This window comes from Lysinibacillus odysseyi 34hs-1 = NBRC 100172, assembly GCF_001591965.1.
Classification (GTDB): domain Bacteria; phylum Bacillota; class Bacilli; order Bacillales_A; family Planococcaceae; genus Lysinibacillus_B; species Lysinibacillus_B odysseyi.
In genome coordinates this window covers 115344-173014 of the sequence record NZ_BCVX01000003.1, presented here as the reverse complement: position 1 = coordinate 173014, position 57671 = coordinate 115344, and the positions used below count along the sequence as shown (strand labels likewise).

Genomic DNA, 57671 nt, shown 5'->3' with positions numbered 1-57671 from the left:
AAAGGGTTTCTGTTTATTTGGCTTATTATATCCGTCTAGCTTGCGCTGTCGTTCTTCCTCCAAAGCTTTTTGCTGCTCTTCTAACACAAGCTCCAGAAATTCCTCTTCTGTCAGCTCCCCTTGGTGATCTATATTGGTTTGTGTCATCTTCATTCCCCCTATCCCCATTTAAGTGTAATAAAAGAAATGAATCACATCAATGGATAAGCAAGGAATAGTAAATTAAAACAACTCCACAACCAATTGAATGATTAGAACAACGGTAATAACACGCAATAAATACTTGGCAAGCAAAGCGCTTACTTTTCTAGCTAACGCTATTCCTATCTGCGAACCGATAATCGAACCAATCATCAAGGAAAACGTTTCCGCCCATAAAATTTGCCCATTCAGTACATACATAATTGCTGCACCGAAACATGTAGCGAAAATACCGACACGGCCTAATACGACTGCTTTCATATAGGCCAGCTTTTCATGTGCATAAATATAAAGAAGCAATGTTCCGCTGCCCGGTCCGAAAAGACCATCGTATATGCCGACCCCGACTAACAGACCCGCCGTACGCTTCTTTAAACGAAGCTCTAATTCCTGGCCAAAATCTGTCTTTCCTAGAAAGGAAAGACAGAGCGCAAACAAAAGCAGACAAATAGCTATAACTGTCAGTGTCTGTTCCGTAAAGAGAGAGGCAATACCCCCGCCGAGAAGCCCGCCTATAAAGCAAAGTGCCAGGATAGGGACGACTTCATTCCAGCTTGCTTCCTTTCGTTTAAATACACTGAAGAAATTGGAAAGAGTAGAAACGGTATTAGCCACTTTGTTTGCCCCAATGGCGGAATGTACCGGCATACCAAGTAATAGCATAGTAGGCAGCGTAATAAGCCCGCCTCCGCCTGCAAGAGTACCAATTAAATTCCCGACAAATCCGATTACAAATAATATACCTAACATGCCAAAGCCTTCTTTCAATTATTATTGACGTTCTCACTTTACAGGAAGAGAAATAGAAAAGAAAGATAGAAAGGAAAACTTAAACAGAGTAGGAAATATCCCAGCTGAATTGTGTATAAAATGTGTCTTTGTGTAAGCTTTCACAAGTAGGGGAGAGATAAAGTTTGTGAAATTGTTCATATATTGCATGAAAAAGTGAAACGTGTAAAACTTCACAATAAAAACTGGGGCACAGTAATGTTTAAAAATGAATGTGAAAAATATTTATTATATAGAAATAATTAATATACCCTATTCTACCTTATGAAAAGTATGTGAAAAAATGAACAAACAAGTAGTAAATTGATTTATATCATGCTTTAACGAACTTTTTTCTAAAAATACTAATATTTCAGTTGACTCTATCTCGTTAAAGCAATATGATACTGAAATATAAAGAAAATTCCGACATTTCGAAAGGGTGGATGAAAATGGATTTAATGAAAAAGTCGTTGGAAATGCATGAACATTTCGGTGGGAAGATGGAAATTCGGGCAAAGGTGCCTGTACAAGATACGTATGATCTTAGTTTAGCGTACTCTCCGGGAGTGGCTGCGCCATGTATAGAAATTGAAAAAAACCGCTCTCTCGTATATGACTATACGATGAAAGGGAATTTAGTGGCAGTTGTAACGGACGGTACAGCTGTACTCGGATTAGGAGATATCGGACCGGAAGCGGCGCTTCCTGTAATGGAAGGAAAGGCACTGCTATTAAAAAGGTTTGCCAATGTAGATGCTGTGCCGGTTTGTCTGGATACAAAAAACGTAGATGAAATTGTTCAGATTGTTAAGGCAATTTCGCCAACATATGGCGGCATCAATTTAGAAGATATTTCAGCACCGCGCTGTTTTGAGATTGAAGACCGTCTACGTGCAGAGTGTAATATTCCTGTCTTCCATGATGATCAGCACGGGACAGCCATCGTAGTAGGTGCAGGACTAATCAATGCAAATAAAATCATCGGCAAAGAAACTGAAAAGATGAAGATTGTCATCAATGGTGCTGGTGCTGCGGGGATTGCGATTTTACGTATTCTTCTTCAAATGGGATATAAAAATGTCGTTATGTGTGATACAAAGGGAATTATTTATGAAGGACGAAAAGAGGGGATGAACCCGATAAAGGAGGGAATTGCCCATTTAACAAATCCCGAAGGCTTGCGTGGCTCGATGGATGATGCACTTGTTGGTGCTGATGTATTCATCGGTGTCTCTGTAGCGAATTTACTGACAGAAGCCCATATTAAATCAATGGCTAAAGATCCTATCGTCTTTGCTCTCGCAAATCCAAATCCAGAAATTACCCCTGAGAATGCAAAGGCGTGGGGGGTCCGCATTATCGGAACAGGCAGATCTGACCATGCAAACCAGATCAATAATATGCTGGCTTTTCCTGGAATTTTTAGAGGAGCTCTGGATGTAAGGGCAACAGATATTAATGAGGCAATGAAATTAGCTGCTATCGAAGCAATCGCATCTTTAGTGACAGATCAGGACCTGAATGAAGACTTTATCGTCCCAAGCTCTATGGATGAACGGGTAGCAGGTGTCGTAGCAAAAGCGGTTGGTTCAGCTGCTATTGATTCAGGTGTGTCGGAGCTATTCAATCAACCGATTAATAATTCAGTTGCAATTTAACTTCTTTCATTCAGTCAACACTTTCATTTTCTAATTTACTATATAGTGTTATACCGTTAGATGAAAACTATAAATAAAAAGGGTGTTCGAATTATGCGAACACCCATTCTTCTTATTGTTGTAATTGAGCTGTCAATTGTTCTAGTTGATCAATTAAGCTGCCAATATAAGCGATTGTATCACGTAACGGCTGCTCGGTTGTAATATCAACACCTGCGTGTTTCGCAAGTTCTACAGGTGTTTTTGTTCCACCCATTTTTAGCACGTCAATCCAATCAGCTACAGCAGTTTCTCCTTCGTTTAGGATACGGTTAGCTACTTGTGTCGAAATAGTTAAGCCGGCTGAATATGTGTACGGATATAGACCCATATAATAGTGAGGTTGGCGCATCCATGTCAGCTCTGCACCTTCATTAAGGATAACTGTATCACCCCAGAATTCTTCCAGTACACCGCGTTTTAATTCATTCAGTCGTTGTGCGTTGACAGAATCGCCTGCATCAATAATTTCATATACTTTTCTCTGGTACGCTGCTTCAAGTAAATGCGTGACAAAATTATGGTAATACGTACGGGAAATGATTGTAGAGATTACCCAGCGCTTAAAACGTGCATCCTCTGAATTTTTTAGTAAATGATTTGCCATCAGCATTTCATTCATTGTAGAAGGTGCCTCGATAAAATATAAAGAAGGACGTGCGTTATATACATTTTGTTCGGCATTGGCCAGATAGAAATGGCCAGCGTGTCCTAGCTCATGGGCAAGTACAAACACTTCGTTCATTCGGCTAGTCCAGGAGATCAATACATATGGATGATAGCCGTATGGGCTGGAGCAGAAAGCACCTGTCGATTTACCCTCGTTTTGGGCAAAATCAATCCAGCGTTCATCGAATGAACGATCCAGCATTTTGCTATAGTCTTCTCCCATCACAGCAAGCCCATCTTTCATATATTTACGAGATTCTTCTATTGTAATAGTAGGCTCAAAGTCTGGATCCAGGGAGATTTTCAAGTCTGCAAATGTCATTTCCTCCAGGCCATGTACTTTTTGCAAAAGTTTCGCATAACGGCGCATATGTGGCGCAAGCTCTGACATAATTAAATCAATTTGCCGATTGTAAAGCGATCGGTCTACTTCCTGAGGTTCCAGTAAAAAGTCGAAAATGGAAGAGTAGCCTCGTAAATCGCTTTCCGTTTTTTCAATTTTTAAATGTGTATCATATGTTTTAGCGGTTGTATGCTGGTATTCACGTAATTTAGAAGAGAAGGCATCAAAGGCAGTCCGGCGAATGTCGCGGTCATTTTCAAGTTCCCAATCACCCTCAAACAGGTTATAGCTCAATGGGTAGTTCCGCCCGTTTACTTCAAAATCCGGAAACTTCATATCTACTAATTTAGTTGTATTATAAAGCCCGTACGGAGCATTGAAAGTTGTGCTGAATGCGGCAAGTGCTTTTTCAGCCTCAGGGTGAAGCTGATGGGCTTTTTGCTTCAATAAGTTTTTAATATAACGCTGATAGCCTGGTTGTGCTGAGCTTATTTGCAGCAGAACTGACTCATCCAACATTAATAATTCGCTTTGAATAAAGGAAAGCTTAGCTCCGATAGCACCATAAACCTGCCCGACTTTTGCCGAGCGCATTTGGGCATCGCTGTTTGTCTGATCGACGTTGAGAGCCAGGTTAGCGTATGTACTGATAGGAATAAGTTTTTCGTATAGCTTTTCATAGGCTGCAATCACACCAGCAGCGGATTCGCTAGTTTGAATTTTTCCTTTGAATTCTGCTTCGATGGAGTCAGCGTCTTTTTTTGCTTCTTCTATCGCGTTTTCAAACTCATCTTCTGTTTTAAATAAATCTTCTAAATTCCACGTTTCTTCTAATTTCACTTCGTCGCGCTTTACTATCGACATATAAATCCCCCTTAAATATAACGGTTTACGAAATAAATTGTACCATATGTTTGATTTTTTAGAAAGTTCATAGAAAAACAAAAATTTTCCTCTTTCAGTATTTAAACCAACTGTTCATCTATTTTCCCGCTGCAAAAATAAAAGCCCAGCAGTAAGCTGGGCAATGAAGATCATTATGAAAACATACTAAAGAAAGCAATACCGATGATCGCTATAATCACAAAAATGAAAATCATCACAATTATAAATGGTATGAGAAGGGTAAAGAATGCCCGCCAATTTGAAAAGCGGTGCGCCTCTGCAAGTGCTGCAATATTGATTACAATACTCCACACTCCAAACACAAAGCTGAGAAGGGGCACAATGATGGAAAAAGCACTTGTTTCATACATACTAAAATAGCTGGCTGGAGAGAAGACCATCCATATATAATAGAAAAAACCTGTCACCATTGATGGAATATATGTTAAAGCACCTGCCTTGAATATATCCCAAAACGAGCCTGTGCCACGAAGCAGTTTTCCAACAAGGAATAATATCCCGCTATAAATGAACATTATTATAATTCCTACAAGTGGCCCTAAGAACAGGGATAGAATGACTAGGATAGGTACGGATAGTGTGTCGTCAAGCTCGCTGTTTACATAGCCGCTGCCAAAAGCTGCAAATGAACCGATTGCGATTAATAGAAAGATAAATCCTAACGGCTTGTTATCAATCATGTCACGTGCAGTTTGCTTTGGATGCATCCAAACGGTTAAAAACGGATTCAAAATTATCACCTCTAAATAGATTTCTTTAAGTGAAACATTTTTTTCTCATCCTGTAAACGATGCTAAAATCCTAGGATTATTGAACTAACAATCCACCTATTGAACTCAGCGTTAACCAGTAAAAGAAAGTCTTTCCTTTAAAATACTGCCGCTTGCATGAATGCTTATACACTTAACGTTTTAGCAGCATATAATAATAGAATACAAGGCGGGCTGTCATGAAAGAAAAGGTCAGAAAAAAAGGTGTTCAATCAAATATATGCAGCTTTAGTGAAATCAACACTAAAAGAAAAGCTAGGGGGAAGAGGAAAGGATAAAAAAGCCCCCTATTCGAAGTAAAGGGGGCTTATACGGATTAATCGGCAAGTATGATTTTCTCGAGTTCAAGCGGCTCGATATAAGTATTACCTTTATATGCGCGCATATTTCCGCCTGAAATTTCATCGATTAAAAGGATTTCATTTGTTTTTGCGTCGCGGCCAAATTCCAATTTAATATCGTAAAGAGTTAGTCCCTTTTTCTCCAGCTCACCAGCAACGAACTTGGAAATTTCAATTGTGCGTTCCTTTAAGATCGCGTATTCCTCCAAAGATAAAATACTGAGCATATGCAGGGCATCAGCCGAAATAGGAGGGTCAAGTCGTTCATCATCCTTGATAGTAACTTCAACAAATGAATCCAGTTCCTGACCTTCCTGCACGTATGCCCCGTAGCGGCGTAGAAATGAGCCGACAGCCTTGAACCGGCAAATTACTTCTAAGCCTTTTCCGAACACTGTAGCAGGTTTAACAGTCATAGTTGCATCGCTAAAATTTGCATCTACGTAGTGAGTAGGGATGCCTTGCTCATTTAGCTTGGAATAAAAGAAAGAAGTCAGTTTAAGACCAGCTAAACCAGCGCCATCGATTGTAAGCCCGACAGAGTTTGCACCTGGGTCAAAAACACCGTTTTCTCCAGTCACATCATCTTTGAATTGTAATAAATAATGACCGTCTTCAAGTTTGAAAACATTTTTTGTTTTGCCTTTATAAATTAATTCCACAAGAAAACCTCCGTTATGTAAGATCTAGTTTATTATAACACGAATATTTTAAGTGTTTATATAATAAAATGTTCGTTTTTAAAAGAAGGACGTCTGACGAAACAGTAAGAAAAAAAGAGCTATCCAGAAAGCAGGTACTTTCCAGTCAGCTCTTCATGTTAAAGTTAATAAGTAGAACAGGGCTTTATAAAAAATTTGATGGAGATACTTCCTTTTTTAATATAGGAGGATCTGAGGTAAACTTTATAGCTTTGGATTAATAGACGCCTTCAGCAACCATGCCATCTGCTACTTTTCTAAAGCCGGCAATATTTGATCCTACAACAAGATTTCCAGCAAAGCCATATGTTTCGGCAGCTTCTTTTGATTCTGCATAAATGGCCTTCATAATCTCCTGTAATTTTTCGTCTACTTTTTGGAATGACCAAGCAGTTCGACCGGAGTTTTGTGCCATTTCCAGCGCAGAGACAGCCACACCTCCAGCATTCGCTGCTTTTCCGGGACCAAAGTAAATATCGTTTTCAAGGTAAATATTGATTGCTTCTAAATCAGAAGGCATATTGGCCCCTTCTGCAACAAACTTTGTACCGTTTGCCAGCAATAGACGGGCTGAGTCTCCGTTAATTTCGTTTTGCGTGGCGCAAGGAAGTGCTATATCACAAGGTACAGACCAAATATTTGTACAGCCTTCGTGGTATTCCGCATTTGGTCGGTACTGTAAATAGGATTGTATACGATCGCCTTTAATTTCTTTGATTTCCTTGATAGCAGCTAAGTCAATCCCGTCTGCATCATAAATATAGCCTGATGAATCGGAGCAAGCCACAACTTTAGCGCCGTAGTGCTGAGCTTTTTCGATCGCATAAATGGCAACATTGCCTGAACCAGATACAACGACTGTCTTATCAACGAATGATTCGCCTTTTTCGTGCAGCATTTCTGCCACGAAGTATACTAATCCATAACCTGTTGCTTCTTTTCGAGCCAATGATCCGCCGTAGCCTGGTTTCTTCCCAGTCAATACGCCAGCTTCATATGCACCGCGTAAACGCTTGTATTGACCCCACATATAACCTATTTCCCGGGCACCTACTCCAATATCGCCGGCAGGAACATCGACATCCGGACCGATATGACGGTATAATTCAGACATGAACGATTGGCAGAAGCGCATAATTTCTGCGTCTGACTTTCCTTTCGGATTGAAATCGGAACCACCTTTGCCGCCGCCGATTGTCTGGCCAGTAAGAGCATTTTTAAAAATCTGTTCAAAAGCTAAAAACTTCATAATTGATTCATTTACAGTAGGGTGGAAACGAAGACCACCCTTATATGGTCCAATTACATTATTGAATTGTACACGGTAGCCGCGGTTTACTTGTACGTGATTGTTATCATCCTGCCAGGCTACACGAAACGATATAATTCTGTCCGGCTCTACAATTCGCTCTAAAATGTTATGCTCAATATATTCCGGATGCTGTGCAAGAACAGGAGCGAGAGAAAACAAAATTTCTTCTGCTGCTTGAAGAAATTCCGGCTGGTGAGAATTTTTTTCTTTTAAACGTGTAAACACATTATCGATATATTCTTTGGTACGTGTATCGTTTGTCGTAGTAATGGTCGTCATTATGTTACCCCCCAAAAAATTTGTTAGCAGTATCGTATTATGATTTTTCAAACAATTCAATATAATTTTCGGTTTCTAACCCGTTTTGAGGTTCAAGGAAACGAAAAGAAAAAGGGAAAAATAATATATTAAAATAATATAATTTCGGCATTATTGAATGGAGTGTATTTTGGTGATTCAATTATTAATTGATGCAGATGCCTGCCCTGTTATTGATTTGGCGCTGTTTGTATCATCTCGATATGAGATAAAACCTATCTTGTTTTGCGATACTTCTCATCGTATTGAGCGTGAAAATGCAATAACAATTATTGTACCGAAAGGACCAGATTCAGTTGATTTTAAGCTTGTGAATACGCTTTCAAGAGGAGATATTGTCATTACGGGCGATTATGGCCTTGCAGCTATGTGTATTGCCAAAGGGGCTTATGTGATTGATGCAAACGGAAGAGAATTGACTTCAGACAATATTGATCAATTACTCACCTTCCGATATGAAAGTGCGAAAATCAGACGTGCTGGCGGCAGGTTGAAGGGACCGAAAAAGCGTACGGAAGAAAATAATATTTCGTTTGAAAAGAAATTTCGACAACTTTGTGAACGAGTCATTCCAACAGAAAAAGAGGGGTAGAAAACATGAACCATTTAATTAATCTAACTCAATTAAGTTCGGATTTTCCATTGATCCAACCGTTGCAAAGAGGAGAAACGGTGTTGTGGTTAAATGAAAAGCGAGACCCTTCATATGTCAGAACGGAAATTATGATGAAGGATGTATTGGAAGCTGAAGCAAGACTGCGCCGATTTTCCTCCTATTTCATAGTTGCGTTTCCGGAGACGACTGTACTAAATGGCTTGATTGAATCGGATATTCGAGAGATTGCTGAAATGAAGGCATTGATTGAAGGAAGACGTGCCATTGAAATTCCGGGCAGGCTGCTGTTGAAATGTGACCACGCATTACCGGTAGCGGGGTCTATAAAGGCACGCGGCGGTATTTATGAGGTATTAAAACATGCAGAATCTTTAGCAATGGAGCACGGCTATTTAACGGAAAAGGATGATTATGCTCTGTTATTCTCAGATAAAATGCGAGAATTCTTCTCTCATTACAAAGTGGCGGTAGGTTCTACGGGAAATCTCGGCTTAAGTATAGGAATTATAAGTGCAAAGCTTGGCTTCGAAGTAACTGTGCATATGTCTGCTGATGCAAAAGAGTGGAAAAAGGAGCATCTTCGTTCTCTTGGCGTTGAAGTAAAGGAATATAAGGCTGACTACAGTATGGCGGTGGAACAGGGGAGAAAAGAAGCGGAAGCTGACCCGATGTGCCATTTTGTAGATGATGAAAACTCAAAAGACCTATTTCTCGGCTATGCTGTAGCTGCTCTGCGTGTAAAGGAACAGCTGATAGCATTGAATGTGAAAGTTGACGGAGACCATCCGTTATTCGTTTATATTCCTTGTGGAGTAGGTGGAGCTCCCGGCGGGGTGGCCTATGGTCTGCAGCAAGTATTTGGGGAGCATGTGCATATCTTTTTCGGTGAACCTGTCCAGTCACCTTGTATGATGCTCGGTATGATGACAGGGCTTCATGATAAAATTTCGGTAACGGACATTGGGCTGACAAATGAAACAGAGGCTGACGGTCTGGCGGTAGCAAGACCATCAAAATTTGTCGGTTCCATCATGGAAACAATCGTTAGCGGCTGCTACACTGTTGATGATAGCTTTTTGTGCAGAAGCCTGAAGGCGATGTTTGAGCTGGAAAATATTTTTATGGAACCATCTGCACATGCAGGTGTATTCGGCCCTATTCAACTTGTATCAGAAGGAGCTGAATATGTGAAGAAGCACCAGTTGACAGAGAAAATGGATAATGCCGCACATCTTGTATGGTCTACCGGAGGAAACATGGTTCCTGAAGCGGTTCGCCAGGCATATTTACAAACAGAGAAATAGGAGAAGCATCATGTTCATAACTATTTTAATAGGGGCCGTTATTGCGGCAGGTATTTTTGATTTGTATTTACGTAAAAAGTATAAAATCGAGAAAAACGAAAAATTTACTGACCAATTCGTTAATAAAAAACATATGATTTTTGAAATCATTGCATGTGTCTTCTTCCTTGCCTTTCTTTCAGCAAGCGGAGCGACTGGTAAACAGCTATATTTTTTAGTATTTTTATTTTTTGCTATGTTATATGCAATCCGTACACTGCTTGAACGATTGCTTTACAAGGAAAAGAAGAAGTATATTGTTTCGCTTGTATATGTAATGATCTGTTTAGTTTGTTCGTTTGGGATTCTTCTATTTTTATAATAGGTTATAGAAGACGGAAGGGGAAACGGGTGTTTTGGCGGTGAAACAGGGGAAGGCTGCTGAGCGGAAGCAAGTAGCAGAGCAGCATCTGCCGGTATGTCATAGGAGTGGAAAAAGGGAGGTGAACAAGCCTACCTCCCTTCGATCTAACTATTCCACGCCTTCTTCGGCTTTTACTTCTTCGACTAACTGTTCGACCTCAAAACGTGATATTTTTTCGCGGCCTTCCTTCATTACAGCCAATGTTTTGTTGGCAAGCATATAAGGTAGTTTGGCAAACATGAATACTTTCTTTTTACTGCGTGTACTTTCAATATAAGCATTGCCATGTGCAAGCTGTTCATCTGCATAGGTGAATAAATCGTCGCGTGTCCATCCATCAGGTACAAAGCTGACACCGCGTTCTTCCATATCCTCTTTCTCATTGCGCAGAATATTGACAGCCTGCAGCCCGCGGCCATACCCAATTGCCAGATCGTGATCGGTTTTTAAACCTGTATCCCATTCAAACATTTGTGAAAGCATACGGCCGACAAGACCTGCTACATAGTATGTATATTCATCTAAATCCTCTCTTGTCTGTACATTGAAGTCTTTTTGAGCCCATTTCCCCATACCGTATGCCATTTCCTCACACGCTTCAAACATAATATTCCGTGCATCTGCAGGACATACTTCAATCCAATCCTTCATACGAAGGGTAACTTCCGGCATTTTTTCTTTTTCTTCACCAAGTGCTTCGAGGTAAGCTTTTTCATTGAATGGATAGTGAAAGAGATCCTTTACCTTCATCAAAATATCATGTTTAATTTGGTTATCAACCTCTTCATTATCTTCAATTTCATCTAATGCCCGCATGCATAAGTAAGCGCAGCCCACGGCATATTTCAAGTTCGTACCTAAAAATGTGATAGGAATATAAAATGTACGACTTGTTTCTTTTAATACACGCATGGCATCCTTTTGCAGTGCCTTTTCATTCATCGAATGTTCCTCCAGTCTTTCTTACATGCTTCTATCGTATCGCAAAACATGTGAAAGATAAAATATTAAGTATAAAAACAGCAGGAGACCTTCCTTGAAAAATAACGTGCGATAAGGAAAAATGTCCTGAAATTAAAACACGGACGTGTCCAATAATTAAAATTTGCGTTACAATATGAAAAGGTAATTGGGATGGAAGGGTCCATCTCGGAAAGTTGCAGGTGGGAAAATTGACAAGGAAGCATACATATATTTGTATCGATATAGAGGCTGCCCTTATACGCGGTCAGCAATACATGATTGAACTGGGAGCTGTTAAATGGAATACCGATGGGACAACCGAAACTTTTACCCAGCTTATTCAGCCTTATAAATTTAAAAAGCTGAATACTCATATCCAAAAACTTACAGGTATTAAAACTGAGCAGTTGCTAGATGCGCCATCCTTTAAAGAAGCGATGTATAAGTTTAAACGCTGGTGCAAGAAAGATTGTATTTTTCTTACATTTGGGGAGTTTGACCGGAAAGTGCTTGAATCGGAGCTAAAAAGAAATTATATGAAAAATGATTTTATTTTTCCGATGATCGACTTTCAACAGAAATATATGATAGCGAATCATATAAAGGAACAGCCAAGCCTATTGGGACTGATGGGACAACTGGGGCTGGAAGCTAAAACACAGCATAGAGCATTAGCTGATGCAGATAGTTTGCGTCAAATCTTTGAAGCTGCAAAAGGGGAACAGCTTATTGAGGAGCAGAAAACAAATGAAGTACGGGTGCTTTTATCAAGCCTGAAACCGGCTGAAACCCATTATGATCTGCTTATTTCCGCCATTGACCTTCGCATTTCTCCGGACGGTTTAGAGAGAAAAGGAATAGCGACTCTCTATGAAAAGCTATCATTCACGACTAGTGAGGAGAAACGAATTAATGCAGAAGGCGAAGCGGAAGTGATACAATTAACAACAATCCACCCAAGTAAAAAGGCGGAGGAAATGCTGGCTGGTATTGCAGCCTCGGTTGACCAAAAAGTGATCCTGACACGGGCTGGACTGAGACCGCTTTCAAAGATTTTCCGATTGCATGGCTGCAGTCTGCCGAAGACAGAAGTGATGACACTTCAGCACCTTCTTCATGATGAGGAGGCAGTAGCTCGTTTTTCCATGCACGAGAATTCTATCCATGCATTTGAGGCAAAGGTCTGCCGATTACTAAAGCAATATGAGCACCTTATTATAGAAGAGTTTAATAAAAGAGATTTATTCCCAAAAGAAACAATCGAAGTGTAGCGGTATTTGTAGTATACATAAGGTGGGAAAAGGCGCTGCATAAAAAGGAGTAAGACAAATGGCAAAGGCATTAGGTATTGATACAGGAGGCACTTTAACAAAGCTTGCCTATATCAATCAACAGGGAGAATTAACATTAGAAGTATTTCCATCGAATGAAATGGAACGGGTAAAAGAATGGCTGGAGAGGCATCCACAGGTTGACGAGATAGGGGTAACAGGCGGTCGTACAGAACAGCTGCGCAGTGTCCTGCAAACAATGAAATCAATCGAATATATCGTTGAGTTTGAAGCGACATTAAAAGGGGTGCGCTATCTGCTCGAAAAAGAGGGACATCAAATTGATAAGTGTATTATCACGAATATTGGAACAGGGACCTCTATCCACTATATGGACGGAAAAACACATTCACGTATAAGTGGAACGGGCATTGGTGGAGGAACGCTTGTCGGGTTAGCGGGGCTGCTCACGGGTATTACGGATTTTGAGAAAATTACTTCCCTAGCTGCAAAAGGGGACCGCTCTGCTATTGACTTATTAGTAAAGGACATTTTCCAAGGTATGGAATCGCCGATTGATGGCAGCCTTACTGCGAGCAATTTTGGTAAGGTAGGTATCACGGAAGCAGTGGAACATCCGATTGAAAATGTCCTTGCAACAGTCCAAGGGCTTGTCGGTGAAGTAATTACGACACTGAGTATCCAGCTTGCTGAGGAGCGTAATGCAAAGTACATCGTCTATATTGGATCGACCCTTACGGATAATGAAAATTTAAAAAAAGTGATCTCCCATTATACAATTTTAAAAAAACATACTCCGGTTTTTTTAGAGGATAGTGGTTTTTCGGGAGCTGTAGGAGCACTTTTAAATATTACTGGACACTAGAAACAACATATATTTGCTAGGCCTGTATGCAGAAATTCTGGATACGGGCTTTTTTGTTTACAAAAGGTTTTTCTGGCCGTAAACTATGTAAGTGATTATTTACTTAGGTAAATAAAAATGGAGGGACATAGATGAATCCGTTGTTTCATACTTTCTTTCAGCAATACCGCTTTTTAATTAACCATTTAAATGAGGCATTAAAAGAGCATGGCTTGTTTAGCTCTCAATGGACAATTTTATTTTTATTAAATAAGGAAGGTCCGATGACATTAACCGCTATTTGGAAGTATTTAAATGTGGAAGCCCCTACAATTACACGGACAGTAACACGCTTGGAAAAGTTAGGGCTTGTCAGGAGAGAAGAAGGGGTAGACCGTAGGGAAAAGATTGTCCATCTGACCGAATCAGCCCTTCTAATGATGCCTGAAGTAGAAGCCTCGGTATTAAAATTTGAAGCTGAAATGACTAAAAGCCTTACAGAAGAAGAAACAGCTCAGTTAATTCACTTACTGAACAAAATGAAAGGATGAACTTTTTGGAAGTACAGAATCAAATATTTACAAAGCGTTTTGTCGCACTTTTTTTGACCAATTTAGCGGTCTTTTTAATTTTTTATGGGCTTATTACGACTTTGCCGCTCTATGTAACAGGTAATCTTGGGCGGACTGATGATGATGCAGGACTGCTTGTAACAGCCTTCCTGATTTCGGCTATCCTTGTACGCCCGTTCAGCGCAAAAATGCTTGATATATATGGTAAAAAGAAGATGCTGGTTTTAAGTATAGTTATTTACTTGCTATGTACGATTCTTTACATATTCATCAAACCGTTTGCTATTCTATTAGTATTGCGATTTTTACAAGGAATCTGGTTTAGTATCGCTACAACAGCAACTGGCTCTCTTGCAGCGGATATTATTCCGAATAACCGAAAAGGGGCAGGGCTCGGTTATTTTACGATGTCTACCAATTTAGCGGTTGTTATTGGACCATTTGTCGGTTTATTCATTGTACAGAAAGCGTCATTTGAGGCTTTATTTATCGTTTTATCGGTGATTGGCTTACTAGGAAGTATTATTGGCTTAACGATCAATACGAGTGATATTGCCCGGCCGGAAGTAAAACCGAAGCTTTCGTTTTCTTTTGATGATTTATTCGAGAGAAAGGCACTGCCTGTCGCATTGCTTGCTAGCTTGCTGGCGTTGTCATATTCCAGTGTCTTGTCCTTTATTTCGATTTATGCAGAGCAGCAGGGTATGCTGAATGTTGCAAGTTATTTCTATGTCGTCTTTGCAGCGGCCATGCTCATTATCCGTCCGTTTACTGGTAAAATTTATGACCAAAAAGAGCCGAAATATGTTGTTATCCCCTCATTTATTTTATTTACAATCGGACTATTTATGCTTGCTTATATGGATAACTCTTGGCAGTTTCTTGTAGCAGCAGTGTTCGTAGGTAGCGGTTATGGGACGCTCACAACAAGTATGCAATCGCAGGCTGTACAATCAACATCTGTAGCCCGAAGCGGTTATGCGACAGCTACTTATTTTACGCTGTTTGATACCGGCATCGCGATTGGTTCCTACATTCTCGGCATTATAGCCATGTCTTTCAGTTATCAGATGGTCTACGTGCTTTGTGGTACACTATTAGTCGTAAATATGATTCTTTATATTTTCTTATTCAGAAAAACGAGCGCTTCTTAGCGCTCGTTTTTTTATTTGGTAAATCGGATAGGTTCCACGTTTCCGGCCATGCTATTATGCTGCAGCATCTATATGGGATGGGCGCATCAAAAAGCGGGCTGCCAATAAAGTTATGCAATCCGCTTTAAATATCATTTTATATACATTATCTCATTGATGTTCGTTGTTCTGGAAAATCATTTCGAGCTTTCCTTTATAAGGAGGCATCATAAATTCCTCATATGGATTTGCAGCTGCCTTTAAAACCGCACGTGTATGGGAAAATTCCTTGAAGCCATGTATACCGTGATAACTTCCAATCCCGGAATGATTAGCGCCGCCAAATGGCAGATTAGGTTCTGTATTATGCATCATAATATCATTTACACAAACACCGCCGGAAGGGATGTTTGCTATGGCTTGCTCAACAAAATTTTCGTTTTCGCTAAAAATATAAAGGGCAAGCGGCTTTTCTAAATTACGCAGACGGGTAATTGGTTCCTGGATATCCGTATACGTAATAATAGGAAGGAGAGGGGCAAATATCTCCTCCTGCATAATTCTCATTTCTGGGGTTACATTTATAAGCAGCGTCGGTTCGATAAGCAGATTAATATCATCAAACTCGCCGCCGCATAATACCGTTGCTCCCTGTGCAATTGCATCAGCAAATAGTGATTGAATACGGTCATAATGTATACGATTGACAATCTGGGTGCGGTCATCGCTCAGAAGATAGCCGTTTTCGTCTCGATAGCTGGCTGATACCCAGGAAGCAAAAGCTTCTGTAAATGTTTCAATATCCTCATGGTGTAAATATAGGTAATCGGGTGCAATGCATGTCTGCCCGCTGTTCATCATTTTTCCCCATGCCAGCCTCAGGGCTGTTCGGTTCAGATCAACATTGCGGTCTATAATGACCGGTGTTTTGCCGCCAAGTTCCAGCGTAACGGAGGAGAGATGTTTTGCCGCTGCCTTCATAATAATTTTCCCGGTACTTGAACTACCCGTAAAGAAAATATGATTAAATGGCAGTTCGAGCAGCTCCTTCACTGTAGCTGCATCTCCCTGTACGACAGCGACTTCCTCTTCACTAAAAATAGAGCTCAGGATCTGATTAGCCAAAGCAGCAATTGCAGGGGTATACTCGGATGGTTTTATTATGGCGCAATTTCCTGCTGCAATGGCATCTATTAATGGATGGAATAATAGAGAAAACGGGAAGTTCCATGCCCCGATTATGCAAACAACGCCTTTCGGTTCATATACGATAAAAGCTTTCGCAAGCGGATTTGCAGCCGGCACTTCCTCAGGCTGCATCCATTGCTCTATATGATGGATAGTATGCTGAATGGCGCCCAACACTTGTCCTACTTCATTAAAAACTTCATAGGAAGGTTTTTGTATATCCTGAATTGTTGCAGCAATAATATTCTGCATATTTTCGGAAATAACTTTTGCTAGACGCAACAATTTATCTTTCCGTGCAGCAGCGGTCGTTTGCCGGACTGTCCACTGATAGGTCTGCTGTTTTCTAAAAATTTCCTGCATTCGATTTGAAGTTGTTTGAACCATAAAAATACCCCTTTCAACTAATACCTGCCCATTTCTTACCCCATGATGATAATACTTCCAAATTCGTGCGAGGATGTATAATGTCCTTAAGTATTACATATTCATTGTGTCAAGGTATTATTAATGAATACTAATAGATATGAATAGAATGGGGAGTATATGCCTTTTCAAACCAATGGGAGTGAAAAGCAAGGAGATAAAAAACGAAAAGGGTCGGTTAAAGTTACCTTTTCCTTTTGCTGTAAAAAGGCAGCTGGCTAATGTAGTTTTTTGTGAATATCTACTAACAAAAGAGGCTTCCAAGAAAATTCTAGTTTTCTTGGAAGCCCTGTTAAATTATTTATTTTTGTGAATTGCATCCCGTGCAAGAACATCGGCTGCTTTATTTTGATTATCTGGAATCCATTTGATGAAAAAAAGTTCAATTTGATCTATTAATTGTAAAGCATGTTCTAGGTAAGGCTTATATTCCTCGTTCTTAACATATTCTTTTTCCACTGAGCTCACAACAATTTTAGAGTCGGATCTCATGGAAACAAGCTGGGAGCCTAGCTTAACAGCCTCTTCTAGTCCACGTATAAGCGCTGAAAATTCTGCAATATGATTGTTTGTCTCCCCGATGTATTCGCTAATTTTTAATTGATGGCCCTCGCCTTTTATATAAACGCCGATGCCGCTTGGACCAGGATTGCCGGCGCTCGCGGCGTCAATGTAGATCTCCAGCATATTCTTACCTCATTTCCAAGATTAACATTAGTATAGCAGACAATTTTGATGGACAAAAGTTTTTTCAGCGTAGTAGAATAGTAAGACGTTACAAAGGGGGCCGCATATGAACAAAGTTTCTGTTATGAAAGAAATTGATGAATTAACTGACATTTATTGCACAGATTGCCTCGTTTTACGTGATCTTCGAAAAACACGCGGCAAAACAGGGGCCCACCGATTCTGTATCGAGCAGTGTACGGTTGGAGAACAGCTCCGATTTTTAGGTGAAGAGCTGATGAAAGTAACAGACGACAAATGAATGATACTTCATATAGAAAGAAGGACTGGCGAAAACGGTAGAATCCGTGTTAGCCAGTCCTTTTTATTTTTAGATAGTACGATGCTGATTTATTTTAATTATACAGGAACAGCCTGGTACTCAAGTAATTCCTGATAGTATTTGTTTAGAGAAGAGGAAGAAACGCCGAAGCTTTCTGAAATTTCTTTTACCGTAAATGTTTTTCCTTCAAATAAGCTGCGTTCCTGTCCGAAGCGGATAGCCCCAGCAGCAATCGCTGAAGATTTACGTGCTTTCGGCTGCTGCTCAACTAAATAATCTTCCAAGACAGCAAGTAGTTTATCGCCAGCCAGCTCTTGCTCATTTAAAAAGCCTTTCGTCTGCTGCAAAACATCCTGTTCGAATGTAGTAAATTCTTCTCCTTCATATCCACCCGCAACTAGCTTTGTCCAAAGCGCAAGATGATTCTCTTTCAGGAAAGCTAGGGCATCCTTTCCTTGTGCGTCGTATTCCTTTTTAAATTGCTCAAATACTTTCACATGGTCGGCAGGGAAGAAGATCAATGTAGAAACTGCTAACTTATGATTCTCTTTTTCTGAGCCATCAGGAAGCAGGAAGGCGAATACATGCATACCTTCTGGAATCGGTTTGTTATTTTCGCGGCGGATCATCACCGGTTCTTCTGTCAACGTATGGATGGCTTTAAAATAACGCTCCTCGATCGCTTCAACTTTACCAATAAAAATTTCTGGAGACGTCCATTGTTCATACAAAGCAATAGTCTGTGGACGAACTGTACGCTTCGTTTGGCGTTTTAAATAGCCTTCCCAAATATCCGGACGTACGTGGAAGAAGAATTCATCCAGTACAACAGCTTCAATCAGCTCTCGTTGCAACTTGCCGTTCATAGCCGGCGACCATTTCTGAAGCAATTCTATATATTCACGAATGTCTTTTCGTTCCGGGTATACAGAGTAAAATGTTTGCAATGTGCTTTCGATTTCTTCATTAAATAAATTTTCTACTTTTACCTGTTGTTTGCCTTCACAGCACTTTTTATATTTTTTCCCGCTACCGCATGGGCACTGGTCGTTACGTCCTACCATGTAAACACTTCCTTCGTTTGTTTAATAAAATATACGATAAAAATAGTACATACCTAATAATAACGTCAGTTTGTTGTAATGAAAAATGATTGTATATTGAAAACGTTCTGACATTTGCGGTCTAGTAGCTAGTCTATGATTTTTCTAGCAATTGTATGACAATAAAGATAGGATTATAGAAAAGTTGAAAATCAATGATAGAGAGCGTTTGTTCTGTTTGATAGAATGAAAAGGGGCTTAAGGGTATCCTTAAGCCGTCTTTTCGTTGGTATTGGATTTACGTAAAAATTTCGTTTGATGAAGCTGTTCCCACTGTGCCACCAGATTGCCTGTTAAGATGAAGGTTCCTCCGACAACTAATCTAAGAGTAAACGGCTCAGCAATAAACAGAATAGCGAAGAAGGCCGCAAAAATCGGCTCCAGTGAAAAAATGAGGCCCGTATGAATAGGAGAAGTATACTGTTGTACAACAGACTGTGCTATAAAGCAGAAGGCTGTACAAATCAAACCTAGTCCAAGAATAGCTAGCCAGCTTTTCGGTGAAGAAGGCATCGTCGGTGTTTCAAAAATCAACATGCATACAAGACCGAATAAGGCTGCAAATCCTAGCTGATATATACCGTAAGCGATTGAATCAACGGATTTTGTGAATTTACTATTAAGAATTAAATAAATAGAATATAAAAAAGCCGCAATCGCTACGAGAATATCTCCGAGCTGAAAAGATAATGATTCCTTTAACGTCAAGATTGTAATCCCGGCCATAGTACATATAACGGCAATACTTACAGCACCTGATGGAAGTTTTCGTTCCATTATACTGGAGAAGATGGGAACAATCACGACTGTTAAACTTAAAATGAAGCCGGCATTAGACACACTAGTAGTCTCGAGACCAAATAGGCTCAAGGAAAATACTGCGAATAGCAAAAAGCCTTGAATGCCTGCATAGGTTAATGTTTTCGCGTTGATATTTTTCATTCTTTTGTAAAAAATAAATCCTGCAACAATAAAAGCAATCGAGCATCGCCAAGCAACAATATTAAAAGTTTCGAGGGACTCCAGCCCCATTCTCATAAATGTATAGCTTACGCCCCAAAACATCGTGACGATGACCATAAGTGTATTTGCTTTCCCCTGTAAACTCATCATTCCACCACCAACTATCAAACTGTTATACTACAACTATACGGTGATATTTGTGATTAGTAAAACGAATGTTTATAATAATTAACATTAAAAAAATTCATGTTTATCAATAGAAAAAGGTGTGAAAAGGATGAGCTTAGTAAAATATCAAATATTACAAAGGGTTGCAGAGGCCCAGAGCTTTACAAAGGCAGCCAGACTGCTTGGCTTAACACAGTCAGCTGTTAGCCATGCCGTGTCCAATATGGAAAAAGAATTCGGCTTTCCATTAATTCACCGCAGCCGCACTAGTGTCACTCTAACAGCGGATGGGCATACGATGCTTGTTGCGATGCGTAAAGTGCTGCAGGCAGAGGAACAGCTTCAGCAGGAAGCCTCACGTATTAACGGTTTAACGAAAGGAACAGTACGGGTTGGATTGATTTCCAGTATTTCTACGAAGTGGATGCCGACTATTATTCGTCTCATGGAACAGGAATATCCGGGAATCCGGATTGAGCTGAGGGAGGGGGATTATTATCAAATCGAACAATGGCTGATCGCCGGAGAAATCGATTGTGGGTTTTTAAACCGGCCCAGCTCTAAGCAGTTCCAGTATATTCCGCTCATAAAGGACCCTATGCTCTGTATAATCTCATCTGACAGTCCGCTATATAATATGTCACAAATAAATCTCAAGGATATTGAAGGGGAAGACTTTATCATGCCGTCTTATAAGGGGACGAATGATGTTTTAACAATCTTTGAGAAGTACGGCATCAAACCGAATATCCGCTTTGAACTATTTGATGATAAAGGAATCATTACAATGGTAGAGCATTCATTAGGAATAACGATTATGCCAAAGCTAGTATTAGGCATCTTGCCGGACAACGTAAAGGCTGTTTCTTTTGAGCAGGAGACATTCCGTATAATAGGATTATCTACATCTTATAATGTCTCTCCGGCAGCAGGGAAATTTATCGAGATCCTTCAGGATTGGCTTCGTCAAAACGAGGAAAACTTTTATGTTATGTAGACAATTCGTATTGTTCTATATATTTCTGATTATTCGAGCTATAATGAAAAAGAAATAATCTATTTTCTCCTCAGGTAAGAATGGTCTATGGCCTGCTATCGATAGAGCGGATGTAAAAAGAACTAATTACTTTAAACCGACATCTGAATAGCAGAAATCAATTCGATTGCTTATTTAGCTTACAGATTCGGCAAGGGGATTTCTATTATTGCAGATAAGGTTGATCATGCTCATTACTTTGCTATCAATTGCAAGTCTTGCTTCCTACTATTAAAGAATGAGAGGGAGGTATACTCTTATAGTATTGACTAGGTGTATGTAGAGGCAGATCAGCCGTTTATCCTGAATGGGAATATGGCTGGTAAATTACCGATTTTCGCTTCTGTACTGCACATGCATATCGAAATATTCAATAGTAAAAAGGAGGGGTTACATGTATAAGTTAGATCATATTGTCCATTTTGTGGACAGCCCGGAAGTAGCAATGACGGAATTACGTTCTAATGGGCTGCATGTTGTACCAGGAGGGAAGCATGAGCAGTGGGGCACCTATAATGCACTCTGTTATTTTAACGCAGCCTATATTGAATTAATCGGTATTTATGATCAAGAAAAGTTTAAAGTGGCTGCGGCTATTCCGTATACATTACACGAAACATATACCCGAAACGGCTGCGGAAAAGGTTTGACACGTGTGGCTATCAGCACAACGACAATCGAGGAGGATGCTGAGCGTTTCAGGTTAGCAGGATATGATATAGTAGGGCCGGACCGTTTCTCCCGTACTCGTCCGGACGGATCGATTGTCAGCTGGCAGTTGCTACATATTGGGAATAAAAATGATCAGATTGACCTGCCGTTCTTTATCCAGTGGGACCAGTCCGAGGAAGAACGAGTTGAAGATATGAAAGATCGGGAAATTATTAATGAACATGCTGCAGGCCCTTTAAGGATTGCGGAGATCTCTTACATAGTTTCAAATTTCGAAATGGCACGTAGCTTACTGCAGCTTTGTCATCTTGAAAGTACCCTTAAGGTTAATGAGGAAACGAAGGCAGAGATCATGACAATATATACCCCATCAGGCAACTTGTCTTTTTACCGCCCTTATGATGAGGGGGCAGTATGGGAAATTCTTATGGAGGACGGACCGGGTCTTTATACAGTTGTTCTATCGGGAGCATTAGAGGAACATACCTTGCATTTTGAAAATGCAAACTATATGTTTTCAAGAACGGATGAACTATAAGTAAAAAGCAACGGCATAAAACGCCGCCTTTTCATATAAGAAAAAGGTCGGGAATTTAGCAAAGAAGCCGTACAAGCAAGAGCTGATTAACGGTAAACAAACTTACCGAAATCATACAGCTGCACCTGGAAAGGGCTCTCTTATTATAGAAGAATAGAATACAAGGCTGCCTAAAATTCCTGTCCGGCAGCCTTTTCTAATGTGAAAATAAAAAAACACCGACAGGAGCCGGCGTAACCTTATTCTTTAAATACATTTGAAGCCTGGGGACCTCGATTACCCTCTATGATTTCAAATGTCACTGCCTGTCCTTCCTCCAGTGTACGGAAACCTTCACCTTGAATGCCCGTGAAGTGCACGAAAACGTCCTCACCATTATTACATTCAATAAACCCATAACCTTTTTCATTATTAAACCATTTTACTTTCCCTTGGTGCATGAGCGTTCTCCTCCCATACTTGCAGTTATAATTTCCTTAATCAAAAAATTAAGACAATTATGCTTAAGAATATACAGGAACAGATAAATACTGTCAACAAATTGGCTATATTTCTTCCTAAGAAGCCGGTTGTCACCTTTTAATTTTGTATATAATGAATACGAGAAAAGCGAAAGTAGGGGATACCATGACAGTAACAAAACCATCAACAGACCTAGACATTGCCAAAAAAGCTGATATGAAGCCTATTACAGCTATTGCAGCAAAAGCAAATATCCCGGAAGAGGCATTAGAACCCTATGGTAGATTTAAAGCTAAATTAGATCCATCCAAAATCCCGGGTGCCTCAACAGGAAAAGTCGTTCTTGTAACGGCAATCAGCCCTACCCCTGCCGGAGAAGGAAAATCAACTGTAACTGTCGGATTAGCCGATGCGTTAAGACAGTTGAATCAATCGGTAATGGTGGCGCTCCGTGAGCCATCACTTGGCCCGGTTATGGGTGTAAAAGGAGGAGCGACAGGCGGCGGCTATGCGCAAGTATTGCCAATGGAAGATATTAATCTTCATTTCACAGGAGACCTTCACGCTATTACAACAGCAAACAATGCGCTTGCTGCTATAATCGATAATCACATTCATCAAGGAAATGCCTTGAGCATTGACCCACGCCGCATTTTATGGAAGCGGGTTATGGATCTGAATGACAGGGCGCTCCGAAAGGTAGTAGTCGGACTGGGTGGCCCTGTGCAAGGGGTGCCGCGTGAAGACGGTTTTGATATTACGGTGGCATCGGAAATTATGGCAATATTCTGCCTGGCAACAAGTTTAGCGGATTTGAAGGCCCGGCTGGCAAATATCGTCATCGGTTATACATATGACCGTGAGCCGGTATTTGTAAGGCAGCTGGAAGCAGAAGGTGCGTTGACACTCCTTTTGAAAGAAGCATTCAAACCGAATTTAGTACAAACGATTGAAGGGACGCCTGCCATTATCCATGGAGGGCCCTTTGCGAATATAGCGCATGGCTGTAACTCGATTATTGCTACTCAAACTGCCAGAAAGCTGGCGGATATAGTCGTGACAGAGGCGGGCTTCGGTGCCGATTTAGGCGCTGAGAAATTTATGCATATAAAAGCACGGCAAGGACAATTAAAACCGGAAGCTGTTGTTATTGTTGCAACTATTCGGGCATTAAAGATGCATGGCGGCGTACCGAAAGATAAACTGGCCTCAGAAAATGTGAACGCATTAAAAGATGGTATACAAAATCTGGCAAAACATGTAGATACTATTCGCACATTTGGTATTGAGCCGATTGTTGCTCTTAACCGCTTCATTACAGATACAGAAGAGGAGTTAACGGCACTTCTAGACTGGGCAAAAAACGAAGACATTCGCATTGCCCGCACAAATGTCTGGGAAGAAGGAGGAAAAGGCGGCATTGAGCTAGCCAAGCAGGTGCTTGAAGTGCTGGAGAAGCCCAATTATTTCCATCCTCTATATGAGCTGGGCCAGTCTGTCGAGGAAAAAGTTACTGCCATTGTCAAACATGTGTACGGAGCCGATGGAGTGCATTTTACAGATTCAGCGCAGAAACAAATTGCCCAAATTAAAAAACTCGGTTGGGCCGTCCTGCCAATCTGCATGGCAAAAACACAATACTCATTATCGGATCAGCCAACGCTCCTTGGGCGACCAGAAGGGTTTACCATTACCGTACGTGAAGTTATTCCAAAGCTCGGTGCTGGATTCCTTGTTTGTCTGACAGGGGACATCATGACAATGCCTGGCCTGCCAAAACAGCCGGCAGCACTTCGAATGGATGTAGATGAAGAAGGGAACGCGGTAGGTTTATTTTAAATGGACACAGGCGGGGATAAACTCCCGCTTCCTCCAGTTGACAAAGACTTTCATCCTGTGTTGCTTGCCTCGCTCGTTTGCTTCCGATGCTTTGCTATCGTCGCAAATAAAAGGCCATTCGCTCATCGGCATGCCTTGTCTGGCGAGCGTTTTCAAGACAGGCTGAGTGAGCTTTATTGCTATCTTATCTAAAAATACTTGAAGACAAAGTCGTAAAAAGATTTTCTCTTCATTCTACAGGCGGGGGTAAACCCCCGCTTTTTTTATGAGCATCATCAGGTGATAGCACTCCGTACTAAAAACTATCATCCTTAAGAAGAAACTTCGACGAGGGACCAGGTATTAAAGTGCTTAAAATGACGGCGGGCCACCCCCATAAAAGACTGTGAAAATATAAAGTAGAAAAATAAGTAATTAGAAAAGAACCTGAGGAGAAAAAAGAGAAATGTCACCAAATGGACAGGAGATTGGCGGTTTTTCCGTTTATTACTTGGAATTAGTGGATAAACTACTTCTATACGAGTAAAGGAGTGAATGAAATGGATAAAAACCAAAAGCATGAACCTAATAATATTGAAAATGAAGATACGCTAACAAACAGACAGGGCCATCCGATTACAAACAATCAAAATATCCGCACTGTAGGAAATCGTGGGCCAGCTACATTAGAGAACTATGATTTTATCGAAAAGATCAGTCATTTTGACCGGGAACGTATTCCAGAACGTGTTGTGCATGCCCGTGGTGCTGGAGCACACGGCTATTTTGAGAGTTACGGTATGGTAGGAGACGAGCCGGTTAGCAAATACACACGTGCGAAGCTTTTCCAGGAAAAAGGAAAACGCACACCATTATTCGTCCGCTTCTCCTCGGTTATTCATGGCGGCCATTCACCGGAAACATTGCGAGATCCACGAGGCTTCGCCGTAAAATTTTATACAGAGGATGGTAACTGGGATTTAGTAGGGAACAACCTTAAGATTTTCTTCATCCGTGATGCGGTAAAATTCCCGGATATGATCCATGCGTTTAAACCGGATCCTGTAACAAACCGCCAGGATTCAGAGCGATTCTTTGATTTCTGCGCCTCGTCTCCGGAGAGCTTCCATATGGTAACTCTTATTTACTCACCATGGGGCATACCTGCGAACTACCGCATGATGCAAGGCTCAGGTGTTAATACGTATAAATGGGTCAATAAAGACGGTGAAGCAGTTCTTGTCAAGTATCACTGGGAACCGCTGCAGGGTATCAAAAACCTGACACAAAAAGAAGCAGAGGAAATCCAGGCGAAAAACTTTAACCATGCTACTCAGGATTTGTTTGAAGCAATCGAAAAAGGCGATTACCCTGAGTGGGAACTGTATGTGCAAATTATGAGCGATGATGATCATCCGGAGCTTGATTTTGATCCGTTAGATGATACAAAGCTTTGGCCGCCTGAACAATTCCCGTGGAAGAAAGTCGGAAAAATGGTATTGAATAAAAACCCTGAAGATTATTTTGCAGAGGTAGAGCAGGTTGCATTCGGTACAGGGGTTTTAGTTGACGGCCTTGACTTCTCCGATGACAAAATGCTGCAGGGCCGTACATTCAGTTATTCGGATACACAGCGCTACCGTGTAGGTCCAAACTATTTACAACTTCCTATTAATGCGCCGAAAAAACGTGTGGCGACAAACCAGCGGGGCGGACAGATGGAGTACTACGTGGATAAAGGGCCTAACCAAAATCCACATATTAATTATGAACCATCTATATTAGGCGGACTTAAAGAAGCAAAACAAACAGGCAAAGAATATACACCTGAAGTTAAAGGTAAGCTTGTCCGTGAGTCCATTGACCGGGAAAATAACTTTAAACAGGCGGGAGAAACATATCGCGCATTCGAACAATGGGAAAAAGATGATCTCATTTTAAATTTAGTAACAGATTTATCGAAGTGTGATGTGCGAATTCAGGAGAAAATGATTTCCTACGCTGAAGAGGCAGACGAGGAATATGGCCGCCGTTTACGTGAAGGTCTAAAAAATGCCAAATCATCGGAATCAGGCCCGCTTGGAAATGCGAAAAACGATCAAGCGGTAGAGGATGCTGTTGAAAAGGGCCATGACGCAGATCCATATTGATTTTTAAACTTTTCTTTCCTGCTACAAAAGAATATATAGTAAAGTGCGCCAAGAAATCCGGCGCACTTTTTTTCTGAGAAAGCCTTTTGAAAATTGCTTCATGAAGCCGACCTCTTGCTAAAATTCTTATACAATACCGTTTCCTTTTGCTCGTTAAATAAATAGACTTCCTTCATTTGGTTGGGGAAAGCCATTCTACATAGTATAATAAATTTATTCTTCTAGCAGTTTTAGAAACATTCATAATAGCGAAATCTCGAAAGAAGGTCTTATGTAATGGATAATGTAAAAAAATGTGAAGCACTTGTAAAAGAAATATACGATACGATGGATGCCAGTCATGATTTCCAGCATATTGAACGTGTATATAAGAACGCAGAAACTATTTTACAGTCAGAGCCGGCTGCAGACAGGGAAATAGTAAGGCTGGCAGTGCTGCTTCACGATGTGAGCGATGCAAAATATACAGATACGAAAGAATCCGAGGAACGGATTTTAGCATTACTTGATTTGTCAGAAGAAAACCGCAGCCATATTCGCGAGGTGATCGCTTCTGTCTCATTTAATGGCGGTAATGAATTGGAAGCAAAGACGGTAGAAGCAAAAATCGTGCGTGACGCAGACCGACTGGATGCTATAGGAGCGGTAGGTATTGCAAGAACTTTTGCTTACGGCGGAGCGAAGGGGCGCAAACTGTATGATGACGCAGAAGAAACACGTATTGATATGTCTGTTGAGGAGTACCGCACAAAGTCAACGGCCTCGGTTACCCATTTTTACGAAAAGCTTTTATTATTGAAAGACTTGATGGTTACAGAAAAGGGAAGACAAATGGCTGAAGAACGTCATGAATTTATGGTATCCTTTTTAAGACAGCTTAAAAAGGAAAGAGACGGGATTGTATGAGTCATTTAATTGTAAATAATTTAACCAAAACAGTGGGGGATAAAACACTGTTTGAAAATATCGAGTTCACGATCAATGAAGGAGAGCGGGCAGGATTAATCGGTATCAATGGTACTGGTAAGTCCACGCTTCTTTCTATTCTAGCAGGTGTTCAAGAGGCAGATTCCATCACACTTGACCACCCGAATAAATACCGTATCGCCTATTTGGAACAGGACCCTGCATTTATGGCAGGGATCACAGTACTGCAGGCCGTGTTCAGTGGTGATTCACCGGCGCTCCAACTGAATCGTGCATATGAGGAAGCCGTTGCAGCACTTGCAGGAAACCCTGAATCAATACAGCTTCAAAATAATCTATTTGCCCTGCAGCAAAAGATGGACAGTGAAAATGCCTGGGATGTCAATGCGCTGGCAAAGCAGGCATTGACAAAGCTTGGTATTGATATGTTTGATCATGTTGTAACTGAATTATCTGGAGGTCAGCAAAAACGAGTGGCGCTTGCAAAGGTGCTTATTGAACCTGCTGATTTATACTTGCTTGATGAACCGACAAACCACTTGGATGTTGAGTCAACAGAGTGGCTGCAGGAGATGGTATCACGCCTCAAAGGTGCTGTCATCTTTATTACCCATGATCGGTATTTCCTGGATGAGATGGCAACGCATATTTATGAGCTGGCGGATCAGACACTGTATCGCCATACAGGCAATTATGCCGACTTTTTAGAAGCACGTGCTATCCGGGAAGAAATGAGCGCAGCTACCCAGGCAAAGCTTCAAAACCGTTACCGCTCAGAGTTGAAATGGATTCGGCGCGGAGCAAAAGCGCGTACGACGAAACAAAAGGCGCGTATTCAGCGCTTTGAAGAGCTAGATAAGTCCATTGATCGATCAAACGATGATGCTGATTTAGAGCTGGCACTAGCCACAACACGGCTTGGCAGAAAAGTACTCGAAGCCGAAAGCATTTCAAAGGCATACGGTGACCGTGTGATTCTAAAAGATTTTGGCTTCCTGCTGCAGCAGGGGGACAGAATTGGCATTATCGGAGCAAACGGCTACGGCAAGTCCACATTGCTCAATATTTTGGCAGGAGAGCTTGAGCCTGATAAAGGAGAAGTGCTTGTAGGCTCTACAGTAAAAAGACTGCATTTTAAGCAGGCACTGCCTAAAATGAATGAGAATGAGCGGATGATTGAATATATCCGTGAAGCATCAAATGATATAACAGATGCAGCGGGTGTACGTTATTCGGCAGCACAGATGCTGGAGCGCTTTTTATTCCCTTTACATACGCACGGGACACCAATCGGAAAACTTTCCGGTGGTGAGCGCAAACGCCTGCATTTGCTTCGTTTGCTGATGGAGCAGCCGAATGTACTGCTGCTTGATGAACCGACTAATGATTTAGATATCGAAACACTTGGAGTGCTCGAAGATTTTATTGAGCATTTCCCCGGTGTCGTCGTTACCATTTCCCACGACCGTTTCTTCTTGGATCGGATTGCCAAAAAGCTGTGGATTCTGGACGGAAAGGGAAATGTAGAAGAGAGTCTTGATATTTATACAGATTATCTGGCGAAGAAGCAGGAACAGGAAAAACAGGACGTAAAAGAAATCAAGCAAGAAAGACCAAAGCAGGAAAAGCCAAAATCCGAAAAGAAAAAACTGAGTTTTAAAGAGCAAAAAGAATGGGAAACTATTGCAGAGACAATTGCAAATGTGGAAGAAGATATTATGAAGACAGAGGAAGGCATATCGACGGCTGGCTCTGACTTTACAAAACTGCAAGAGCTAACAGCCAAGCTGGACGAACTGAATGCCCGCTATGAACAATTAATAGAGCGCTGGAGCTACTTAGAAGAAATCGTAAACAGCTAAGGAGGAAATGCCCGATGAAAATTATAACTATTGAACCAACGCCAAGTCCTAATTCGATGAAAATTGTCATCGACCAAGATCTGCCTTTCGGGAAGAGCTATAACTTTACAAAGGATAATATGGAAGAAGCTTCTCCAGAAATCCAAGCCATCTTTCGTGTGGAAGGAATAAAAGGAGTATACCAAGTGTCAAACTTCCTGGCTGTGGAACGAAACGCTAAATTTGCGTGGGAAACTATTTTATCAGGAATCCGTGCTGCCCTAGGGGAAACGGACACTCAAACAGAGGAAGGAACAACTGTAAATGAACATTTTGGAGAAGTATATGTACATGTCCAAATGTTTAAAGGTATACCACTGCAGATTAAAGTGTTTGATAACGAAGCGGAAACTCGAATTGCAACTGGTGAGCAGTTCACAGCTGCCTTTAAGTCAATCGAGGCAAAAGAAACGGATGAAAACTATATCTTCCAACGTAAATGGGTAGATTACGGTGTCCGTTACGGTGATAAGGAAGAAATCGCTCAGGCAGTTCTACAGGAAGTGCTCGCCACGTATCCATCTGAACGTCTGAACCTAATAGTAGAGGCGGCCAATTCCAGTAAGAAATTCGTCCCTCAGGAGAAGCAGAAAGTAACAGTTGAAATGTATAAGGAGCCTGAGGATTGGCAGCAGCGCTTCCAACTGCTTGACCAAATGCCGGATCCGGAAGTGGAAGATCTGCGGCTTTTGACACTGGCGCTGGATGATGAACAAATGGCAATTCGGCGTTTGGCTACTGTTTACCTTGGCATGATTGAGGACAGAGCGGTTGTACCTGCGCTAGCAAAAGCATTAAAAGACAAGAGTGCAGCCGTTCGTCGTACTGCAGGAGACTGTATGAGCGATCTCGGGTTTGAAGAATTCGAGCCCGCAATGATAGAGGCATTAAAAGATAAAAATAAATTAGTGCGCTGGCGTGCTGCTATGTACCTCTATGAAACAGGTACAGAAGCTTGTCTGCCTGCTCTGCATGAAGCAGAGAACGATCGTGAGTTCGAAGTGAAACTACAAGTAAAGATGGCAATCGCCCGCATAGAACAAGGTGAAGAAGCAAAAGGCTCCGTTTGGAAGCAAATGACCGATGCGCGAAATTAGATAGTGAGCACACGTTTTCTACGTGTGCTTTTCTTATAGTTAAATATACATAAAAATTATCCTTTTCTGTTTATTAGAGAGGGCCTTTAGTATATAATTTTACTATTAACATACAAATGAGGTATTTACTATGAATATCAGGAAGAAACTGTTTGCATCATACTCAGGAATCCTTATTATTGTCATCATTGTATCAATTGTGAATTTGCTGCAAATTCAGCGTGTGAATTCTAATATGCAGAAGATTATTGATGAACAGCAATCGGCACTTTTAATGGTGAGTGAAATGAAAAATAACTTGAGTACACAAGGAATGCTTGTTAGGGAATTCGCCCTTTCCGGTGATTTAAGTGTCCTAAAGGAACTGGATATAATGCGAGGTGAATTGGCGGATGAGATAGAAAAATTGAATAGCGGGCCGTCAAATGCTATGGCTGAGGCGATAGCAGTGCTTGTACAGGAGAATGAGCAATTTAATCTTGCAGTCGATAAAGCTGTTGAACAAACAAAAAGATTCGATTATGAAGGGGTAAAGATCACGATTAATAATGAGGTACGCCCACCGAATCAGAATATGGCTAATTATATAGATGAGCTCATTACTTATTATGATCATCAGTTTACGGCCGTAAGCAGTAACATAAAAAATGAGTCAAAAACAGCAATATGGCTGACAATGGGGCTTGTTGCAGTATGTATAGCAGTAGCTGTTGCGGCTGCTTTTATAATGGGGAAAGTAATTGGTACACCCATTCAAAAGCTCCAGCAGGCAGTTAGCACGATTGCTGCCGGTGATTTAACAGAGGAAGATGTGGAGTCAAGTACAACAGGGGAAGTGAAGGAACTTGCCGAGGCATTCAACGTGATGAAAAAATCACTTACAACTCTTATCCAAACAATGAGTAAAAACACTAACCGGCTTTCTGATTCCAGCGGGGAGCTGGCTAATCATACAAATAAAGCGCTTGCTTATATTGAGCAGACAGCGGAGCTGGCAGAACGGTTAGCGGATAATGCTAAGACATCTGCAGTAAGTGCCAATATTAGTGCGAATGCGATGAAGGAGACTACAGAATCTGTGCAGAAAATGGCCCAGTCTACTTCAAATATCCATATGAATACACAGCAGATGAAGCATCTAGCTGATAAGGGCATTCACTCAATTCATGCAATAGAACAGCAGATGGAGGAAATATCCACTTCTACAAATATAACAGAAGCAATGATTACCCGTTTACTCGAGCAGTCGCATGAAATTGAGCAGATGACAAAGTTAATTACAGATATTACGGAACAGACGAATCTTTTGGCACTTAATGCTGCCATTGAAGCAGCACGGGCAGGAGAGCATGGGAAAGGATTTGCTGTTGTAGCAGACGAAGTGCGTAAACTGGCAGAGCAGTCAAAGGAATCAGCCCAGCAAATACACCGCCTGACGAATGAAATCCGCCATGAAACAACCCAGGTGGCTGCATCTGTCGAACAAAGTGTATATGCTTCTGAAAGCGGTGTTGCTATCGTTAAACAAGCAGGAGAGACATTTGCGCTTATTGAAAAGGCGGTTGACCAAATTACTGAGGAGATTGGCGGAACAGCTATAGTGGTAGATGAAATTTCTACTTCCGTGGAAGAAGTAGCTGCTTCAGTCGTAGGTATCTCCGAGCAATCTGACGAGTCAGCGTCCCATGCTGCAAAAGTCGCTGAGACAATTGAGGAACAGGTAGGTATTATGCAGGAAATTAGTTCAGTTTCCCAACAGCTAACAGCAGAATCGGAATTTTTGGAAACTATAGTAGATAAGTTTAAAGTATAAAAAAGAGGGCTGAGTGAAAGGTCATTTTGACTTTTCACCCAGCCTTTTTTATCATAAGCAGCTAACAGAATTTATACGTAAAATAAGAGCAAATGAAAAAGCATGCCGGAAGAATAACCTCCGCAAGCTTTCATTTTAATCATTCGTAAAGAAAATAGCAATTGTTCCTGAGCCTACATGCGAGCCTATGACGGCACCGATATTTGTCACATCTATTGCCTTAGGCTGCAAACGCTCCTCAATTGCCTTTTTAACGTCAGCAAGAAGTTGCTCATCGTTACTGTGGGAGAGACCTACTACCTTTTCCGAAAAGTCACCGCCGCGTTCCGCCATTATATCGATCATACGATTGATCGCTTTTTTGTGCCCGCGTATCTTTTCGATTGGGATCAGCTTTCCGTCTTCCACATTTAAAATCGGCTTAATGTTCAAAAGACCACCTACAAAGGCGCTTGTTTTTGATACACGGCCGCCTTTTGCCAAATAATCTAAATCAGCCACGGTGAAAAGATGCTCAACTTTTGCGGCATATTGTGGCAATTGCTCGACCATTTCCTCGAATGTCTTCCCTTCATCACGCAGTTTAACAGCCTCTTTTACAACGAAGCCTTGTCCGAGTGAAGCGCATTTTGTATCGATAATGGCAAGCTTCATATTTGGATATGTTTCAAGGAGTTCATTCCGCATCATCATCGCTGTCTGGCATGTCCCTGACAATGGTGAAGAAAAGGCGATATAGATCGCTTCCTCATTATTTTTCGCTGCTTCTTCAAATGCTTGATAAAAGGTTTCCGGAGACACTTGTGATGTTTTCGGCTGGGCACCAGCGGCAATTGCCTTATAAATTTCCTCCGGCTCAATACCGAATACATCCTCATATTCTTGTCCGTTTAAATGGACACGCAGTGGAAACAAGGATACTTGGTGCTCCTCATAATAGCCCTTTGGTAAATCACATGCGCTATCAGTAAAAATCTTCAATTCCAACGCCTCCCGTATGTATACTTATACTATTGTAAAAAAGTTTGCAAGTTAGTCAATTTACATTTGTCATATGTGTAAAAAAATGCACCTTTCTATCTATATGAGTTTACCATTTGAATTAGACCAATACAATTTTCGGGTTTGTGAAACTATTGGAAGAAATATCCCGTCAAAGGGGCGAGAAATGAGGTGGGCATATGCTGTCAAATAAGGAAATGAATGAATTAATGGATACATACAGCGGCTACTTGCTGCAAATCAGCTATACATACGTTAAAAATTGGACGACTGCAGAGGACCTTGTCCAGGAGAGTTTCATCAAGTTTTTTAGATCATCTGACCAGTTTCGTGAGGAATCGACGATTAAGACATATCTAACCAGGATTGTTATTAACACCTGCCATGATTATCTTCGCAGCTGGAAAAATAAAAAAAAATTTTATCAAACTTTCTCCTTAAGAAAGTGCCTGATCCCGCAAAAGGGATAGAAGCAAAACTGATAGCATCGGTTGAACAGACAGAGCTGACAAAGCATGTCATGCAGCTTCCCGTCATCTATCGAGAAGTAATATTGCTCTTTTATTATGAAGAGTATACGAGTTCGGATGTTGCCGAGCTTTTAGATCTGTTTGAAAACAAGGCTTAGAAGAGGACGGACAATGCTGAAAGAACGGCTTGATGAAAAGCAATGGGAGGTGCTATCACATGAATAAGTTTAAGCAGGAACAACGAGAAGTTTTTGGCGAATTAAAACTTACGGAGGAAAGGAAAAAAGAAGTCCTCCAAGCGGTAGAAAAAAAAAGGAATAGCTGGGTGCCGGCTGGAGTTGTGGCTGTTCTTTCAGTACTGTGTTTGTTCTTTATAATGAACGGATTCAGGTCGGATGAAGGATATTCCCAGGCAGGTGCTATCGCTGCGTATAAGCAATTCCTGCAGGAAGAGCAGAGTAATATGCAGGTTGATATCCGGCATGTTGAATTGCCGTTTGAACGAAAAAATGATGCAATCATCGTTAGTGTCTATGATCAGGGAGACAGTGAGGTTTACTATTTTCAGTACATGACCTTTAAGGATAAAAAATGGTCGTTTGGATTGTCAGGGGTGATTGGCCAAAAACCGAGCAAAACAGAACTAGGGTATTCTAGTTGGACCTATTATGATTATCATGAGAAAAACGGTGATGTCATTTTTGCAGGTGTCTTAAAAGATGATGCAGATAAAATGGTCGTAGGAGAGAAGGAAGTTAAAACGTTTACGATTGATTGGGAAAAAATATGGATTGCGTTGGCACCTTCCAGCGGGACGCCTGTTTATACTGTGAAGGATGGTGTGAAGAAGAGGACCGAACAATATAGAAGAACCGGCTTTACATCGGAACCACCAATTATATCTGACCTTGTAGGTGATAATTATGCAATTTCATACAAAAAGGATACGATGCATGTATATGGAGAAGAATATACACAATTTGATATTGTAATAGATCCGGATTATTATGCAACGACTCCGCTCAATACTACTGACGTTGTATTAATAGAAGGAAAAGAAGGACGGGAAGTTGTCCGGATACTGGCAACCTATGATATGGGCAGTCACGGGGTATCGGTTAAAAAAGAAGAGAGTTCCATTATAATTAATGATATAGGGATACTGGAGCCAGATGGCTGGGCAAAGGCAAAAGACCAGCCTGATTATAAAAATAACAGCATAATCGATTATGGCGAAATGAAAGAAGGAGAAATTTTTGTTCATCCAGATAATTGGCTAAGTGATGGTACTCAAGGATATATCCCCAAAAATCAGGTCATTGGAAAGGTACTGGGCTATTCAATGACCGATATAGAAACAACTTGGTCTCCAGAAGAGCTGTCACTGTACGATAAGGTAAAACAAAAGGGATTTGTTGCTGCGGCAAACGCTGATCCAAAAGAGATTGCTAGAATCCAGCTGTATGCACTGCTGATAAAGGATTACAAAACAGCACACACATTGACAAGCGGAATTTCTTATGAGCAAATGGAAAAATATTTTAAAGAAACGAAAAACCGCAACCTGGATCATTTCATCCGCTATTATGCTTTTATGTTGGAGAAAGCGGAATTTAATAAGACTAGGGAGAAGCTGATTGTAAAAAATCCCTATAAAGAAGAAATATTTGAATGGGATATGGTACGGGACGAAGGCTGGAAAGTGAAATTTACAACGGCGGTATATTAGATAAGAAATAGGAGTGTCAAAAAAGACACTCCTGCTCTGTTCAGAGACGTTCCACCTTAGTTACTAGATCAACCTATGCTGTCCTGCTATTAATAGAGAACTCTAAGTAATTGATAGACAGTTTTCCTCGCTTAATAGACCATTTCCTGCACGTAATAGACAAGCCCGCTGTTATTAAATGCTATTCTTCACTTTATAGACAAGCCTGCATTTGTCATCGCCATCACTTGAAAATGTCCGTGCTGCCGATGAGGCAGCGGGGAATGCTCTTTAATATACCTCATCAGAAGCTCGGGTATAATATCCTTTGTTTCACTCAATACGGGGTTATTTTGAAACATCGGGAAGTCTGCCCCTGTAGCCCGGTAGCTGTTCATTGCAACACGGAAAGTCATCTCGCTTGTAATGGGTCTGCCTTTATACATTATATTTTTTACCCGGTTGCCGACAGGCTCGCTAATAACAAGCTTGTAGTCAAGCCCTCCCCAAAAATCGTACACATAGGGAGCTAATATATCGGGATGCACATTTAAAGCAAAATCGATCGTACCAGCAGCGTCTACAGCAAATACGGCTGCACATTGCTCAAGCGCCTCTTTAATCGCTGCACCTGTCAGCTTTAGTACTTTCAATGTATTGGGGCGGGAAAAGTTTTTCAATATATCCATTACCGTTATATCCTGGGTAAAGCCTCCCTGCTCGTGGTAAAGTAATTCGACGACAGAGAGCTGGGCACCTGTAGCTTCAAGTTGGAAATCATGCATGAAATCGACGAATGGATGATTTTTGAGTCTGGAGGAAAGCAGCCCGGTGTAACGGAAATCTTTATCCGTATAGCCGATTTTCCCCGTAAGCCACTCCTTTACTTCATCCGGGTAACGTTCGGAAGAGCTTGTCACATAGTTCAGTTTGACTGTATGAGCGTTTTTTTTCACCAGATTATATGTAATATGGCTAAAGCAGGAGCCGTTAGCGCCTGGCTGGATAATGGGAATACCATTAATGATAGAACAAATTTCCAGATGCTGATGACCGGTGATGAGTATATCAACGCCGGGAATATCGAGCAATCGGTTTCCTTCATTTTCTCCGTCTTCCTCTGCAAAAGGAACGCCGGTTTCCGGGTGTTTCGTAAAGCCGCCGTGATAGCTGAGAATGATGAGGTCGGCATTTTCTGCCTTTTTGACGTGCTGCACCCAGAAAGCTGCTGTTGTATAAGCATCTGAAAATGTCAGGTTATTCGTATACTGATGCTCATCCCACCGGGGGGTTGCCTGCGTCACGACGCCAATGACCGCTATTTTTTTTCCTTTGACTTCTTTAAGAATATAGGGCTTTGCAAAAGGGCCGATATTACAGGCGATCCAGGGAAATTTGCATTGTTTTCTCATACTTTCCACTTCAGCAAGTGGGTAATTGAATTCATGATTGCCAAAGACAGCGGCATCGTAGCCAAGACTATTGGCTGCTGCAATCATCGGGTGTGGACCTGGCTTCACATAGTCATAGTAATAAGTCGTCAAGCTGCCCTGTAGAAAATCGCCGTTATCTATTAAAATGTCAGGCTTTATTTGGTTAATATGCTGCGCTATTTCTTCAAACCGATCCAGTCTTCCATGCAGATCACTTGTCACACAAATTGAAAGTTCCATACAATCACCTGTTGTTTTTAAATATCGTAACATAATGCACGATTTTAAAAATGGAATCTGTCTTTTTTGCATGAAATTTCTATGGTTAGGGGAAAAAATGAAAATACCATTTTACAATTCAGAAGGGACTATGCTATACTGACTTCAGTTACTTAAAACAATATATTGTGTTAGTTTTGTTCAGGTACTACTATATGTAGTTTAAAAGGGAAGTCCGGAAAGAGACCGGCGCTGTCCCCGCAACTGTAAATGCCGACGATGATTCATAGCCACTGTGCTTAATGCATGGGAAGGGAATCAAAGGATGAAGCAAAGCCAGGAGACCTGCCTGAATAAAGCGACTGTACATTTCTTCGGGGATTGAGAAATGGAGACGGGTTTTTTACGTTTCCATTTCCAGCTATCTCTTTAGGAGGTAGCTTTTTTTATGTTTACTTACTTTTAATAAAAGGTTCCAAGGTTGATAGGAGCAATGGGTTTACGTTGCCTGTTAAGAGAAATAAAAACCGAAGAATGGATAAGAAAGGATGAGTGAGATGAAGTTATACACAAAAACAGTTTGCCCAAAATGCCTTTGGGTCAAATCTGAACTTCTACAGGCAGGTTTAGAGGCAGAAGTAGTGAATCTGGATCATAATCAGGAGGCAATGCAAAGAGTAACCGAAGCAGGGTTTTCCTCTGTGCCGATTTTGCAGGTGAATGATGAGCTGATCGGAAGCGTCCCGGCTATCTTGGAAAGAATAGGACAACTAAGCAATTGATTGCATATACCAGCAGGACGGGAAATGTATCCTTTGTGATTTCTAAACTCAATTTACCGAATATTGAGATAAGTGATGGGCTGCATTTAAAGGTCCCCTTTTTACTGTTCACATATACGGACGGATTAGGGGATGTTCCAGCACGTGTTTCTTTTTTTATGAAACATAATCATCCTTATTGCAGAGGCGTAATTGTGAGCGGCAACAGTAATTTCGGTCACGATGTGTTCGGTATGGCAGGCGACAAATTGGCCATGGAATATGGAATACCGCTTATCTGCAAGCTGGATTTACGGGGATTTCCACAGGATTACGAGAAAATTGTCCAGTTTTATCATCAATATGTAAAAGAGGTTGTGACATGAAAACGTATTTAAAGTTAAATAATGAAGTTTTAAACCAATACGCTACGACAGGCAGTATCGACAATGGAAAAGATAAGGAAGCGACACGCAGATATTTCCTGGAAGAAGTAAATGTACGGATGCGCCACTTTATCAATTTGGAGGACAAGCTGGAGTATTTAATAGAAGAGGGCTATTATGAAAAGGAATTTTTGGAAGCTTACAGTTTTGAATTTATTAAAGGACTGTATGAAAAGGCATACAGCTACAAATTTCGTTTTTCTTCCTTTATGAGCGCCAGCAAATTTTATGAAGGTTATGCGATGAAGAGCAGGGACGGCAAGGAAATACTTGAAAAATATGAAGACCGCATTGTTATCATCGCTCTTTACTTGGCACAGGGTGATGAGACACTGGCAGAACAGGCTGTTGAAGCAATGATGGAAGCATACCAGCCCGCAACCCCTACTGCATTAAACAGCGGGAAGAAGGCAAGAGGGGAGCTTGTCAGCTGCTTTAAGCTGACGATGGACGATACGATGAACAGTATCGCGGAGAACATCGGCTATTGTCTGGAGCTGTCCCGTCTTGGCGGAGGTGTCGGAGTAAATCTAACGGATCTTCGTCCACTTGGTGACCCAATCAAAGGTATTCTTAATAAGGCAAGCGGTGTCATTCCGGTAGCAAAGCTGCTTGAAAATTCATTCTTATATTCTAACCAATTAGGACAGCGCAACGGATCAGGTGTCGCCTATTTGAATATTTTCCACGGGGATATTGAAAATTTTATATCATCCAAAAAGCCGAATGCCGACGATAAAATCCGCCTTGCTACATTATCAACGGGCATCATTATTCCAGGTATTTTCTTTGAGCTAATGAAGCGTGATAAGGATGTTGTGCTGTTCAGTCCATATGACATCTACAAGGAGTACGGACAACGTATGTCTGAGCTCTCAATGAGTGCTATGTATTATGAGCTGCTTGACAATCCAAACATCCGCAAATTGAAGAGACTGAATGCACGGAAGCTTTATACGGAAATAAAAAAGGCACAGTTTGAATCAGGATATCCGTTCGAAATTTTTGATGACAATGTGAATAAGGTGCATCCTTTGAAGGGTATTGGCCGGGTGAAGATGTCAAATCTTTGTACGGAAATCCTGCAGGTGCAAGAGACAAGCATCATTACGGACCAGGATCAGCCAAATGAATACGGGCTGGATGTGTCATGTAATCTTGGTTCGCTTGATATTCATAAGGCGACCAAGGTGAATGACTTTGGACAATTAGTTGACACGTCCATCCGCTTGCTGACAAATGTTTCTACAATGACCTATATCCGAAATGTTCCTTCTGTAGCAAATGCGAACAAGCTTATGCATTCCATCGGCCTTGGTGTTATGAATCTTCATGGCCACCTTGTACATGAAGAAATTCCTTATGGATCACAGGATTCTATTGACTTTATAGACGCCTTTATGGAGGCTGTAAATTACTATTCAATCCAGTCCTCGATGGAGATTGCAAAGGAGAAGAAGGAAACATTCTACCGTTTTGAAGATAGTGACTATGCAAATGGTGAGTACTTCAATCAGTATACTGATAAAAAAGCAGTACTTCATTCTTCCAAAGTAACAAAGGCTCTCGGTTCTGTACCATTGATAACTGCCCACATGTGGAAAGAATTAAAAGCACAAGTGATGGAGCATGGCCTTTATCATGCGTACCGTCTGGCGATTGCTCCGACGGGGAGTATTTCTTATATCCGTAATAGCACCGCTTCTATTGCTCCATGTACAGAGCGGGTGGAAATTAGGGATTATGCCGACAGCCGAACGATTTATCCAATGCCATTTATGAATAATGATAATAAGCATTTATATACAGAGGCTTATGACGTGAACCCGTATGAACTGATTGATGTGTATGCCGCTGCGCAAAAGCATGTAGACCAGGGAATATCGATGACGCTGTATGTAACGGATCAGTGGACAACCGAACAATTGGCGAAAGTATATATTTATGCCTGGATGAAGGGAATTAAATCCGTTTATTATGTGCGGCAGCGTCTGCAAACGTTAGAGGAGTGTGTAGCATGTCAAATTTAACTTATGAAGCAGTCAATTGGAATGCCCCAACATCAGAGCTTGCAAAGGTATTTTGGGACCAGCAGTGGAAGCAGATCTGGTTTCCAGAGGAAATTGCTGTTAGTAAGGATATCAGCCAATGGCAGACATTCGAACATCAAGATACGTATAAAAAGGTATTTGGTGGTCTGACGCTGCTGGATACCCTGCAAACGAATGTGGGGATGAATGAAATTGCCAAGTTTGCTCCTGACCTGCAGGAAAAGGCAGTGCTTACTGTGTTTGCAGCTTTTGAAGCGATTCATGCCAAATCCTATTCGTATATATTTACAACACTTTGTAAAAATGCAGAAATCGATGAGATTTTCGAATGGGTAAAAAAGAACGAATTTTTACAGTATAAAGCAGCACGTATCAGCGACATCTACCAATCGATCGAAGAAGGGGATCCTGAAAGCTTATGGAAAGCAATGTATGCCTCGGTCATGCTAGAATCATTTCTTTTCTATTCAGGCTTCTTCTATCCTCTTTATTTAGGGGGCCAGGGTGTACTACGAAACAGTGCAGAGGTGATTTCCCTTATTCTGCGGGATGAATCCATTCATGGAGTGGCGGTAGGATTCTTTGCCCAAAATATTTTTAAACGATTCAGCCAGGAAAAACAAGATGAATTGAAGATATGGGGCTATGAACTTTTATTGGACCTTTATCAGAATGAACTGCGCTATACAGAAGATGTATATGCGGAAACAGGACTTAGTCCGGAGGTAAAAGCGTATGTTCGCTATAATGCAAATAAAGCGCTTATGAATGTAGGCTTTGAAGCGATGTTCCCTGAAGAGGAAGTCAACCCGATTGTTATGAACGGGATCCGGAATGAAGGCTCGACCTATGACTTCTTCTCGCAAAAGGGAGCAACTTACGCAGTGGCTAAAGTCGCCCCGATTACAGACGACACATTCAACTTCAGTCATTTGAAAGGAAGCGAAAAGAGTGAAGAAAAATGAGTGGCGGTATAAAAGCTATCCGTTTATGCGTGAGAAAAGCTGTCTAGTAGATTATGAAATTCGTACCGATTCCATGACCACTCAAATTGGCCATGCAATCGCTGTTTTGGAAAAAGAAAAAGGAACAGGGGAAATCGTTAGCATTCTACGGCATATCCAACCTCTTGCCTATCATGTAAATGGCTCTGTTCGCGGGCGGCTATCTATCACACCAGAGGATCTGGCGTGGCTAGACGGCATATATGATGAGTTTGTCGCACGTGCCGGAGAGGCGGTCAAACAGTTTGTGCTGCCTCAGGGAAGCCACGGAGCATCCTCTCTTCATATTTGCAGAAGTGAAGCGAAAAAATCTTACAGGGCCCTGCATAAAGTTAGTGAAGAGCGGGAAGTACCGGAAATTTTATTCCAATTTTTAGGATTACTTGCAAATGTATTCTTTGTGTTAAGCATTGAAGCGAATAAACTGCAAAATATTGAAGAAATAGTATTTGTATCGAAAGCATACGGGAAAATCGGAGGATCATAATATGAAGTTCAACATGAAATACACAGTGCCTTTAGCAGCGATGCTATTATTGGCAGCCTGCAACAGCGACCAAGCAACTGATGAGAAAAAGACAGGCGATACGGCGGAGAAGGAAACTACCACATATACAGTCGTCGATGACCGGGGCAAGGAAATTACATTTGATAAAACGCCGGAAACGATTGTTTCCCTTCAGCCGAGCAATACAGAAATCCTATTTTCCCTGGGTGTCGGCGATAAAATTATCGGAGCTACAGACTATGATACATACCCGGAAGCGGCTAATGACATTGAACGTGTATCGACTTCTACTGTAATTAATGCTGAGCGAATCGTTGAACTGAATCCTGATGTTGTAATTGCCTATACAAGCGGCGACGAATCGCAAGTTGCTCAATTGGAGGATGCGGGACTACAGGTGTTTGTTATCAAATCTGCTGCTACATTTGAAGATGTATACGGAGATATCGAACAACTTGGTGACGTTGTAGGAAAGACGGAAAAAGCAGACGATATCATTGAAGAAATTCAAACACAAATTAAAGATATAGAGGAAAAAACAGCAGCGGTAGAAACAAAGAAAAAAGTGTATCTTGAAATCTCACCTGCTCCGGAAATTTGGACGTCTGCTTCTGAAACATTCCAAAATGAAATTTTAGAAGCTGCAGGTGTGGAGAATATCTTTGCTGATCAAGCAGGCTGGTTCAGCGTTGCAGAGGAAGATGTCATTACAAAAAATCCGGAGCTAATTATTACGACAGTTAACTATACGGAAGACCCAATCGGAGAAATCAAGTCGCGTGCAAGCTGGAATACAATCCAAGCCATCAAAAATGGGGAAGTATACCAGCTGGATAGCAATATATTAAGCCGCCCTGCAACAAGAATCGGCGATGCCGTTAAACTAGTCGCAGAAACAGTTTATCCGGAACTTTTTAAATAACTCGAAAAATAACAGGTTAGCTTTATTACGGGCAAAAGGTCAATTATTGGGCTTGGAATGAGCGCTTGAGTATGCATTTTCCTATCCGATAAAAATAATACAGCAAAAAAGGCTGCCGTTACTAATGAACTAAGTAACGGCAGCCTCTTTATAGGAGGAATAATAATGCTTCGGTTGGAAGGCGGATCTAAAAAATCAATTATCTTATTACATGAAATTTATGGACTCAACGATCATATCCGGCAATATGCAGAGCATTTTTTTCGTACCGGCTATGATATTCTTTGTCCAAATTTTATTCACAAGGAGAAGGCATTCACCTACGACGATGAGCAGGCGGCTTATACGCATTTCATAAATCAAATTGGCTTTGATCAGGCATCCGAAGAAATTTCGTCTCTCATTAAACAGGAGAGTGTCCATTATGAAGAAATCCACGTTGTTGGATTTAGTATAGGAGCTACAGTTGCCTGGTTATGCAGCAGGATGAAGGAAGTAACAACCGTTTCGGGGGTTTATGGCTCACGTATCAGAGATGCCCTGAATATAGAGCCTGCATGTCCTGTACTGCTTGTCTATGGAGAAGAGGAAAAGTCTTTTGATGTCAAAAAACTCGCTGCGAGTCTGACAGCGGAAAATATTTTTGTGCATATAGTCGAAGGCTGTCATGGATTTGCTGATCCTTACGGGCCCGCCTATCATGAACAATCTTATAAAACTACCCTATCATTGATCCACTCCTTTATTCAAAGAGAGAAAAAAGTAATAACCTACGATGATTTCCAGATAGACTGAAGAATAAAAGTTTATTAAAAACCTAATTTTGGTAATAAGATATCTTATGCTATATTGAAAAAAAGGAAACTACAGGTTATTTTCCTATTCAGTCTTATAGGAGGCGGAAGTAAGATGGAATTTCTTATTGTACTTTTTTGTATAGCAATTACATTACATAACCTCGAAGAAGCAATTTGGCTTCCAGCATGGTCCCGGCAATCTTCACGAGTTCAAAAATCTGTGGCAGAGGGAGAATTTCGCTTTGCTGTAACGATTATAACAGTGATAGCTTATTTATCTGCAATCAGCTATCTGATTTGGCCATATGCAAATTTAACAAAATGGATATTCATCGGTTTTTTAGGCTCAATGATTATAAATGCTGTTTTTCCACATCTAGCAGCTGCAATCTTAATGAAAAAATATGCGCCAGGATTGGTGACTGGAATCTTGCTGAACATTCCGGTCAATTGCTTTATTTTATCTCATATGTATGCGGAGAACACCGTCACACCATGGGAACTATTGCTTTCGACAATCATAGTAGGCGGAGCTGTTTTGTCATTGATTCCGCTGTTGTTCAAAGCCGGACGAAAAATAACTGAAATAAAATGAACCTTTTCATCCCGCCATTTGTATAGTTATTGAAAGTAAATATGGAATGTACGTAAATAGAGAAAAGATCACATACATTCGAAGGATAGGGTGATTAGGATGGAAATTGGATGGATTATTTCATTGACAATGATGGGGGTATGGATTTCGGTATTAATGGCTATTGCCATCCCGTTTGATCGGAAGTACATAGTACGCGAAAACGGCAAAATTAATTATAAGAAAACAACCATTTTTCTACGCTGGAATGTATTTGATACAATGACTCTTGTCGTAGCGATCTACACAATTGTTTGTGTACAGGCACTAAATATAGTCCTGTCGTTCGGACAGACGATTGACAGTCCATTTGTCCAGTTTTTCACGAATCAGTCTCAAGCCTGGGTCATTGTAACCGTGTGTTATCTAATCTCTCGCTTGTCAGTGACGCTCAAGTCTATAGGGGCTCACTTGGGAGGAGAGCAGGATGAAAAGCAATGAGGAGTGGATGACAGCCTATCAGCAAGGTAACAGGGAAGCATTCGGCATCTTATATGAAAGAATGTATGAAGCTCTATATAGCTTCCTGTTCCGGTATACGCGGGAAGAGCAGCTAAGTATGGATATTGTTCATGATACCTTTGAAGTATTGCAAAAAACACATAGCAATTTTGATAGCAGCAAAGGAACAGTCAAATCATACATATTCCAAATCAGCTATAGGCTTCTTCTAAATAAGCTGAATAGACGCAAAAAGTGGCGTACACTTCTCCCTTTCCTCATTCCTGTAAATACAGCATCCTTTTCAGCGGAGGAAAAGTTGACAATCCAGCAGGCAATTGCCATCTTACCGGAAAAGCAACGGGCTGTCATCCTGCTTGCCTACTACCACGATTTACCGCAGGAGGAGATCGCTCAAGTGTTGTCCATCCCGGTAGGTACCGTAAAATCAAGGATGCATGCTGCAATGAAATCCTTAAAAGAACAATTGAAAGGAGACTATCATGCTGAAGGATGAGTTCAAAAAAGAAGAGCAGCTAAGGAGGCAGTTGGATGAGTACAAGGTGGACATTCCGGTAAAATTAGCCCACCACCGTAAACGCAATAGATGGGAACACTTCCTTGCCTATCTTGCTTCCCCGGCAAAAGACCCTCTGACAGACGGAATTTCTTCTGCAGGAGGTCTTATAAAATTTACATTTATGCCGGTAGCCGGCGCGGTTTGTATCGCTATTTTCCAAGCACTTTTACTGTGAGCGGGAAGCGGGAAAAGCGGCCGATATGTTATATGGGATTATTTGCAGCAAATATACTGCTTTATTGGCGTGATGGATGCAAAAAAATGCTATGAATATAAAAAAAGAGGGGCTGTCCGATAAGTTTTGCTTATTGGACAGCTTTTTTGAATAATATTATCCTTTTTCATCCGATATAACAGTTTTTTGAGGTGGCTGATAGATTGTATAAATTATGGCTCCAAAAATCAGCAGGATACCGAATACTTGGAATAGAGTAGGGCGGAAAGATAGCAGTATGACATCCAATAAAATTGCAACAACCGGATCGACGAAAACTAGTACCGAAACGACAACCGTTGATAGATTACGGATACTGTCAAAAAATAAATAATAAACAAAACCGGTATGAATAAGACCTGTACCTGCGATATAGAGCCAATTAGATGTTGTCAGTCCGTTGAACACACTAAAATCACAGAAGGGTGCCAACATAAAAATACCGACCGTGGTCTGGATGAAAGTCAGGGCATAGGACGACAATCCGGTAATTGTTTTGCTCATAAACATCGTGAGTGCATAACATATGGCCGAAAGAATTGCCCATATAAAGCCGGAACTAATGAAATCATTTATAGAGGTAAAATTATCGATACCTACGATAAAAATACTGCCAATAAAGCAAACAATTGTTGCGAGTATCGCGCCGAACGTCATTTTCTCTGCCAATAGAACTGCTCCTAAAATGAGCACGAAAATCGGCGCCAGATTGTAAATAGAGATGGCGATCGAAATGGACATTTCTTCAAATGCCTTAAAGAGAAAAACCCAATTCAGTACAATAAAAACGCCGCAAATTAATGTCTTTCCGACCTCAAGCTTTTCCCACTTTTCTGATTTATGACCACCGGTAGCAATCCACAAACTCCCGAGAAAGAGCGTCGCACAAATACATCGGATGAATACGAGCTCTACTGCTGGTATACCTGTATGTATTGTAAAAAAACCGATTGATCCGAAAATAGCCATTGAAATGGTTAATTTTATCATTGCTGTTATATTCACTGTAACATCCTCCTGTCACTATCAATATAGCAAATGTAACAGTATTTTGAATATATATTTCGAATAATAAGATAATAAGGTGACAAAACAACAAAAAAGCTGGCGACTTCTGCCAGCTTTATTGATTATTTGCTAAATTAATTGTACGAGTCAGCAGACTGTCCAACGCTTTGGCGTTCAACTCGTCGAGCACAAGTTTACCTTCTTCATTGGTTTTTTCATGAGCATTCGATACCATGACACGAGGCTGAGGGGCAAGCATCACATTGAGCAGCGACAGAATTTCCGCCAAATGCATCTGAGCGGGAAGTGTACCTGACATGCCCGGTGTTGCTCCAACTATCATTCCGATTTTTCCGCTTAAGGAATTTGGGTGGCCGTCATAGGAACGGGATGCCCAATCAATCGCATTTTTTAATACTCCCGGAATGGACCCGTTATAATTTGGCGTGGCAAATAGGAGGATATCGGCGTTTGCCAATTGCTCTTTAAAGGAGAGAACGCGATCGGGAGGCGATGCTTCTAAATCTTCATTAAATAATGGCAGTTCATCAATGGATGCTGTTTCAAATGTAATATTATCCGGACATTTTGCTTTCACAACATCGATTAACTTGCCGTTGTATGAGCCTTTTCGCAGGCTACCGTTGATTGCCACGATTTTCATGTGATTACCTTCTTTTTGTTAGATTTTTACTCTAATTGCTACTGAAAAAGGACCTTCTTTTAGAATGGTTAAAAAACCTTGTACTATACTGGTGTTTTTCCACGAAGATATGTGTTTAAACATAACAATTAACTGTAGGTGAAAAAATAAATGCGCATTTTCCACTGCTATTTCCGCAAATCTTGCCATGAATTATGCGTATTCAATTTTCAATTTCGCGAAACAAACCTTTTTACCTAGTAAAACTTCTTTTATGATAATTACTTGTCTATAAATAACGTATTTGCTAAGTAAAGAGACGTCCATTAGAAAATAGACGTCTAAAGATTACCCACGCGTCTGGCCATCGCCGAACACATAGTATTTAGTTGAAGTTAAAGCAGGGAGACCCATCGGACCACGTGCATGGAGCTTTTGTGTGGAAATCCCGATTTCCGCACCGTATCCGAATTCAAAGCCGTCTGTAAAGCGTGTAGAAGCATTATGATAAACGGCTGCTGCGTCTACCGAGTTCAGGAAGCATTTAGCATTCTTACTGCTTTCCGTTATAATTGCTTCTGAATGGTTTGTACCGAATCTGTTTATATGAAGAATCGCTTCTTCTATAGAATCCACAATCTTTACACTGATCGTTAAATCAAGAAATTCTTCGGCATAATGGTCTTCGGACGCTTGGAGGGCAGCAGGCAATACGCTGCATACTTTGTCATCACCGTATATTTTAATGCCTGCATCAGAAAGCATAGCTAATAGCTGCTCTCCATGTATCCTGAAAAACTCTTTGTGGATCAGCAGACTTTCAGCCGCATTACAAACAGAAGGGCGCTGTGTCTTTGCGTTTAAAGTAATTTTTACTGCCATATCGTAATTGGCTGATGCATCGATGAATATATGACAGTTACCGGCACCTGTTTCCAGCACTGGAACACTCGCTTCACGTACGACAAGGTCAATCAGCTTTTTTCCTCCGCGCGGAATAAGGACATCTAAATATTCGTTTAGGTTAAATAATGATTTAGCTGTTTCACGGGATGTGTCTTCAATAAGCAAGACGGCATCCTGCGGGAAAGAAGCCTTTTCTAACGCACGGTGAATGGATGCGACTAGCGCGATATTTGAAAATCTGGCAGAAGAAGAGCCGCGCAGCAGTACAGCATTTCCCGTCTTTAAGGAAAGGGTTGCAGCATCGACCGTCACATTAGGGCGCGCTTCATAGATCATCCCGATCACTCCAAGAGGCACCCGCTTTTTCAAAATATGAAGGCTATTTTCCTTCGTAATGTCTTCAAGCACTTCACCAACAGGGTCAGGCAATTCTACAAGCAGGCGGATAGCCTCGCTCATAGCGCTGATCCGCTCTTCATTTAGCATAATACGGTCTAGCGTAGCGGTTGCAAGCCCAGATTCCTTTCCATCTTGTAAATCTTTTTCATTTTCCATCATGATTTTCTTTTTGTCTTGCTCTAACTGGTCGGCAATAGCCAGCAACGCCGCATTTTTTTCCACGGTCGTCTTGGTATTCATGACAAAACTCGCAGCTTTAGCTCGTTTTCCTTTTTCCATTACTTCATTGTCAATAATTGTACTCATAATGTCCTCCTTATACTTCTACCCAGTTATTTCGATGAATGACGACCTCTATTGGGCAATCGGTTTCACCGGTACGTTTTCCCATCGCTTTTTCAAGCAAGTCACTGGAATAGAGAGTTTCTCCGCGGCCAATTAAAATATGCCGGTCGTACACTTCGACTACATCTCCCTTTTCAAAATGCCCTTCAAAAGCGTAAATACCAGCAGGGAGCAAAGACTTACCACCGGTTGTGATAGCTTTTACGGCTCCATCATCGATAAAGAGCTTTCCGCTTACCTCAGTAAGGGTTAGCCATTGTTTGTTCATGGGCAGAATAGAGCAAGACTCACTTTCAACATAGGTACCATCTCCGTGGCCTTCCAAAATTGCCGTTAGCTTATTTTCCCCCGTCCCATTACCGATGAATACCTTTACACCTGCATTCATTGCGTAGCGTGCAGCGATAAGCTTAGACTGCATGCCGCCTGTTCCTACTTTTGAAGCTGTTCCACTTGCAAAGCCAAGCATTTCATCTGTTATTTCTGCAATACGGTCAATTCGTTTCGCTTCTCGATTTTTTAGTGGATTTGCATCATACAGACCATTAACATCTGTCAGAATAATGAGATGATCCGCATGGACAAGGCCGCTTACAAGCGCTGACAGCATGTCGTTGTCTCCGAAAGTCAATTCTGTAACCGATACGGTATCATTTTCATTAATAATTGGAAGAATCGAACGATCCAGCAGTTCTGCAAATGTAGCATAAGCATTTTTATAGCGTTTTTTTTCACTGAAATCATGGCGCGTTAATAAGATTTGGGCAGGTATAATGCCATACTTACTAAAAGCCTCTGTATACCTTCCAATCAACAGGCTCTGCCCTACAGCTGCGGCAGCCTGCTTTCCTTTAATCGTAACCGGGCGTGATGAGTAGCCAAGCATACGAAAGCCAGCAGCGACAGCTCCAGATGATACGAGTAGGATATCATGTCCAAGCTGCTTTAATTTAGCGATTGCCTGGATATGATCCATAAATTTCTGTTTGTCAATTTCTCCCTTTGCATTTGTCAGTGAACTGCTTCCGATTTTTACGACAATTCGTTTTCTTTCCATAACACTTTGCCTCCATTTATGTGATTTCCCTAAAAGGGGCCACGTTTTATCAACGGTTCACAAATATTAAAAAAGCCCTTCTTCGCCTATTGAATAGGACGAAAAAGGGCTTCCGTGGTACCACCTAAATTGAATGCAACTGCATTCCACTTATCTCTTAACGCTGAGCCGGCGCCTGGTTTTGCCAGGAGCGTGGTCGAAGCAGGTTCAGCGTCTTTTGCATACACGCACCTTCCAGCCTGCGGGTGTCGCTCTCTGTTGCAGCCAAGTGTCGCTTACTAGTCTTCACTATGCTTTTTTATATTTGAGTATAAGAATGCACGACAATACTTCTTTTGTCAACTCAGTTTAAGAAAGTCGAAATGAAAATTAACGAAATAAAGGCAATTATAAAAAAATTCACACTAACAATAAGAAAACGTAAACGTAAGGATTTTTTTTATTGTTTTTCTTTAAAAAACGTATTTTGTATGAGAGAAAAAACTCTTGTATGGTTGGTTTACCTAGGAATAAACCGAACCATGCATGTTTCCCAAAGGACAATTCGATGGAATTTGAAGAGCTTGTTGTGGAAATGAAGCCGATGATTGAAAAAATACTTCAAAAATGCGGTATTTATAAAAATCAGGATGAATATAGACAAATTGCTTTAATTGCCTTATGGAAGGCATATTCCAACTATGATAAGAGTAAATATAATTTTAAAGCATATCTTTATAATCAAATGCGGTACGATGTGATTGATGCCCTTCGCTATTATGCCAAAAGAGAGGAGATGTTTATTCCGACAGCTGATGAAACACTCCTTTTCCATCTCGAAAGCACGAAGGAATTTCCTGCTTCCAACACAATATTAGAAAACATGTTTAAAGAGCTGACTCAGGAGGAAAAACAATTATTGCATGCTATTTTTGTAGATCAGAAAACAAACAATGAGATAGCAAAAGAAATCGGTATTTCAATAGAAGCCATCCGGAAAAGAAAATACCGGTTACGTAGTAAGCTGAGAAAACTAGGTAATAGAGATTAAGGAATGTAAAAATATTAGAAAAAAGTAATGGTTTTGTAGATTATTGATTAGACTTTAGGGGTATATGTTTATTATAATTTAATGAATATTTTCGGTTTGTTTTTTCGTAGGGGGAGAGGGGATTATATGCAAAAGAGTATTGAATATTTAAACAAACTTGATCAGCTTGAAGAATTGGTACAGCAGCGTAATCAATTAGAATCCGTTAAAGAGAATGATACAAAAAAAGTTTCTATTTTGGAGGAGCATATTCGGTTAGTACTAACTGAAATCCGTAAATTAGAATTAATAATAATGGAAGCCAATTAAAATAAGGCTGATTCGTCCGCGGGAAGGGGCGAATCAGCCTTTTTCATATTCATTAAACGCTGAGAAGATAAAATACAGTGTCTTTTTACGGAATAGCGACAAAGCTACCTCTAATTGTCCATATGTATAGTGATGTCTATTTTTATTTCTGTCACCTATCAATAGTATCCATTCTTCAACGAAAAAGAGGTTACCAGATAGCTTTTTAAAATAACAGCTCGTTGCTTCGGAAAATTCTTCAGCTAAACAGATGCCTTAGTGTGCTTCGACCTGTTCATATACTGATTGAATAAAGCTTTCCCTCTCTTCTGGTGTTTGCTGTACATGATTGAGCAGCAAAACACCTATGACATAGCTGTTGTTATCCTCTACCAAAAATTGGAGGTTAACAGGCTGAGTAGCCTCCTTTACCGGACATTCTCCTTTGTATTCCACCACTTTTTGTCTTTTTTGCGTTTCGAAATAGACCCATTCGTTTTTACTGCAATAGCGATTAAAAGCCTCACCAATAGTCATATTACTATTTTCCGCTAATAATTGACCTTTTATCATTTCAATATCCTTGTTTTCTGTTACTTCATCCTTCGGGCCATAAAAATAATAGAAAATAGCGATAATCAAGATAGGAACAATCCACAAAATCGTTCTTTTTGTAGGCTTCATTATTCTCCCCCTTCTCTTTGCGTGTTTATTATATCATCTTAAGAGAATTGATATCTAGATTGAGATAATATTTTCTCTAAAGTGTATATAAAATTATCGCACAAGTCGTTTTCTTATAATAGAAAATATGCCCCGGGAAATATAAGTAAGTAAAGCATCACAATTATGAGTGAATAAGAGAGGGAGCTGCCTTATTCTATATAACCCATCTTAAACTTATTCAACTATAAGATACAGAAGTCTATTCATGCCCATTTACAAAAACGTATGTTCTTTATTATACTTACCTCGAAGGGGGTCGTCCAAATGAGGGCATTACTTATCGCCGAGAAGCCATCTTTAATGCGCGATATACAAAAAGTATATAAGAAGATGAGCTTACCATATGAAATCGATTTTGCCGCTTTTGTCGGGCATGTAGTAGAATTAAAGGAACCTCATGAATACCATGCTGAATGGAAAAAATGGAGTCTTGACATGTTGCCGATGATGCCTGTAAAATACGAATTCCGAGTAAAAAAAAGCGCTTATAAAGTATTCAAGGACATCGAAACACTCCTTAAAACGAATGAATATGACTTTTTAATAAACGCTTGTGATGCCGGGATGGAAGGGGAAAATATCTTTTACTCCTTCTATAAAAAAACTGGCTGTAAGCTCCCTGTAAAACGATTTTGGACTTCCCAGACAACCGATCCGGCCATCCGACATGCACTTGAGCATTTAATTGATGAGAATGATATTCTTATAAAAAACTTGCGTAATGCAGCTATGTACCGCATGATTTTTGATTGGCTTGTTGGATTGAATTTAACACGGGCTGCTACGGTAAAGGGTGGAAGAACGATTAAGATTGGCCGTGTCATGACCCCGACACTTGCTATTGTCGTAAAAAGGGAGCTTGAAATACGCCATTTTGTTCCAGTACCTTATTTTCAGCTGGAGCTTGATTTTGGGGATTTCAAGGCGTTATGGTATGATCCGGCTGCCAAAACGAATAAATTTGAAACAATTGAAGCAGCACAGGCTGTCCAGCGAAAGCTGACGGAAACAGCTTACGTTGCTGTTATTGAGACCGAGAGGAAAACGCTGTTCGCGCCGAGTTTACATTCACTTCTTGAGCTGCAGAAAGAGGCCAATAAGTTTTTCGGCTTTACTTCCTCTGAAACATTAAAAATAGCTCAAAGTTTGTATGAAAAGAAACTTATTACGTATCCGCGTACAGAATCGAAACATCTGCCTACTGCATTTGCCAAGGAGATTTCGGGCAATTTAAAGGCTGCAGCAAGTGTTCCGCACTTTACGCAAATCGCTAATGCCGTTTTAAATAACCAATCACATATACAAAAAGTAATGCATTCTAAACGTTATGTTGATGATAAAAAACTAACAGACCATCATGCTATCACTATTACTGATGTTCCCCTCGGGCGAAAAAGCCTGACACCAGGGGAAGCAAAAATTTATGACTTGATTGTTAAGCGCCTGCTTGCTATTTTCCTTCCACCTTATATAGTGGATAAAACAAACGTCACTCTTCTATGTGGAAAAGAACAATTTAAAGCAAATGGACATATTGTCATTGATAAGGGTTATACGGTATTATATGATTCACATAGAAAAAAGGAAGAAAAGCCGTTACCTATGATGAAAGAGGGAGACACACTAACGGTTCTCGCCCACCAGATATTATCAAAAATGACGGAGCCGCCTCCGCGCTATACAGACAGTACGCTGCTGGATGCTATGTTTCATGCGGGCCGCTTTGTGGAGGATAAAAAGCTGCAGGCTATCCTAAAGGATGCGGAAGGTATTGGTACAAGTGCTACTAGAGCAGAGATTATTGAAAAGCTGCTTTCCATTGGCATGATGTCTCGTGAAGGGAAAAGTTTAGCGGCTACGGATTTCGGAATTGATGTCATTACGAGTCTTGGAGATCATGATGTTGTTTCACCTGTTCTGACGGCCATATGGAGCAAAAAGCTGAAGGACATTGTTGACGGTACCCTTGATTCTGGGCAGTTTTATGGTGAAATGAAGCAGTTCATTCAGGGAACAACCGATAGAATGAAAAACCTTGAAATGGCCGTGCCGGACAAACAGGTGGTTGTTGTAGGCAGCTGTGTCAGCTGTGGTGAACAGGTGGTAGAAGGATTCAAAGGATATAACTGCTCAAACAAAGGATGCAAATTCTTTATCAGTAAAACGTTGATGAAGGGAAAAATTACACCTACCGATATGAAAAAATTATTGGCTGGAAAAGAAACAAGGGACATTCGATTTACTTGGAAAAGTGGTAAGAAAGGGAAGGCGAAGCTGAAGCTTGTAGGAGAAAAACTAGAGTTTGTATTTACGCCCATCAAACAACCGAAAAAGTAGCATTAAAAGTACCAACCTTGGGCGTTTTCCTAATGTTGGTGCTATTTTTTATCCATTATGTAATTTTTGCTTTTGTAAGTGCAAATAGCTTACTATTTAAAACAGGATTACATATAATAAGAAAACGGGTCCGTAAATAGGTCATGCTTTGTGTAGATTATTAGCTTGAATTTTGAGAATTCTCTTGACTAATGAGTGTATAGTTTGTACACTGTGAAAAGTCAAATGTTTTTTCTAGAAGTACAACAACATTATAAGTAAGGATCTGGTGAAATGATAGTATGTAAATTTGGCGGTACTTCCGTCGCAAATGCAGAACAAATTAAAAAAGTATTTAACATTGTTAAATCGAATCCTGAACGAAAAGTAGTTGCTGTTTCAGCTCCTGGAAAACGTTCAAGCGAAGACATTAAAGTGACGGACTTATTAATAGATTTAGCAGAAACGGCCTTACTGAACGGTGATGTAGAAGCAAAAATTGCGACGGTTGTGAAACGCTACGATGATATAGCAGCTGGTTTAGGACTGGATCATATGATGGCTGAAATCATTGCGACAGATTTAGAGGAACGCGTAGCGGGAGATAAGTCTAACAGGGATCGTTTTATTGACAATGTCAAAGCAAGCGGTGAAGACAATAATGCAAAGCTTATTGCCGCATATTTCAATTCACAAGGTATTCCTGCACGGTATGTAAGTCCTAAAGGTACTCTTATTTTAAATGATCCTCCTGAACGTACGTTTGCCTTGCCGGAAGCTTATGATAATTTAAGTCAGTTAAAGAAAACAGAGGAAGTTATTATTTTCCCTGGATTCTTTGGTTATACAAAAAATGGTGTTTTACGTACTTTTGACCGTGGCGGTTCGGATATTACAGGTTCCATTTTAGCCTCTGCGGTAGGTGCCGATTTATATGAAAACTTTACGGATGTGGACTGTGTGTTTTCCGCCAATCCGAAAGTTATTAACAACCCAGCAGAAATTAAGGAGATCACATACCGCGAAATGCGTGAATTATCATATGCAGGATTTGCTGTATTTCATGATGAAGCATTGATGCCGGTATATAAACAAGGGATTCCAGTGAATATAAAAAATACAAATAACCCTTCTGCACCGGGTACGCGCATTGTACCAGTCCGCACAGAGCAGGCACGGCCTGTGACAGGGATTTCAGCAGATAGCGGGTTCTCAACTCTTTATGTATCAAAATATTTAATGAACCGTGAAATAGGCTTTGGTCGTAAGCTCCTCCAAATTATCGAGGAAGAAAATATTTCTTATGAGCATACGCCATCCGGGCTAGACGATATATCGGTAATTATGCGCTCTATACAGCTGACTCCTGAAAAGGAAGAGCGTATTGTCCGTCGTGTAAAAGAAGAATTGCATGCAGATGCGGCTTATTTCCGCCATGGTTTTTCCATGATAGTTATTGTTGGAGAGGGCATGCGTAATAATACAGGACTTGCTGCACGGGCAACAACGGCTATTTCTTCTACGGGTGCTAATATTGAGATGATTAATCAGGGGTCCTCAGAAGTAAGTGTCGTTTTTGGCGTATATAGTCAGTTTGAAGAACAAATTTTAAAAGCTTTATATAACGAATTCTTCTCCCCAGTAAATGTATGAGAAGTTTGGAACAGATAAAGTCCTTCTGAGGCTTTATCTGTTTTTTTTGTAGAAAACCAATTTCATCACCTAGGAAACGGCGTAAAGGTTTTGTATTTATTATTCTAGGAAATAATATAAAAGATGAAGTTGTTTTAAGGTGGTGGGATTTTGGAACGTATACAGCGTTTACTTAAACTTGTATTCAGTACTATTTATTATTACCGGGTAGATTATATCCGGTCGTTTGCAGCGGTAAGATTATTTCAGTTAGTTGTCGTATTGCCGCTCATTTATTTATTGTTTGTATTTTTATTAGACTTTTTAGGATTTCAAAGCATAACAAAGGAAAATATAGGCCAGCTGTTAACTAATCCGCTAAGCTTAGCCTTACTGTCTGTTATGGGTCTTATTATTCTCCTGTTCACATATTATGAGATGGGATTTTTAATGCTGCTGTCGTATCACCAGCAAAAGGCAATCCCGTATTCATTATTTGGATTATGGAAAAGATTAAATCAGAAAGCATCCTATTTTGTTTGCTTTGAGATATTATTATTTGCAGTATTTTCATTGCTTATTGTTCCTCTGATTTCTTCGGTATTGCCTCTTTCTATAACGCAGCACCTTCAGATTCCGTATTTTATTGCAGATGGATTGATATCTTCGGCAGAGGGGAAAATCATTTATTTTGCAGTGATTATTGCTATACTCTTTATAGGAGCGCGTCTCATCTTTATGCTTCCGTTTTATACTGTATACCAACAGGCAACAATATGGGATGCAATGAAAATGAGCTGGCGGTTTTCCAAGGGAAAGTTAGTTAAAACACTTGCCATGCTAGTGGTAGTAGTGGCAGTCCATACGATTATTTCATTAGTTGTTTTAGCTATTGTTTTTACTCCATTATTATTCGTGGAACGGCATGATCCAGACCATGCGATTATAACAGCCGCTTTTACGCTTACTTTTGCCGAGGGTATAGCATTACTCGCATTCTCTCTTTTACAGGCGGTGATTTCCCACCTATTAGTTCTCGTATCCTTTAAGCTGACTGATGAAAAACCACAAATTATACAGACGAAAACTATACGGAGAACAGTCATGTATTGGATAGTGGCTCTTGCAGCTGTTATATATTTGTTTGGCAGCTGGTTCAATATTAGTCATCTAGAAGAGACCATTTATGAGCCTTCTACAAAAGTCATAGCACATAGAGGATTTAAGGATAAAGAGGTAGAAAATACAATCAGTGCCCTCAAATCTGCTGCTAAAAACGGAGCGGACTTCGTAGAAATTGATATACAGCAAACAAAAGACGGGAAGTTTGTAGTGTATCATGATCCAGATTTAATGAGGCTTGCCGGCGAAAGTGACAAAGTTTATGAAAAGACTCAAAAGGAACTGATGGAAACGAGAATATGGGCTGATGGGAAAGGCGAGTACATTCCGTCGTTAGAACAAATGCTTGAAAAAAGCAGAGAGTACAATATCCAGCTGCTCATTGAAGTTAAAACACATGGGCATGAAACGGCGGATATGGCTGAGAGGTTAATTGCTTTACTTGATAAATATAAGGCACTAGATGTACATTATATTCAGTCGCTTTATTACCCTGTTTGTAAACAAATAAAAGAGCTGGAGCCAAGATTAAAGGTAGGGGCTGTTTATGCATTAAATGTTGGATCGATTCCTGAAACAGAA

General features: G+C 40.7%; 57 protein-coding genes and 1 riboswitch (2 of these 58 cut by a window edge). Of the genes, 38 read left to right on the top strand and 19 right to left on the bottom strand.

Features of this window, described 5'->3' with window-relative positions:
- Together BOD01S_RS05970 and BOD01S_RS05965 are read right to left on the bottom strand one after the other, a co-directional pair.
- Positions 1-147, bottom strand: the start of a protein-coding gene (locus tag BOD01S_RS05970; RefSeq protein WP_036158422.1) for a S1C family serine protease. It extends 660 nt beyond the left edge of the window; only the first 147 of its 807 coding nucleotides appear in the window; the start codon lies at positions 145-147; its stop codon lies beyond the left edge, outside the window.
- Positions 148-222: 75 nt separating this feature from the next.
- Positions 223-951: a sulfite exporter TauE/SafE family protein gene (locus BOD01S_RS05965; protein WP_036158425.1), complete on the bottom strand. Its 729-nt coding sequence runs from the start codon at positions 949-951 to the stop codon at positions 223-225.
- 470 nt (positions 952-1421) lie between these two features.
- Between BOD01S_RS05965 and BOD01S_RS05960 the strand changes: the two genes are divergently transcribed.
- Positions 1422-2630: an NAD(P)-dependent malic enzyme gene (locus BOD01S_RS05960; protein ID WP_036158428.1), complete on the top strand. Its 1209-nt coding sequence runs from the start codon at positions 1422-1424 to the stop codon at positions 2628-2630.
- A 112-nt stretch (positions 2631-2742) separates the two neighbouring features.
- Here BOD01S_RS05960 and pepF read toward each other — a convergent pair whose 3' ends face one another.
- The 4 genes from pepF to gdhA all read right to left on the bottom strand — a co-directional run bounded on the left by pepF (position 2743) and on the right by gdhA (position 7990).
- Positions 2743-4545 carry an oligoendopeptidase F gene (pepF, locus tag BOD01S_RS05955; protein WP_036158432.1) on the bottom strand — a complete coding sequence of 601 codons (1803 nt, stop codon included), beginning with the start codon at positions 4543-4545 and terminating at the stop codon, positions 2743-2745.
- A gap of 173 nt (positions 4546-4718) precedes the next feature.
- Complete coding sequence (locus BOD01S_RS05950) at positions 4719-5318, bottom strand: Yip1 family protein (protein WP_052124982.1); 600 nt, start codon at positions 5316-5318, stop codon at positions 4719-4721.
- Positions 5319-5673: 355 nt separating this feature from the next.
- Positions 5674-6360 (bottom strand): phosphoribosylaminoimidazolesuccinocarboxamide synthase, encoded by a 687-nt coding sequence (locus BOD01S_RS05945; protein ID WP_036158438.1) that lies wholly within the window; start codon positions 6358-6360, stop codon positions 5674-5676.
- 256 nt (positions 6361-6616) lie between these two features.
- Entirely contained in the window at positions 6617-7990 is a 1374-nt protein-coding gene (gene gdhA, locus BOD01S_RS05935) for an NADP-specific glutamate dehydrogenase (RefSeq protein WP_036158444.1), read from the bottom strand.
- A 175-nt stretch (positions 7991-8165) separates the two neighbouring features.
- On the opposite strand from gdhA, the gene BOD01S_RS05930 reads away from it, so the two are divergent.
- From BOD01S_RS05930 to BOD01S_RS05920, 3 genes are read left to right on the top strand one after another with little or no spacing between them, the layout of a single operon-like run.
- The gene (locus BOD01S_RS05930; RefSeq protein WP_036159620.1) at positions 8166-8621 is read left to right on the top strand and encodes a YaiI/YqxD family protein; all 456 of its coding nucleotides are present in this window, start codon (positions 8166-8168) and stop codon (positions 8619-8621) included.
- 5 nt (positions 8622-8626) lie between these two features.
- Complete coding sequence (locus tag BOD01S_RS05925; protein ID WP_036158447.1) at positions 8627-9949, top strand: D-serine ammonia-lyase; 1323 nt, start codon at positions 8627-8629, stop codon at positions 9947-9949.
- Between the two features lie 10 nt (positions 9950-9959).
- Complete coding sequence (locus tag BOD01S_RS05920; protein ID WP_036158450.1) at positions 9960-10310, top strand: DUF4181 domain-containing protein; 351 nt, start codon at positions 9960-9962, stop codon at positions 10308-10310.
- Positions 10311-10460: 150 nt separating this feature from the next.
- Here the strand turns inward: BOD01S_RS05920 and BOD01S_RS05915 are convergent, their stop codons facing one another.
- Positions 10461-11294: a squalene/phytoene synthase family protein gene (locus tag BOD01S_RS05915; protein WP_036158453.1), complete on the bottom strand. Its 834-nt coding sequence runs from the start codon at positions 11292-11294 to the stop codon at positions 10461-10463.
- Positions 11295-11524: 230 nt separating this feature from the next.
- Between BOD01S_RS05915 and BOD01S_RS05910 the strand changes: the two genes are divergently transcribed.
- From BOD01S_RS05910 to BOD01S_RS05895, 4 genes are all read left to right on the top strand, one after another.
- On the top strand, positions 11525-12586 hold the full coding sequence (locus tag BOD01S_RS05910; protein WP_036158456.1) for a 3'-5' exonuclease: 1062 nt from the start codon (positions 11525-11527) through the stop codon (positions 12584-12586).
- A 58-nt stretch (positions 12587-12644) separates the two neighbouring features.
- On the top strand, positions 12645-13472 hold the full coding sequence (gene coaW / locus BOD01S_RS05905) for a type II pantothenate kinase (RefSeq protein ID WP_036158459.1): 828 nt from the start codon (positions 12645-12647) through the stop codon (positions 13470-13472).
- 131 nt (positions 13473-13603) lie between these two features.
- The gene (locus BOD01S_RS05900; RefSeq protein ID WP_036158462.1) at positions 13604-14002 is read left to right on the top strand and encodes a MarR family winged helix-turn-helix transcriptional regulator; all 399 of its coding nucleotides are present in this window, start codon (positions 13604-13606) and stop codon (positions 14000-14002) included.
- A complete protein-coding gene (locus BOD01S_RS05895) occupies positions 13999-15177 on the top strand; it encodes an MFS transporter (RefSeq protein ID WP_036158466.1) in 1179 nt (392 codons plus the stop codon). Before BOD01S_RS05900 ends, BOD01S_RS05895 begins: the two co-directional genes overlap by 4 nt.
- Positions 15178-15327: 150 nt before the next feature.
- Here the strand turns inward: BOD01S_RS05895 and BOD01S_RS05890 are convergent, their stop codons facing one another.
- Both BOD01S_RS05890 and BOD01S_RS05885 read right to left on the bottom strand, forming a co-directional pair.
- Entirely contained in the window at positions 15328-16731 is a 1404-nt protein-coding gene (locus BOD01S_RS05890; RefSeq protein WP_036158469.1) for an aldehyde dehydrogenase family protein, read from the bottom strand.
- A gap of 336 nt (positions 16732-17067) precedes the next feature.
- Complete coding sequence (locus tag BOD01S_RS05885; RefSeq protein WP_036158472.1) at positions 17068-17457, bottom strand: ribonuclease HI family protein; 390 nt, start codon at positions 17455-17457, stop codon at positions 17068-17070.
- Between the two features lie 106 nt (positions 17458-17563).
- Between BOD01S_RS05885 and BOD01S_RS05880 the strand changes: the two genes are divergently transcribed.
- A complete protein-coding gene (locus BOD01S_RS05880; RefSeq protein WP_036158475.1) occupies positions 17564-17758 on the top strand; it encodes a zinc-finger domain-containing protein in 195 nt (64 codons plus the stop codon).
- Between the two features lie 98 nt (positions 17759-17856).
- On the opposite strand, the gene BOD01S_RS05875 is transcribed toward BOD01S_RS05880, so the two are convergent.
- Positions 17857-18843: a YecA family protein gene (locus BOD01S_RS05875; protein WP_036158477.1), complete on the bottom strand. Its 987-nt coding sequence runs from the start codon at positions 18841-18843 to the stop codon at positions 17857-17859.
- A 249-nt stretch (positions 18844-19092) separates the two neighbouring features.
- Complete coding sequence (locus BOD01S_RS05870; protein WP_036158480.1) at positions 19093-19992, bottom strand: DMT family transporter; 900 nt, start codon at positions 19990-19992, stop codon at positions 19093-19095.
- Positions 19993-20122: 130 nt separating this feature from the next.
- Between BOD01S_RS05870 and BOD01S_RS05865 the strand changes: the two genes are divergently transcribed.
- The 3 genes from BOD01S_RS05865 (at position 20123) to BOD01S_RS05860 (ending at position 22259) form a co-directional block, all read left to right on the top strand.
- Entirely contained in the window at positions 20123-21010 is an 888-nt protein-coding gene (locus tag BOD01S_RS05865; protein WP_036158483.1) for a LysR family transcriptional regulator, read from the top strand.
- Between the two features lie 312 nt (positions 21011-21322).
- Positions 21323-21451, top strand: coding sequence for a hypothetical protein (locus BOD01S_RS23805; protein WP_280520955.1), 129 nt, complete (start codon positions 21323-21325; stop codon positions 21449-21451).
- A complete protein-coding gene (locus BOD01S_RS05860) occupies positions 21444-22259 on the top strand; it encodes a VOC family protein (protein WP_052124983.1) in 816 nt (271 codons plus the stop codon). Before BOD01S_RS23805 ends, BOD01S_RS05860 begins: the two co-directional genes overlap by 8 nt.
- A 239-nt stretch (positions 22260-22498) precedes the next feature.
- Here the strand turns inward: BOD01S_RS05860 and BOD01S_RS05855 are convergent, their stop codons facing one another.
- Positions 22499-22699, bottom strand: coding sequence for a cold-shock protein (locus BOD01S_RS05855; RefSeq protein WP_036158486.1), 201 nt, complete (start codon positions 22697-22699; stop codon positions 22499-22501).
- 187 nt (positions 22700-22886) lie between these two features.
- Between BOD01S_RS05855 and BOD01S_RS05850 the strand changes: the two genes are divergently transcribed.
- The 7 genes from BOD01S_RS05850 (at position 22887) to BOD01S_RS05825 (ending at position 32427) form a co-directional block, all read left to right on the top strand.
- Positions 22887-24560 carry a formate--tetrahydrofolate ligase gene (locus BOD01S_RS05850; RefSeq protein WP_036158488.1) on the top strand — a complete coding sequence of 558 codons (1674 nt, stop codon included), beginning with the start codon at positions 22887-22889 and terminating at the stop codon, positions 24558-24560.
- On the top strand, positions 24561-24752 hold the full coding sequence (locus BOD01S_RS23220) for a hypothetical protein (RefSeq protein WP_156117063.1): 192 nt from the start codon (positions 24561-24563) through the stop codon (positions 24750-24752).
- A 347-nt stretch (positions 24753-25099) separates the two neighbouring features.
- Positions 25100-26689, top strand: a complete 1590-nt coding sequence (locus tag BOD01S_RS05845) for a catalase (protein ID WP_036158492.1) — start codon at positions 25100-25102, stop codon at positions 26687-26689.
- 276 nt (positions 26690-26965) lie between these two features.
- Positions 26966-27595, top strand: a complete 630-nt coding sequence (locus BOD01S_RS05840; protein ID WP_036158495.1) for an HD domain-containing protein — start codon at positions 26966-26968, stop codon at positions 27593-27595.
- Positions 27592-29478 (top strand): ABC-F family ATP-binding cassette domain-containing protein, encoded by a 1887-nt coding sequence (locus tag BOD01S_RS05835; RefSeq protein WP_036158499.1) that lies wholly within the window; start codon positions 27592-27594, stop codon positions 29476-29478. Before BOD01S_RS05840 ends, BOD01S_RS05835 begins: the two co-directional genes overlap by 4 nt.
- 14 nt (positions 29479-29492) lie before the next feature.
- Positions 29493-30614, top strand: a complete 1122-nt coding sequence (locus BOD01S_RS05830; RefSeq protein WP_036158502.1) for a conserved virulence factor C family protein — start codon at positions 29493-29495, stop codon at positions 30612-30614.
- Positions 30615-30744: 130 nt separating this feature from the next.
- Positions 30745-32427 carry a methyl-accepting chemotaxis protein gene (locus BOD01S_RS05825; protein WP_036158505.1) on the top strand — a complete coding sequence of 561 codons (1683 nt, stop codon included), beginning with the start codon at positions 30745-30747 and terminating at the stop codon, positions 32425-32427.
- A gap of 135 nt (positions 32428-32562) precedes the next feature.
- Here the strand turns inward: BOD01S_RS05825 and BOD01S_RS05820 are convergent, their stop codons facing one another.
- Positions 32563-33408: a DegV family protein gene (locus BOD01S_RS05820; RefSeq protein WP_036158507.1), complete on the bottom strand. Its 846-nt coding sequence runs from the start codon at positions 33406-33408 to the stop codon at positions 32563-32565.
- Between the two features lie 218 nt (positions 33409-33626).
- Between BOD01S_RS05820 and BOD01S_RS05815 the strand changes: the two genes are divergently transcribed.
- The 3 genes from BOD01S_RS05815 to BOD01S_RS05810 are packed head-to-tail and all read left to right on the top strand — an operon-like array spanning position 33627 to position 35628.
- Positions 33627-33899, top strand: coding sequence for a sigma-70 family RNA polymerase sigma factor (locus tag BOD01S_RS05815; protein ID WP_218016439.1), 273 nt, complete (start codon positions 33627-33629; stop codon positions 33897-33899).
- Positions 33875-34057 (top strand): sigma factor-like helix-turn-helix DNA-binding protein, encoded by a 183-nt coding sequence (locus BOD01S_RS22865; RefSeq protein WP_143815021.1) that lies wholly within the window; start codon positions 33875-33877, stop codon positions 34055-34057. The genes BOD01S_RS05815 and BOD01S_RS22865 overlap by 25 nt, the downstream gene beginning before the upstream one ends.
- 59 nt (positions 34058-34116) lie before the next feature.
- A complete protein-coding gene (locus tag BOD01S_RS05810; RefSeq protein WP_036158511.1) occupies positions 34117-35628 on the top strand; it encodes a hypothetical protein in 1512 nt (503 codons plus the stop codon).
- Positions 35629-35816: 188 nt separating this feature from the next.
- Here BOD01S_RS05810 and BOD01S_RS05805 read toward each other — a convergent pair whose 3' ends face one another.
- A complete protein-coding gene (locus BOD01S_RS05805) occupies positions 35817-37313 on the bottom strand; it encodes a bifunctional metallophosphatase/5'-nucleotidase (RefSeq protein WP_169745640.1) in 1497 nt (498 codons plus the stop codon).
- Positions 37314-37445: 132 nt separating this feature from the next.
- Positions 37446-37626, top strand: a riboswitch (cobalamin riboswitch).
- A gap of 190 nt (positions 37627-37816) precedes the next feature.
- Here BOD01S_RS05805 and BOD01S_RS05800 point away from each other — a divergent pair.
- From BOD01S_RS05800 to BOD01S_RS05750, 11 genes are all read left to right on the top strand, one after another.
- Complete coding sequence (locus BOD01S_RS05800) at positions 37817-38041, top strand: glutaredoxin family protein (protein ID WP_036158514.1); 225 nt, start codon at positions 37817-37819, stop codon at positions 38039-38041.
- Positions 38038-38406 (top strand): class Ib ribonucleoside-diphosphate reductase assembly flavoprotein NrdI, encoded by a 369-nt coding sequence (nrdI, locus tag BOD01S_RS05795; protein WP_036158517.1) that lies wholly within the window; start codon positions 38038-38040, stop codon positions 38404-38406. The genes BOD01S_RS05800 and nrdI overlap by 4 nt, the downstream gene beginning before the upstream one ends.
- On the top strand, positions 38403-40496 hold the full coding sequence (gene nrdE, locus BOD01S_RS05790; protein WP_036158519.1) for a class 1b ribonucleoside-diphosphate reductase subunit alpha: 2094 nt from the start codon (positions 38403-38405) through the stop codon (positions 40494-40496). Before nrdI ends, nrdE begins: the two co-directional genes overlap by 4 nt.
- Complete coding sequence (gene nrdF, locus BOD01S_RS05785) at positions 40484-41482, top strand: class 1b ribonucleoside-diphosphate reductase subunit beta (protein ID WP_036158522.1); 999 nt, start codon at positions 40484-40486, stop codon at positions 41480-41482. Before nrdE ends, nrdF begins: the two co-directional genes overlap by 13 nt.
- A gap of 25 nt (positions 41483-41507) precedes the next feature.
- Positions 41508-42008: a hypothetical protein gene (locus BOD01S_RS05780; RefSeq protein WP_052125037.1), complete on the top strand. Its 501-nt coding sequence runs from the start codon at positions 41508-41510 to the stop codon at positions 42006-42008.
- Between the two features lies 1 nt (position 42009).
- The gene (locus BOD01S_RS05775) at positions 42010-42951 is read left to right on the top strand and encodes an ABC transporter substrate-binding protein (protein ID WP_036158527.1); all 942 of its coding nucleotides are present in this window, start codon (positions 42010-42012) and stop codon (positions 42949-42951) included.
- Positions 42952-43116: 165 nt separating this feature from the next.
- On the top strand, positions 43117-43746 hold the full coding sequence (locus BOD01S_RS05770) for a dienelactone hydrolase family protein (RefSeq protein ID WP_036158530.1): 630 nt from the start codon (positions 43117-43119) through the stop codon (positions 43744-43746).
- Between the two features lie 114 nt (positions 43747-43860).
- A complete protein-coding gene (locus tag BOD01S_RS05765) occupies positions 43861-44343 on the top strand; it encodes an HXXEE domain-containing protein (RefSeq protein WP_036158532.1) in 483 nt (160 codons plus the stop codon).
- Between the two features lie 99 nt (positions 44344-44442).
- Complete coding sequence (locus BOD01S_RS05760; protein WP_052124986.1) at positions 44443-44823, top strand: hypothetical protein; 381 nt, start codon at positions 44443-44445, stop codon at positions 44821-44823.
- Positions 44824-44830: 7 nt separating this feature from the next.
- Complete coding sequence (locus BOD01S_RS05755; protein WP_036159629.1) at positions 44831-45340, top strand: RNA polymerase sigma factor; 510 nt, start codon at positions 44831-44833, stop codon at positions 45338-45340.
- On the top strand, positions 45327-45578 hold the full coding sequence (locus BOD01S_RS05750; RefSeq protein WP_063180304.1) for a hypothetical protein: 252 nt from the start codon (positions 45327-45329) through the stop codon (positions 45576-45578). The genes BOD01S_RS05755 and BOD01S_RS05750 overlap by 14 nt, the downstream gene beginning before the upstream one ends.
- A gap of 156 nt (positions 45579-45734) precedes the next feature.
- On the opposite strand, the gene BOD01S_RS05745 is transcribed toward BOD01S_RS05750, so the two are convergent.
- The 4 genes from BOD01S_RS05745 to proB all read right to left on the bottom strand — a co-directional run bounded on the left by BOD01S_RS05745 (position 45735) and on the right by proB (position 49975).
- On the bottom strand, positions 45735-46622 hold the full coding sequence (locus BOD01S_RS05745) for a DMT family transporter (protein ID WP_036158537.1): 888 nt from the start codon (positions 46620-46622) through the stop codon (positions 45735-45737).
- Positions 46623-46740: 118 nt separating this feature from the next.
- The gene (locus BOD01S_RS05740; RefSeq protein ID WP_036158541.1) at positions 46741-47289 is read right to left on the bottom strand and encodes an NADPH-dependent FMN reductase; all 549 of its coding nucleotides are present in this window, start codon (positions 47287-47289) and stop codon (positions 46741-46743) included.
- A 327-nt stretch (positions 47290-47616) separates the two neighbouring features.
- Complete coding sequence (locus BOD01S_RS05735) at positions 47617-48879, bottom strand: glutamate-5-semialdehyde dehydrogenase (protein WP_169745641.1); 1263 nt, start codon at positions 48877-48879, stop codon at positions 47617-47619.
- A gap of 10 nt (positions 48880-48889) precedes the next feature.
- Positions 48890-49975, bottom strand: coding sequence for a glutamate 5-kinase (gene proB / locus BOD01S_RS05730; RefSeq protein WP_036158544.1), 1086 nt, complete (start codon positions 49973-49975; stop codon positions 48890-48892).
- Between the two features lie 547 nt (positions 49976-50522).
- On the opposite strand from proB, the gene BOD01S_RS05725 reads away from it, so the two are divergent.
- Positions 50523-51005, top strand: coding sequence for a sigma-70 family RNA polymerase sigma factor (locus BOD01S_RS05725; protein WP_036158548.1), 483 nt, complete (start codon positions 50523-50525; stop codon positions 51003-51005).
- A gap of 126 nt (positions 51006-51131) precedes the next feature.
- Positions 51132-51314: a hypothetical protein gene (locus BOD01S_RS05720; protein ID WP_036158551.1), complete on the top strand. Its 183-nt coding sequence runs from the start codon at positions 51132-51134 to the stop codon at positions 51312-51314.
- Positions 51315-51569: 255 nt separating this feature from the next.
- Here the strand turns inward: BOD01S_RS05720 and BOD01S_RS05715 are convergent, their stop codons facing one another.
- Positions 51570-51977, bottom strand: a complete 408-nt coding sequence (locus BOD01S_RS05715; protein ID WP_036158554.1) for a hypothetical protein — start codon at positions 51975-51977, stop codon at positions 51570-51572.
- A gap of 306 nt (positions 51978-52283) precedes the next feature.
- Between BOD01S_RS05715 and BOD01S_RS05710 the strand changes: the two genes are divergently transcribed.
- From BOD01S_RS05710 to BOD01S_RS05700, 3 genes are all read left to right on the top strand, one after another.
- Positions 52284-54356 carry a DNA topoisomerase gene (locus BOD01S_RS05710; protein WP_052124987.1) on the top strand — a complete coding sequence of 691 codons (2073 nt, stop codon included), beginning with the start codon at positions 52284-52286 and terminating at the stop codon, positions 54354-54356.
- A 273-nt stretch (positions 54357-54629) separates the two neighbouring features.
- Positions 54630-55988 (top strand): aspartate kinase, encoded by a 1359-nt coding sequence (locus tag BOD01S_RS05705; RefSeq protein ID WP_036158557.1) that lies wholly within the window; start codon positions 54630-54632, stop codon positions 55986-55988.
- 150 nt (positions 55989-56138) lie between these two features.
- Positions 56139-57671 carry the 5' portion of a glycerophosphoryl diester phosphodiesterase membrane domain-containing protein gene (locus tag BOD01S_RS05700; RefSeq protein ID WP_036158561.1) on the top strand. Its footprint extends 261 nt past the window's final position, so the window shows 1533 of its 1794 coding nt (coding positions 1-1533); it begins with the start codon at positions 56139-56141; its stop codon lies beyond the right edge, outside the window.

What these genes read in the sequence shown, in the direction of transcription:
- BOD01S_RS05920 (WP_036158450.1), top strand. Translation starts at nt 9,960, where the DNA reads ATGTTCATAACTATTTTAATAGGGGCCGTTATTGCGGCAGGTATTTTT.
- BOD01S_RS05705 (WP_036158557.1), top strand. Translation starts at nt 54,630, where the DNA reads ATGATAGTATGTAAATTTGGCGGTACTTCCGTCGCAAATGCAGAACAA.
- BOD01S_RS05750 (WP_063180304.1), top strand. Translation starts at nt 45,327, where the DNA reads ATGCTGAAGGATGAGTTCAAAAAAGAAGAGCAGCTAAGGAGGCAGTTG.
- BOD01S_RS05800 (WP_036158514.1), top strand. Translation starts at nt 37,817, where the DNA reads ATGAAGTTATACACAAAAACAGTTTGCCCAAAATGCCTTTGGGTCAAA.
- BOD01S_RS05895 (WP_036158466.1), top strand. Translation starts at nt 13,999, where the DNA reads ATGAACTTTTTGGAAGTACAGAATCAAATATTTACAAAGCGTTTTGTC.
- BOD01S_RS05765 (WP_036158532.1), top strand. Translation starts at nt 43,861, where the DNA reads ATGGAATTTCTTATTGTACTTTTTTGTATAGCAATTACATTACATAAC.
- BOD01S_RS05760 (WP_052124986.1), top strand. Translation starts at nt 44,443, where the DNA reads ATGGAAATTGGATGGATTATTTCATTGACAATGATGGGGGTATGGATT.
- BOD01S_RS05885 (WP_036158472.1), bottom strand. Translation starts at nt 17,457, where the DNA reads ATGCTGGAGATCTACATTGACGCCGCGAGCGCCGGCAATCCTGGTCCA.
- BOD01S_RS05725 (WP_036158548.1), top strand. Translation starts at nt 50,523, where the DNA reads ATGGAATTTGAAGAGCTTGTTGTGGAAATGAAGCCGATGATTGAAAAA.
- BOD01S_RS05830 (WP_036158502.1), top strand. Translation starts at nt 29,493, where the DNA reads ATGAAAATTATAACTATTGAACCAACGCCAAGTCCTAATTCGATGAAA.
- BOD01S_RS05715 (WP_036158554.1), bottom strand. Translation starts at nt 51,977, where the DNA reads ATGAAGCCTACAAAAAGAACGATTTTGTGGATTGTTCCTATCTTGATT.
- BOD01S_RS05850 (WP_036158488.1), top strand. Translation starts at nt 22,887, where the DNA reads ATGACAGTAACAAAACCATCAACAGACCTAGACATTGCCAAAAAAGCT.
- BOD01S_RS05780 (WP_052125037.1), top strand. Translation starts at nt 41,508, where the DNA reads ATGCGTGAGAAAAGCTGTCTAGTAGATTATGAAATTCGTACCGATTCC.
- nrdE (WP_036158519.1), top strand. Translation starts at nt 38,403, where the DNA reads ATGAAAACGTATTTAAAGTTAAATAATGAAGTTTTAAACCAATACGCT.
- BOD01S_RS05965 (WP_036158425.1), bottom strand. Translation starts at nt 951, where the DNA reads ATGTTAGGTATATTATTTGTAATCGGATTTGTCGGGAATTTAATTGGT.
- BOD01S_RS05840 (WP_036158495.1), top strand. Translation starts at nt 26,966, where the DNA reads ATGGATAATGTAAAAAAATGTGAAGCACTTGTAAAAGAAATATACGAT.
- BOD01S_RS05720 (WP_036158551.1), top strand. Translation starts at nt 51,132, where the DNA reads ATGCAAAAGAGTATTGAATATTTAAACAAACTTGATCAGCTTGAAGAA.
- pepF (WP_036158432.1), bottom strand. Translation starts at nt 4,545, where the DNA reads ATGTCGATAGTAAAGCGCGACGAAGTGAAATTAGAAGAAACGTGGAAT.
- BOD01S_RS05710 (WP_052124987.1), top strand. Translation starts at nt 52,284, where the DNA reads ATGAGGGCATTACTTATCGCCGAGAAGCCATCTTTAATGCGCGATATA.
- proB (WP_036158544.1), bottom strand. Translation starts at nt 49,975, where the DNA reads ATGGAAAGAAAACGAATTGTCGTAAAAATCGGAAGCAGTTCACTGACA.
- BOD01S_RS05805 (WP_169745640.1), bottom strand. Translation starts at nt 37,313, where the DNA reads ATGTTACGATATTTAAAAACAACAGGTGATTGTATGGAACTTTCAATT.
- BOD01S_RS05735 (WP_169745641.1), bottom strand. Translation starts at nt 48,879, where the DNA reads ATGAGTACAATTATTGACAATGAAGTAATGGAAAAAGGAAAACGAGCT.
- BOD01S_RS05755 (WP_036159629.1), top strand. Translation starts at nt 44,831, where the DNA reads ATGACAGCCTATCAGCAAGGTAACAGGGAAGCATTCGGCATCTTATAT.
- nrdF (WP_036158522.1), top strand. Translation starts at nt 40,484, where the DNA reads ATGTCAAATTTAACTTATGAAGCAGTCAATTGGAATGCCCCAACATCA.
- BOD01S_RS05810 (WP_036158511.1), top strand. Translation starts at nt 34,117, where the DNA reads ATGAATAAGTTTAAGCAGGAACAACGAGAAGTTTTTGGCGAATTAAAA.
- BOD01S_RS05775 (WP_036158527.1), top strand. Translation starts at nt 42,010, where the DNA reads ATGAAGTTCAACATGAAATACACAGTGCCTTTAGCAGCGATGCTATTA.
- BOD01S_RS05880 (WP_036158475.1), top strand. Translation starts at nt 17,564, where the DNA reads ATGAACAAAGTTTCTGTTATGAAAGAAATTGATGAATTAACTGACATT.
- BOD01S_RS05740 (WP_036158541.1), bottom strand. Translation starts at nt 47,289, where the DNA reads ATGAAAATCGTGGCAATCAACGGTAGCCTGCGAAAAGGCTCATACAAC.
- coaW (WP_036158459.1), top strand. Translation starts at nt 12,645, where the DNA reads ATGGCAAAGGCATTAGGTATTGATACAGGAGGCACTTTAACAAAGCTT.
- BOD01S_RS05845 (WP_036158492.1), top strand. Translation starts at nt 25,100, where the DNA reads ATGGATAAAAACCAAAAGCATGAACCTAATAATATTGAAAATGAAGAT.
- BOD01S_RS05900 (WP_036158462.1), top strand. Translation starts at nt 13,604, where the DNA reads ATGAATCCGTTGTTTCATACTTTCTTTCAGCAATACCGCTTTTTAATT.
- BOD01S_RS05825 (WP_036158505.1), top strand. Translation starts at nt 30,745, where the DNA reads ATGAATATCAGGAAGAAACTGTTTGCATCATACTCAGGAATCCTTATT.
- BOD01S_RS23220 (WP_156117063.1), top strand. Translation starts at nt 24,561, where the DNA reads ATGGACACAGGCGGGGATAAACTCCCGCTTCCTCCAGTTGACAAAGAC.
- BOD01S_RS05835 (WP_036158499.1), top strand. Translation starts at nt 27,592, where the DNA reads ATGAGTCATTTAATTGTAAATAATTTAACCAAAACAGTGGGGGATAAA.
- BOD01S_RS05875 (WP_036158477.1), bottom strand. Translation starts at nt 18,843, where the DNA reads ATGGTAGGACGTAACGACCAGTGCCCATGCGGTAGCGGGAAAAAATAT.
- BOD01S_RS05865 (WP_036158483.1), top strand. Translation starts at nt 20,123, where the DNA reads ATGAGCTTAGTAAAATATCAAATATTACAAAGGGTTGCAGAGGCCCAG.
- BOD01S_RS05860 (WP_052124983.1), top strand. Translation starts at nt 21,444, where the DNA reads ATGTATAAGTTAGATCATATTGTCCATTTTGTGGACAGCCCGGAAGTA.
- BOD01S_RS05890 (WP_036158469.1), bottom strand. Translation starts at nt 16,731, where the DNA reads ATGGTTCAAACAACTTCAAATCGAATGCAGGAAATTTTTAGAAAACAG.
- BOD01S_RS05925 (WP_036158447.1), top strand. Translation starts at nt 8,627, where the DNA reads ATGAACCATTTAATTAATCTAACTCAATTAAGTTCGGATTTTCCATTG.
- BOD01S_RS05915 (WP_036158453.1), bottom strand. Translation starts at nt 11,294, where the DNA reads ATGAATGAAAAGGCACTGCAAAAGGATGCCATGCGTGTATTAAAAGAA.
- BOD01S_RS05870 (WP_036158480.1), bottom strand. Translation starts at nt 19,992, where the DNA reads ATGAGTTTACAGGGGAAAGCAAATACACTTATGGTCATCGTCACGATG.
- BOD01S_RS05815 (WP_218016439.1), top strand. Translation starts at nt 33,627, where the DNA reads ATGAATGAATTAATGGATACATACAGCGGCTACTTGCTGCAAATCAGC.
- BOD01S_RS05855 (WP_036158486.1), bottom strand. Translation starts at nt 22,699, where the DNA reads ATGCACCAAGGGAAAGTAAAATGGTTTAATAATGAAAAAGGTTATGGG.
- gdhA (WP_036158444.1), bottom strand. Translation starts at nt 7,990, where the DNA reads ATGACGACCATTACTACGACAAACGATACACGTACCAAAGAATATATC.
- BOD01S_RS05770 (WP_036158530.1), top strand. Translation starts at nt 43,117, where the DNA reads ATGCTTCGGTTGGAAGGCGGATCTAAAAAATCAATTATCTTATTACAT.
- BOD01S_RS05960 (WP_036158428.1), top strand. Translation starts at nt 1,422, where the DNA reads ATGGATTTAATGAAAAAGTCGTTGGAAATGCATGAACATTTCGGTGGG.